General features: G+C 65.6%; 41 protein-coding genes. 27 read left to right on the forward strand and 14 right to left on the reverse strand.

Annotation, left to right across the window (positions count from 1 at the left end; all coding sequences use genetic code 11):
- The 3 genes from TVH25_RS00005 to TVH25_RS00015 form a co-directional block, all read right to left on the reverse strand.
- Positions 1-337, reverse strand: a 337-nt coding sequence (locus TVH25_RS00005) for an alpha/beta hydrolase (RefSeq protein WP_422423015.1), incomplete at its 3' end; no start/stop codon positions are given.
- Positions 334-1,659, reverse strand: a complete 1,326-nt coding sequence (locus TVH25_RS00010; RefSeq protein WP_296548959.1) for a flavin-containing monooxygenase — start codon at positions 1,657-1,659, stop codon at positions 334-336. The genes TVH25_RS00010 and TVH25_RS00005, both read right to left, overlap by 4 nt.
- Positions 1,660-1,794: 135 nt before the next feature.
- Complete coding sequence (locus TVH25_RS00015; RefSeq protein ID WP_206038789.1) at positions 1,795-2,595, reverse strand: SDR family NAD(P)-dependent oxidoreductase; 801 nt, start codon at positions 2,593-2,595, stop codon at positions 1,795-1,797.
- Positions 2,596-2,744: 149 nt separating this feature from the next.
- On the opposite strand from TVH25_RS00015, the gene TVH25_RS00020 reads away from it, so the two are divergent.
- On the forward strand, positions 2,745-3,776 hold the full coding sequence (locus TVH25_RS00020) for an LLM class flavin-dependent oxidoreductase (protein ID WP_296548962.1): 1,032 nt from the start codon (positions 2,745-2,747) through the stop codon (positions 3,774-3,776).
- Positions 3,777-3,897: 121 nt separating this feature from the next.
- On the forward strand, positions 3,898-5,652 hold the full coding sequence (ctaD, locus tag TVH25_RS00025; protein ID WP_169622682.1) for a cytochrome c oxidase subunit I: 1,755 nt from the start codon (positions 3,898-3,900) through the stop codon (positions 5,650-5,652).
- 16 nt (positions 5,653-5,668) lie between these two features.
- Here the strand turns inward: ctaD and TVH25_RS00030 are convergent, their stop codons facing one another.
- Positions 5,669-6,328, reverse strand: a complete 660-nt coding sequence (locus TVH25_RS00030) for a TetR/AcrR family transcriptional regulator (RefSeq protein ID WP_422423017.1) — start codon at positions 6,326-6,328, stop codon at positions 5,669-5,671.
- A 175-nt stretch (positions 6,329-6,503) separates the two neighbouring features.
- On the opposite strand from TVH25_RS00030, the gene TVH25_RS00035 reads away from it, so the two are divergent.
- From TVH25_RS00035 to TVH25_RS00060, 6 genes are read left to right on the forward strand one after another with little or no spacing between them, the layout of a single operon-like run.
- Complete coding sequence (locus TVH25_RS00035) at positions 6,504-7,346, forward strand: urea amidolyase associated protein UAAP1 (RefSeq protein ID WP_422423018.1); 843 nt, start codon at positions 6,504-6,506, stop codon at positions 7,344-7,346.
- Between the two features lies 1 nt (position 7,347).
- Positions 7,348-8,004 (forward strand): urea amidolyase associated protein UAAP2, encoded by a 657-nt coding sequence (locus TVH25_RS00040; protein WP_422423019.1) that lies wholly within the window; start codon positions 7,348-7,350, stop codon positions 8,002-8,004.
- Positions 8,005-8,011: 7 nt separating this feature from the next.
- A complete protein-coding gene (locus tag TVH25_RS00045) occupies positions 8,012-9,982 on the forward strand; it encodes a 5-oxoprolinase/urea amidolyase family protein (RefSeq protein ID WP_422423020.1) in 1,971 nt (656 codons plus the stop codon).
- On the forward strand, positions 9,979-10,755 hold the full coding sequence (locus tag TVH25_RS00050) for a hypothetical protein (protein WP_422423021.1): 777 nt from the start codon (positions 9,979-9,981) through the stop codon (positions 10,753-10,755). Before TVH25_RS00045 ends, TVH25_RS00050 begins: the two co-directional genes overlap by 4 nt.
- Positions 10,752-11,783 (forward strand): isopenicillin N synthase family dioxygenase, encoded by a 1,032-nt coding sequence (locus tag TVH25_RS00055; protein WP_422423022.1) that lies wholly within the window; start codon positions 10,752-10,754, stop codon positions 11,781-11,783. Before TVH25_RS00050 ends, TVH25_RS00055 begins: the two co-directional genes overlap by 4 nt.
- Positions 11,784-11,803: 20 nt before the next feature.
- Complete coding sequence (locus tag TVH25_RS00060; protein ID WP_169652668.1) at positions 11,804-13,291, forward strand: sodium:solute symporter family protein; 1,488 nt, start codon at positions 11,804-11,806, stop codon at positions 13,289-13,291.
- Positions 13,292-13,365: 74 nt separating this feature from the next.
- Here the strand turns inward: TVH25_RS00060 and TVH25_RS00065 are convergent, their stop codons facing one another.
- From TVH25_RS00065 to TVH25_RS00090, 6 genes are all read right to left on the reverse strand, one after another.
- Positions 13,366-13,677, reverse strand: a complete 312-nt coding sequence (locus TVH25_RS00065; protein ID WP_422423024.1) for an antibiotic biosynthesis monooxygenase family protein — start codon at positions 13,675-13,677, stop codon at positions 13,366-13,368.
- Between the two features lie 117 nt (positions 13,678-13,794).
- Entirely contained in the window at positions 13,795-14,706 is a 912-nt protein-coding gene (locus TVH25_RS00070; RefSeq protein WP_422423025.1) for a hypothetical protein, read from the reverse strand.
- A 102-nt stretch (positions 14,707-14,808) separates the two neighbouring features.
- Positions 14,809-15,579 carry a hypothetical protein gene (locus tag TVH25_RS00075; RefSeq protein WP_422423026.1) on the reverse strand — a complete coding sequence of 257 codons (771 nt, stop codon included), beginning with the start codon at positions 15,577-15,579 and terminating at the stop codon, positions 14,809-14,811.
- 58 nt (positions 15,580-15,637) lie between these two features.
- Positions 15,638-15,967 carry a hypothetical protein gene (locus tag TVH25_RS00080; protein ID WP_422423027.1) on the reverse strand — a complete coding sequence of 110 codons (330 nt, stop codon included), beginning with the start codon at positions 15,965-15,967 and terminating at the stop codon, positions 15,638-15,640.
- 12 nt (positions 15,968-15,979) lie between these two features.
- Complete coding sequence (locus TVH25_RS00085) at positions 15,980-16,564, reverse strand: DUF3558 domain-containing protein (RefSeq protein WP_422423029.1); 585 nt, start codon at positions 16,562-16,564, stop codon at positions 15,980-15,982.
- Positions 16,565-16,724: 160 nt separating this feature from the next.
- Positions 16,725-18,968: a glycoside hydrolase family 3 C-terminal domain-containing protein gene (locus tag TVH25_RS00090; protein WP_422423031.1), complete on the reverse strand. Its 2,244-nt coding sequence runs from the start codon at positions 18,966-18,968 to the stop codon at positions 16,725-16,727.
- 111 nt (positions 18,969-19,079) lie between these two features.
- Here TVH25_RS00090 and TVH25_RS00095 point away from each other — a divergent pair, with 111 nt between their 5' ends.
- Positions 19,080-19,706 carry an endonuclease gene (locus tag TVH25_RS00095; protein WP_422423032.1) on the forward strand — a complete coding sequence of 209 codons (627 nt, stop codon included), beginning with the start codon at positions 19,080-19,082 and terminating at the stop codon, positions 19,704-19,706.
- Between the two features lie 4 nt (positions 19,707-19,710).
- Here TVH25_RS00095 and TVH25_RS00100 read toward each other — a convergent pair whose 3' ends face one another.
- Entirely contained in the window at positions 19,711-20,268 is a 558-nt protein-coding gene (locus tag TVH25_RS00100) for a TetR/AcrR family transcriptional regulator (protein WP_422423033.1), read from the reverse strand.
- A 121-nt stretch (positions 20,269-20,389) separates the two neighbouring features.
- On the opposite strand from TVH25_RS00100, the gene TVH25_RS00105 reads away from it, so the two are divergent.
- On the forward strand, positions 20,390-21,565 hold the full coding sequence (locus TVH25_RS00105; RefSeq protein ID WP_422423034.1) for an oxygenase MpaB family protein: 1,176 nt from the start codon (positions 20,390-20,392) through the stop codon (positions 21,563-21,565).
- 88 nt (positions 21,566-21,653) lie between these two features.
- Here the strand turns inward: TVH25_RS00105 and TVH25_RS00110 are convergent, their stop codons facing one another.
- The 3 genes from TVH25_RS00110 to TVH25_RS00120 all read right to left on the reverse strand — a co-directional run bounded on the left by TVH25_RS00110 (position 21,654) and on the right by TVH25_RS00120 (position 24,354).
- The gene (locus TVH25_RS00110) at positions 21,654-21,983 is read right to left on the reverse strand and encodes a hypothetical protein (RefSeq protein ID WP_422423035.1); all 330 of its coding nucleotides are present in this window, start codon (positions 21,981-21,983) and stop codon (positions 21,654-21,656) included.
- Positions 21,984-22,005: 22 nt separating this feature from the next.
- Complete coding sequence (locus tag TVH25_RS00115) at positions 22,006-22,575, reverse strand: DUF3558 domain-containing protein (protein ID WP_422423037.1); 570 nt, start codon at positions 22,573-22,575, stop codon at positions 22,006-22,008.
- 117 nt (positions 22,576-22,692) lie between these two features.
- On the reverse strand, positions 22,693-24,354 hold the full coding sequence (locus TVH25_RS00120; protein WP_240952692.1) for an alpha/beta hydrolase: 1,662 nt from the start codon (positions 24,352-24,354) through the stop codon (positions 22,693-22,695).
- Between the two features lie 497 nt (positions 24,355-24,851).
- Here TVH25_RS00120 and TVH25_RS00125 point away from each other — a divergent pair, with 497 nt between their 5' ends.
- The 17 genes from TVH25_RS00125 to TVH25_RS00205 all read left to right on the forward strand — a co-directional run bounded on the left by TVH25_RS00125 (position 24,852) and on the right by TVH25_RS00205 (position 56,926).
- Complete coding sequence (locus TVH25_RS00125) at positions 24,852-25,904, forward strand: zinc-dependent alcohol dehydrogenase family protein (RefSeq protein WP_169622702.1); 1,053 nt, start codon at positions 24,852-24,854, stop codon at positions 25,902-25,904.
- 159 nt (positions 25,905-26,063) lie between these two features.
- Positions 26,064-27,905, forward strand: a complete 1,842-nt coding sequence (locus TVH25_RS00130) for a TerD family protein (protein WP_422423038.1) — start codon at positions 26,064-26,066, stop codon at positions 27,903-27,905.
- Between the two features lie 33 nt (positions 27,906-27,938).
- Complete coding sequence (locus TVH25_RS00135; RefSeq protein WP_422423039.1) at positions 27,939-29,591, forward strand: NERD domain-containing protein; 1,653 nt, start codon at positions 27,939-27,941, stop codon at positions 29,589-29,591.
- A 190-nt stretch (positions 29,592-29,781) separates the two neighbouring features.
- Positions 29,782-30,279 carry a hypothetical protein gene (locus tag TVH25_RS00140; RefSeq protein WP_422423040.1) on the forward strand — a complete coding sequence of 166 codons (498 nt, stop codon included), beginning with the start codon at positions 29,782-29,784 and terminating at the stop codon, positions 30,277-30,279.
- 161 nt (positions 30,280-30,440) lie between these two features.
- Positions 30,441-30,965, forward strand: a complete 525-nt coding sequence (locus tag TVH25_RS00145; RefSeq protein ID WP_363741841.1) for a hypothetical protein — start codon at positions 30,441-30,443, stop codon at positions 30,963-30,965.
- Positions 30,932-33,715, forward strand: a complete 2,784-nt coding sequence (locus TVH25_RS00150; RefSeq protein ID WP_422423042.1) for a vWA domain-containing protein — start codon at positions 30,932-30,934, stop codon at positions 33,713-33,715. The genes TVH25_RS00145 and TVH25_RS00150 overlap by 34 nt, the downstream gene beginning before the upstream one ends.
- Before the next feature lie 45 nt (positions 33,716-33,760).
- Positions 33,761-37,327 carry a tubulin-like doman-containing protein gene (locus tag TVH25_RS00155; RefSeq protein ID WP_422423043.1) on the forward strand — a complete coding sequence of 1,189 codons (3,567 nt, stop codon included), beginning with the start codon at positions 33,761-33,763 and terminating at the stop codon, positions 37,325-37,327.
- Between the two features lies 1 nt (position 37,328).
- A complete protein-coding gene (locus TVH25_RS00160; RefSeq protein WP_422423044.1) occupies positions 37,329-40,046 on the forward strand; it encodes a magnesium transporter in 2,718 nt (905 codons plus the stop codon).
- 15 nt (positions 40,047-40,061) lie between these two features.
- On the forward strand, positions 40,062-42,071 hold the full coding sequence (locus TVH25_RS00165) for a hypothetical protein (protein ID WP_422423046.1): 2,010 nt from the start codon (positions 40,062-40,064) through the stop codon (positions 42,069-42,071).
- A gap of 2 nt (positions 42,072-42,073) precedes the next feature.
- A complete protein-coding gene (locus tag TVH25_RS00170) occupies positions 42,074-44,809 on the forward strand; it encodes a hypothetical protein (protein WP_422423048.1) in 2,736 nt (911 codons plus the stop codon).
- 46 nt (positions 44,810-44,855) lie between these two features.
- On the forward strand, positions 44,856-45,848 hold the full coding sequence (locus tag TVH25_RS00175; RefSeq protein ID WP_422423050.1) for a hypothetical protein: 993 nt from the start codon (positions 44,856-44,858) through the stop codon (positions 45,846-45,848).
- Positions 45,845-47,008 (forward strand): TRAFAC clade GTPase domain-containing protein, encoded by a 1,164-nt coding sequence (locus TVH25_RS00180; protein WP_422423052.1) that lies wholly within the window; start codon positions 45,845-45,847, stop codon positions 47,006-47,008. The genes TVH25_RS00175 and TVH25_RS00180 overlap by 4 nt, the downstream gene beginning before the upstream one ends.
- 242 nt (positions 47,009-47,250) lie before the next feature.
- Positions 47,251-51,567 (forward strand): AAA domain-containing protein, encoded by a 4,317-nt coding sequence (locus tag TVH25_RS00185; RefSeq protein WP_422423092.1) that lies wholly within the window; start codon positions 47,251-47,253, stop codon positions 51,565-51,567.
- A gap of 309 nt (positions 51,568-51,876) precedes the next feature.
- On the forward strand, positions 51,877-52,344 hold the full coding sequence (locus TVH25_RS00190; protein ID WP_422423053.1) for a hypothetical protein: 468 nt from the start codon (positions 51,877-51,879) through the stop codon (positions 52,342-52,344).
- 66 nt (positions 52,345-52,410) lie between these two features.
- The gene (locus TVH25_RS00195; RefSeq protein WP_422423055.1) at positions 52,411-54,033 is read left to right on the forward strand and encodes a DUF726 domain-containing protein; all 1,623 of its coding nucleotides are present in this window, start codon (positions 52,411-52,413) and stop codon (positions 54,031-54,033) included.
- An 806-nt stretch (positions 54,034-54,839) separates the two neighbouring features.
- Positions 54,840-56,609, forward strand: coding sequence for a hypothetical protein (locus tag TVH25_RS00200; protein WP_422423057.1), 1,770 nt, complete (start codon positions 54,840-54,842; stop codon positions 56,607-56,609).
- A 74-nt stretch (positions 56,610-56,683) separates the two neighbouring features.
- Positions 56,684-56,926 (forward strand): hypothetical protein, encoded by a 243-nt coding sequence (locus TVH25_RS00205; protein WP_422423058.1) that lies wholly within the window; start codon positions 56,684-56,686, stop codon positions 56,924-56,926.
- Positions 56,927-57,671: the final 745 nt, after the last annotated feature.

The raw sequence follows: 57,671 nt of genomic DNA on the forward strand, positions 1-57,671 counted from the left end.
CCGGCCCGCCGCGACCCGGGCCCACCCCGGCGCGGCGCCGCGCCGCGGCGAGCGCGGCGCGGTAATCGGCCAGTTGGCCGTCGAGGTCCACGCGCTGACGGTCGTCCCCGCCGGACGAGCCGAACCCTCGATAGTCGAACGCCACGACGTGCATCCCCGCATCGGCGAAGCGTTCCGCGAACGGGGTGAGTCCGGAGTCCTTCGTTCCTCCGAGTCCGTGCGCCATGATGACGACCGGCGCTCGTCCGGACGCGTCGAGCCGTCCCGGTTTCGCGGGGAAGTGCCAGGCGTCGACATCGGCGTCGCGTGACCGGAACTGCAAGGAGTGGAATGTCATCGGTCGCCTCCGTGGGCACGGGCAAGTCCGGCCGGCAGTTCGTGTGTGCGGATGTCGTGCTCGTACGCGAAATAATCGAGTTGCTGGGTGTGCCGTGGACGATCCAGCATGTGCCCGGTGAATTTCTGCTGGTCCGCGACGATGACCCGTTCCATCTCGTCGTCCGCGGGCAGTGCGTAGCGACCGACGGCATACGCGGCGATCACCCGCGCCTGACATTCGACGAAGGGGAACAGCGTCGGCGTCGCCTGTGCGAAACCGGCGAAGGCGAGGTCGGGGAGTCCCGGTGCGAAGATCCGTTTGTAGAGCGCGATGTGATTGTCCGGCGCACTGAGGAAATCGGGTTCGAAGAACGGGAACGTGATGTTGTAACCGGTCGCGTAGACGGCGATATCGATCTCGGTCGAGCTACCGTCGACGAAATGCACTGTGCGGCCGTCGAACCGCTCGATGTCGGGTTTCGGGGTGATGTCGCCCGACCCCAGACGCAGTGGCAACTCCACCGACTGCGTGGGGTGGGCTTCGAAGAATTTGTGGTTGGGCGACGGGAGACCGTACAACTCCGGCCTGCCGGAGAGCAGGGGTTGCCCCCACTGTGCGAGCTTGCGCTGCCAGGCCAGCGGTACGTAGGGCACCGTCCGGTAGTACTTGTCGGCGGGGCGCCCGGCGATGTACTTGGGAACGATCCACGCACTCGACCGAGTCGAGAGCGTCACCTCCGTCCGAAGCGTTCTCGATGACAGTTCGACGGCGATGTCGGCGGCACTGTTGCCGATGCCGACGACAAGAATGCGCTTGCCCGCGAAATCGAGCGGGGTCTGCGGATCGATGTAGTGGTGGGAGTGCATCGCCACCCCGGTGAAGTCGCCCGGAAATCGGGGGACCCGGGGGTCCCAGTGATGGCCGTTGGCGACAACGAGGAACTCGAACCGCCGGGTGCCGCCGTCTGCCAGGTCGAGTTCCCAGCCCCCTTCGTCCAGGCGCCGGGCGCGGAGCACCTCGTTGCCGAACTCGATGTTGTCGCGGAGGCCGAAGGCGTCGGTATATCCGTCGAGGTAGTCCTTGATCTGGGAGTGGTGAGGAAAATCGGGATACGACGCCGGCATCGGATAGTCCTTGAACGACAACTGATGCTTCGACGTGTCGATGTGCAGCGAACGGTAAGCACTGCTGCGTCCGTTGGGGTTACCGAAGGCCCAGTTCCCGCCCACGCGATCGGACATCTCGAAGCACGTGTAGGGCACGCCGTAGTCGGACAGCATCTTGCTCGTGGTCAGGCCGCTGATTCCCGCGCCGATGACAGCGGTACTCGGTGCCGACATGTATGACCTTCCCCCAACGTCGGGTGAATCCGGAGTGTTCGGTGACGACGGTCACAATGTAGAACACGTTCTCGGGTAGAGCCATGCCTTGTCCGCGCCGCCGGGACCACACCGCCGCACCGGCGTGGATCGCGGTTACTTTCCCGGGTTCGTGGCGTCCGGCAGCGGCGATGCCATCGCGGCGAGGTGCGCGAGTAGATCGGGGTAGCGGCGCGTGTGGGCGCCGCCGTTGAGGTCGATCGTCGCTCCGGTCATCCAGGTCGCCGCATCGGAGGCGACGAACGCGACCACCTCGGCGACCTCCTCAGGACGTCCCGCGCGTCCGAGAGGGGTGTTCTCGAGATAGTCCTCGCGCAGACCGGGCACCAGTGCGACCCCCGCCGTGAGCGGGGTGTCGACCAGTCCCGGGGAGACGGCGTTCACTCGTACTCCTCGTGCACCGAGTTCGAGCGCCGCAACCTCGGTGAGCATGAGGACGCCCGCCTTCGCCGCACAGTACGCAGCCATTCCGGGAGCGGGTTGCCGCCCGTTGAGCGACGCGATCGTGGTGATGCTGCCGCCGTCGCGCACCACGCGCCCCGCATGCTTCATGACCAGAAAAGCACCGGTCAGGCACACGTCGACCGTGGTCTGCCAGTCCTCGAGCGCGAGGTCGGTGATGCGCCCCGGCATCGACACCCCGGCACATTCGACGACCGTGTCCGGAGCGCCTTCGCTCGCCACCACCTCGGCGAAGAGCCTTTCGACGCTGCTCTCGTCGGTGACGTCGGCGGTGCTCGCCCGGGCGCCTGCGCCCAGTTCGCCGGCCCGCGCGCGAGCGGCGGCCCCGTCGATGTCCGCGATCACCACGGTCGCTCCGCGAGTGTGAAGAAGCCGGGCCGTGGCCCAGCCGATTCCCGACGCCCCGCCGATCACCACTGCTGTCCTGCCGTTCATGGACCGATCCTCCTCGAGCCGACACCCGGAACACGCGTACCGAGGAGTCTGGACAGTTGTCCGGTGATTCGGCAAGGTAATCGCCCACAGCGTGAAACGACGACGCTGTGGCTGTTCCGAGTTACGCCGGAGAGAAACGAGTGGCTGCCGTGTCCAGAACCCTGTTCGCGACCCGTTTCGACTTCCGTGCGCCCGATGCGACACCACGAGACCGGCAGGCGCTGTTCGCGCGCGCACTCGAACAGGTCGAGTACGCGGAATCCACCGGGCACGACGTCGTCATGCTTTCCGAACACCACGGTTCGGAGGACGGGTACCTGCCCAGTCCGCTCCCGGTCGCCGCGGCGTTCGCGGCCCGGACCCGCACGATCCCCATCACTGTCTCTGCGCTGATCGTCAATCTTTACGACCCCGTGCGGCTCGCCGAGGACATCGCGGTGATCGACCTGCTGTCCGGTGGCCGGGTGTCGTATGTGTTCGCGCTCGGATATCGCACCGAGGAGTACGCGCTCTATCGCCGACCGTGGACCAGTCGCGGGCAAGACACGGAAAACGCACTCGAACTGGTGCTCGAGGCACTGCGGACCCAGCGAGTGGACCGCGCCGGGCGGGTCGGCGCCGTGACCCCGGCACCCTTGTCCCGCCCGCACCCCGTCGCCTACTACGGCGGTGGCACACCGACCGCTGCGCGCCGGGCGGCGAGGCTCGGCCTCAATTTCCAGCCGCAGATCGCCGACGAAGCGCTACGCGACCTCTACCGCGCGGAGTGCGAGAGGCTCGGGCGCCGGCCCGGGCATGTGATGATGCCCCCGCCCGGACCGGCAACGGTGTTCTGCGCAGCCGATCCGGACGAATTCTGGGCGCGGTACGGGGATCATCTGCTCGCCGACGCCCGGGGCTATGCCGCCTGGCACCAGAGCGGTACGGCGTTGTCGCACGTGTTCGATCGATCCACGACGATCGAAGAACTCCGTGCTGCGGGCACCTATGTCGTGGATACGCCCGACGGCCTGATCCGCCGGTGCCGGGAGGGGATTCTCCCGGTCGTCACCACCCATCCGCTCTGTGCCGGAATGCCGGAAGAACCCTCGTGGGAGAGCATGCGGTTGCTCGGCGAAAAGGTCGTGCCGGCACTACGTGAGGATCGAAAACTAATCACCGAGAACCGCTCCGCGGGATAGGTACACGCCTTACTCTGGGACGCATCTGCTTGCCCCGCAGGCTGACGACGCACGCCGTGGAACGCGTGCAGGTCCGTCTGCATCGTCGAGATCGTCGCCCCGTGCGGCGTGAGGAGGCCCGATGAACGCGGTGATTGCTCCGGTCGAGGCGAAGCGGCCGTATCCCCCTCGACGCAAGCCGAAGGGCGCGGTCATTCGCGACCTGATCACCACGACCGATCCGAAGACGCTCGGGTTGATGTACATCGTCACCTCCTTCGTCTTCTTCCTCATCGGCGGGCTGCTGGCGTTGCTGATGCGCACCGAGCTCGCGCGTCCCGGCTTGCAGTTTCTGTCCAATGAGCAGTACAACCAGCTCTTCACCGTGCACGGCGGAATCATGCTGCTGATGTACGCGACCCCGGTGGTGTTCGGGTTCGCGAACTACATCCTCCCGCTGCAGATCGGCGCCCCCGACGTCGCGTTTCCCCGGCTGAACGCGTTCAGCTACTGGCTCTTCCTGTTCGGCTCGCTCACGGTGGTGTACAGCCTGGTCACCCCTCGGGGTGCCGCCGACTTCGGGTGGACGTCGTACATGCCGCTGGCGTCCGAGGAGCACACGCCGGGTGTCGGCGCGAACCTGTGGTTCCTCGGCCTGGTCATCACGGGTCTCGGCACCATCCTGGGCGCGGTCAACATGATCACCACGGTGGTCTGCATGCGCGCTCCGGGCATGACGATGTTCCGCATGCCCATCTTCACCTGGAACATCTTCATCACGATGATCCTGGTCCTGCTGGTGTTCCCGCTGCTCGCGGCAGCGTTCATGGGGGCGATCGTCGACAGGGTGCTCGGGGGGCACATCTACGATCCCGCGACCGGTGGCGCGATCCTCTGGCAACACCTGTTCTGGTTCTTCGGCCACCCGGAGGTGTATGTCGTCGCGCTGCCGTTCTTCGGCATCGTCTCGGAGATCTTCCCGGTCTTCAGCCGCAAGCCGATCTTCGGCTACAGCGGCCTGGTCTACGCGACGATCGCCATCGCGGCCCTGTCGATCGCCGTGTGGGCACACCACATGTATGCGACCGGCGCGGTGCTGCTGCCTTTCTTCGCGTTCATGACGTTCCTGATCGCCGTCCCGACGGGCGTGAAGTTCTTCAACTGGATCGGCACGATGTGGAGAGGGCAGATCACCTTCGAGACACCGATGCTGTTCGCCGTCGGTTTCATCATCACGTTCCTGTTCGGCGGTCTGTCCGGCATCATCCTGGCGAGCCCGCCGCTCGACTTCCACCTGCACGACTCGTACTTCGTCGTGGCGCACTTCCACTACGTGCTCTTCGGCACCATCGTGTTCGCGACGTACGCCGGCATCTACTTCTGGTTCCCGAAGATGACCGGGCGGATGCTCGACGAACGCCTCGGCAAGTGGCACTTCTGGCTGACCTTCATCGGCTTCCACACCACCTTCCTGGTGCAGCACTGGCTCGGTAACGAGGGCATGCCGCGTCGCTACGCGGATTATCTGCCCTCGGACGGGTTCACCACGCTCAACACGGTCTCGACGGTCGGTGCCTTCATAGTGGGTGCCTCTACGCTGCCGTTCGTGTGGAACGTGTTCAGGAGCTACCGCTACGGCCAGGTCGTCACGGTCGACGACCCGTGGGGCTTCGGTAACTCGCTCGAGTGGGCAACGAGTTGCCCGCCGCCGCGGCACAACTTCACCGAACTACCGCGGATCCGGTCGGAGCGCCCCGCGTTCGAACTGCACTACCCGCACATGTCCGAGAAGATGCGCACCGAGGCGCACGTCGGGCCGGGCAGCAACAAGCGCGAGGTCAACGTGCTCGAAGGGGCCAACCGTTCCCCGTCGGACAGCACCGACGAAAACCGGTGACCCGGCCTCCCGTGCCTCAGCGGCCGGGAGACAGATCGGGGACCCCGATCACGAGAGCACGTGCGCGCCGCTTCACAGCGGCGGTCTCGCTCACGCCGAGAACGTCGAGCGACGCGGTCGCGAGCATTTCGGGGAGCTTGGCGTCGACTCGTTCGTCGTCGGCGCGGATCGCGATGGCCGACTCGACGAGCCGGAACGGTAGGCCCGCCCGGGGATCGTTCTCCCCGACGATCTCGGCCGCTAGATCCCGATAACGAACCGCCAGCTGCTCCCGCTCTGCCCGGAAACGCCCGAACTGCTCGGTGCGCACCTCGGGCAGCAGATACAGCGCACCGAGATTCCATCTGCCCGCGCACAACTGCGCGGTGTCGAACCAGGCCAGTGCGCACAACCGCACCGCCGCGGGGTGATTGTCATCCAGGCCCGCGTCGAATTCGATCGTGGGCTCGACGGTGTCCTCCAGCAGTGCGACGAGGATGTCGTTCTTCGTCGCGAAATGGTTGTAGAGCGACGCCTGACGGATGCCCACCGCGTCGGCGATAAGCCGGGTCGATGTCGACGCGAACCCCCGGGTGGTGAAGAGTTCGGCTGCGGCATCGAGGATTTCGGCACGCGCGGTGGCGCCGGGGCGACGTGGTTCTCGTAGCCGGGGACGGCCCGGTCCTGCGTGGGTCACTCCTTCACCATGGCACAACGGTCGTGTGCGCCGCGCGGTCGTGTCCGGCCGTGAGAACTCCGAAATCCGGACGAAACATGGGTCACGGAGTTGTTACGCCGCGGCAATTCCCCGAATATGCGCGCTCGGAAAACTGTCGAGTGACAGTTTCCCCGAGCGCCACGATCGGAGCACCATGACCGAGACCCTCGCGACGGCCACCACCCACGCCGCCCGCGCCCACGCACGGGCACAGTCGGGCATCGTCACCGACGGCATGCCCACCGTTCCGGCGTCCGCGTGGCCGGCCGCACCGACCGGACGCGCCGCCTCACTCGTCTGGGCCGAGACCGTGCCCGGTGGCCGCTACACGAGCAAGGTGCTTGCCCGGGGAACTCGCCTGCGACTCCGCGACATCCACGGTGCGGCCTGCGCGAACCTCCTGTTGTTCCGCGCCGACGCCCCGCACGAGCGGCTCAACGTCGCCGACACGCTGAAAGTGCCGTGGCAGGCGTATCTGGGAACCGGCCATCCGCTGCTGTCGGATCAGGGCCGGGTGCTCGCCACGATCGTCGCCGATACCTCCGGCCGCCACGACGCGCTGTGCGGCACCACGCACCTCGCGGGAAACACCGCGAAATACGGAGCGGGAGAGTTGCACTCGGAAGCTCCCGCCGGACGGGAACTCTTCACCGTCGCCGCCGCGAAACACGATCTCGCCCCGCGCGACCTGCCCCCGTCGCTGTCGTTCTTCCACGGCGTGCACGTCGAGGACGACGGCACGCTGACGAGCACCGGCTCGGCGGGGCCCGACACCTACGTCGAATTGATTCTCCACCTGCCGGTGATCGTGCTGCTCGCCAACACCGCGCACCCGCTGGACCCGGCAGAGGACTTCCCGACCAGCACACTCGAAATCCTCGCGTGGCGTGCACCCGCCGACCTCGACTCGCTCCCCGCTACCGATCCCGAATACCAGCGCGCCGTGCTCAACACCGAAGACGCCTGGGCTGCCGCTGCTTCCGGAATGGAGAACTGACATGACCGCCACGCTCGACTCCACGGACCTCGCCCTCGTTCCCGGCCGCGTCCTGCTCGACGAGGTCGTCGGGGTCCGCGGACCCTGGTCCACCGTCGTCGCCGCGGGCGACGTGCTCACCATCGTCGATCTCCACGGCAACCAGGCCGTCGACACCCTCGTCTACGACGCACACGACCACACCGCCCGCTACAGCGCCGCAGCCACCGTCGCAGGGCAGGGAAACCTGTTCCTGACCACGGGGTCGGTACTGCGCGACGCGGACGGCGGACCGCTGATGACACTCGTCGCGGACGAGGTGGGCATCCACGACACGGTCGGCGGCGCGTGTTCGCAGGAATCGAACACCCTGCGCTACGGGCATCACACCAAGCACCAGCATGCATGCGTCGAGAACTTCCTCATCGAAGGCGCGAAATGGGGCCTCGGCAAGCGTGACCTCGTCTCCAACATCAACTTCTTCATGAACGTGCCCGTCGAGGCCGACGGCACGCTCGGCATCGTCGACGGTCTGTCGGCTCCCGGCAAGCGCCTCGCGATCCGGGCCGAACGCGACGTGCTCGTCCTCGTGTCGAACTGCCCCCAGATCAACAACCCCTGCAACGGTTTCGATCCGACTCCGGTGCGGATGATCGTCACCCGGCCGAGGGGGGCATGAGACGCCCATGACCACCAAGATCACGGTCGAACGACCGGGAATGCTCACCACCGTCCAGGACTACCCGGGCCGCACCGGCTACTGGCAGGTCGGAGTCCCTCCGTCGGGGCCGATGGACGACCTGTCGTTCCGGCTCGGCAACGTCGCGCTCGGAAACCCCGAGGGCGCCCCCGGCCTCGAGACCACCATGGCCGGCCCGGCACTCCGCTTCACCGAAGCCACCGAGGTCTGCGTGACCGGAGCGCCCGTCACGGTGCGCGTCGATGGCACCCCCGTCCCGCAGTGGCGGCCCGTCGTCGTCCCCGAGGGCGGCCTGCTCGACGTCGGGACCGTGACCGGCCCCGGACTCCGCGCCTACATTCTCGTACGCGGCGGGCTCGACGTACCCGAGTTCCTGGGCAGCGCCTCGACATTCACCCTCGGCACGTTCGGTGGACACGAAGGCCGCACGCTCCGCGACGGTGATGTGCTCGTCGTCGGCGACGTCACCGAGGGGTCTTGCTCCGCGGTGCCCTCCGAGCACGTGCCCGCGTTGAGCAGCCACTGGGAGATCGCGGTGACCGAAGGGCCGCACGGAGCGCCCGAATTCTTTACACGCGACGACATCGATGCGCTCTACGCCACCGAATACGAGGTGCACTTCAACTCCGACCGCACCGGCGTTCGGCTCATCGGCCCGAAGCCGCAGTGGGCGCGCGCCGACGGCGGGGAAGCGGGCCTGCACCCGTCCAACATCCACGACAACGCCTACTCGATCGGCGCACTCGACTTCACCGGTGACACTCCGATTCTGCTCGGTCCGGACGGACCGAGCCTCGGCGGCTTCGTGTGCCCGGTCACGGTCGTCGCCGCGGACCGCTGGAAGCTGGGGCAACTCGCCCCGGGCAACACCATCCGTTTCGTGCCCGTGCGGTCGGAGCACGCGGCGTCACGCCGCGACCTCGGCGTTGCGCGACGCGCGGGCCTCTCGCTCGTGTCGTCGGCCGGCGGAGACGGCGACGACGGCGTGCTCGCGCGCCGCGACGGCAACACCGCCGTCACCTACCGGCGCAGCGGAGACGACAACGTGCTCGTCGAATACGGCGACATGACACTGGATCTGGCGCTGCGTGCCCGCGTCCACGCGCTGCACCAGCGTCTCGAAGGGGAGCGTCCGTCCGGCCTTCTCGAACTGACTCCTGGCATCCGGTCCCTCCAGGTCAAGGTGGATCCCGACGTGCTGCCCGTCCCGAAGCTTCTGGGTCTGCTCGCCGAAGCCGAGGATGCCATCGGTGACAGCGACGAACTCGAAGTGCCGAGCCGGCAGGTGCGCCTGCCGCTGTCGTGGGACGACCCCGCGACGCGGGAGGCCATCCAGCGCTACATGCACGGCGTGCGCGCCGACGCACCGTGGTGCCCGTGGAACATCGAGTTCATCCGCCGGATGAACGGCCTCGACACGGTTGCCGACGTGTTCGACACCGTCTTCGCTGCCGACTACATGGTGCTCGGTCTCGGTGACGTCTACCTCGGAGCGCCGGTAGCCACGCCGCTCGACCCCCGGCACCGTCTCGTCACCACCAAGTACAACCCCGCCCGCACGTGGACACCGGAGAACGCGGTCGGCATCGGCGGCGCCTACCTGTGCATCTACGGCATGGAAGGACCCGGCGGGTACCAGTTCGTCGGCCGGACCACCCAGGTGTGGAACCACCGGCACCCGCAACCCGCGGGCGCGTTCGAGAACGGCACCCCGTGGCTGCTCAGGTTCTTCGACCGTATCTCGTGGTACCCGGTCGACCCCGAGGAACTCCTCGATCTGCGGGCCGACCTCGCGGCCGGCCGAGGCGGAGGCGTGGACATCACCGACGGTACGTTCTCCCTCGCGCAACACCGCGAATTCCTCTCGGAGAACACCGAATCGATCGAGTCCTTTCAGGCGGTCCAGTCCGTTGCCTTCGCGCAGGAACGGGCGCGCTGGGAAGCAGGCGGAGCATGAGTGCCGTCGACACCCTCACGATTTCGGGCACCCGCTTCGAGCGCACCTTGCTGGCGCGCCCGGGCGCGGCGCCCGACACCACCAGCCGGGTCGTCTGGCTGCAGGGTGCGAGCCTGTACTGCGATCTGCGTCGGCCCGCGGCGGAAGTCCCGGTGCAGGCCCGGTCGCTGGGTGTGACGAGCATCGACGACCTGCTCGTCCTGGCAACCCAGGACGGGTTCGCGGGGCGTCTGCTCTCCCACGGCGGGCATGTGGAATGGACCCGCACGGTGGCGGTCCACCCACCCGGCCCGCATCCGGACGCGGGCAGTCTGGAACTGCTCGACGCCACGACCGTGGCCGAGCACGGTGTCTTCGAGGACTACCTCGAGCACTGGCGGATCAGCGCCACGTCGTCGAGCATCGACGAATACCTGCTCGAAGACATCGAGACCGGTGCTCCCGGCATCCTGATCCGCGTCGGCGAAGACTTCGCCTTCGCCCGCGGCCGAACCCGTCCGATCGACGGGGCGCCCCTGCACGAGCAGATCCGGGGCGCCGGCACGCTGTCGGCGGCCCGGGAACTGATGAACTGTGAAATATCTTTCGGGAGTACCGGACTCGGGGAGTGGCGTATTACCGCCTCCACGCTCCCGTTCCGGGTCGGCGACATGCTCGACCCCGTGCCGGGCGAAATCCTGTCGACGTCCGACATCGACGTCGACGGCCGTCCGGTCATGCGCCGCTGGCGCCGACTCGATCTTCCCGAGACAGAACAGAAAGGCATGGCGTGACGTTCACCAGCATTCCGACCATCGACGTCACAGGACTCGTCACCGGCGATCCGGTGCACCGCGGCGCCGTTATCGCCGAATTGGGTCGTGCTGCACGAGAAATAGGGTTCGCGCAGATCGTCGGACACGGCATCGACCCCGCGTCGTTCGCGGCGGTGCAGCGTGCCGCCGAGCGGTTCTTCGCGCAACCGGACGATGTGAAAATGAAGGTGTACATCGGTAATTCGACCAACCACAGGGGATACGTCCCCGCCGGTGAGGAAGTGTTCGCGGGTGCGACTCCCGACCACAAGGAAGCCTACGACCTGTCGATAGACCTCCCGTCCGATCACCCGGACTATCTGGCAGGTAACCCCCTGCTCGGTCCCAACCAATGGCCCGAACTGGACGACTTCGCCGAACCCGTCTCCACCTACTACGACGCGGTCTTCTCGCTGGGACGACTGTTGTTGCGCGCCTTCGCCGAAGCACTCGGAGAACCCGCGGACCTCTTCGACAAGCACGTGAGCACCCCGCCCGCCCAGCTGCGGTTGATCCACTACCCGCACGACCCCAGCGCCGCAGACCGTCCCGGCATCGGCGCCCACACCGACTACGAGGTGTTCACGCTGCTCCGGCCCACCGCCCCCGGACTCGAGGTCGTCAACGCAGACGGAACGTGGATCGACGTTCCCTACGCCGACGATGCGTTCGTGCTGAATATCGGTGACCTGCTGGAGATCTGGACCAACGGAGAGTTTACGGCGACGTCACATCGGGTGCGTAAGGTATCGCACGAGCGTTATTCGTTCCCGTTGTTCTTCAACGTCGACTACAACACGTGGGTCGAGCCGTTGCCTCAGTTCGTCACCACAGGCGGACCGCGATACGACGGTGTGCGGGCAGGCGACCACCTGTTCGCGCAAACCGCGCAGAGCTTCACCTACCTGCAGCGCCGACTCGCCTCGGGCGAGATCACCCTTCCCGACAACGCACGACCCCTCTACTCGCTCGGACGCGAAGCTCAACGCAGCGCTCCTGCCGTCTGACCTCCTCATCTGGAGTTGCCATGATCATCACCGGTGTTGCCGTATGCCTCGTCGTTCTTCTCGGCGCAGGCTTCTATTCCACCCGTAAGGTCCGGGGCGATACGGGGAACTTCCTCCTGGCAGGACGATCCCTCGGGGCGCCGATCCTCGCGGTGCTGCTCATGTCCCAGGTCATCGACTCCAACGCGACACTGGGCAGCGCGGATCTTGCTGCCGGGTTCGGGTTCTGGGCCGGTGCCGCGATGCCGCTGGGCGTCGCGCTGAGCGTGCTGCTCGTCGGGCTGTTCTTCGCGAAGAAGCTGAGGGCTACCGGTGTCGTGACCCTGCCCGAGTACTTCGCGCAGCGTTTCGGGCGCGGCACCGAGATCACCGCCTCCGTCCTGACGGTCGGAAGCTTCGGCATCCTCCTCGCCGGCAACCTCGTCGCGCTCGGATACCTTCTCGAATACTTCGTGGGGCTCGACTACACCGTCGCAGTGCTGGTTCTGATCCCGTTCGTTCTGGCTTACACGATGGCCGGCGGAATGTTCGCAAGCGTCTACACCGGTGTCGTGCAGTTCGCGGTCATGGCGGTCGGCATCGTCTGCCTGCTGGGATGGGTGGCGTTCGGTCCCGGATTCTCGGCTCCGGAGGGGCTCGGCATCGGCGGTCTCGGGCAGCTCACCGATCCGGCGCAGGGTGCCGCGATCAATTGGGCAACGCTGATCGCACTCGGCCTCGGCAACATCGTCGCGATCGACCTGATGCAGCGGGTGTTCTCGGCGAAGAGCCCGCACGCCGCCCAGCGGGCCTGCTTCTCGGCGGCTACCGGCATCCTCGTCCTCTGCGTACCGCTCTCGTTCGTCGCACTTGCGGCAATCTCCATCGTCGGGGACAGCGCCGTGGACGGCCCGATCCTGTACGTGCTGCTCGGCGAGTACGCCCCGAAGTGGCTGTCGATCCTGGTGCTGTCCGGACTCGTGACGGCCTCGCTCACCACCATCAGCGGCGTCCTGCTCTCCACCGCAACTGTCCTGGTACGCAACCTCTTCCGCGTCGGCGGCGAACACGCCGCCATGTCCTCGGACGTCATGCGGGCCACCCGGCTGTGCATGCTGCCCATGGCGGCGTTCGGAGCGCTGGTCGCCCTGCGCGTTCCGCAGACCGGCATCCTGCTCACCCTGACCTTCGACCTGCTGCTGGCGTCGCTCGTGGTGCCGTTCATCCTCGGGCTGTTCTGGAAGCGGGGTGACGGCCGGGCCGTCGCCGCGGCAGCGATCTGCGGCATCGGCGTGCGCGTCGGCTTCTTCGTACTCACCCCGACGATCTACGGCGTCGACAACACCCTGTTCTACATCCCGAACGACCTCGTCACCGCAGCCGCCGACGGCTGGACAACCTTCCTCGGGGCGATCGTGGCGCTCGTCGCCTACGTGACGGTTGCACTGGTCACCCGGCCTGCGACGAAGCCGCAGCCGCCGGTGGTCGTGCCGGTCGTGGCGCCCGAACGGCAGCCCGTCGCGGTGTAGGGCGTCCCGACAGCAGAAGACGGCGCCATCGGAGAAGTTCTCCGGTGGCGCCGTCGCATGTAAGAGGGTGTCTGCTACTTCTCGAAGACGATGTCCTCGACGAGCGTGTGCTGCTCGACGGCGGACGGCGCCTGCATGCCCGGTGCCTGATCGTCGGAGTGCGCGGCCTTGAACGAATCGGAACGCAGCCAGGCGAGGAAGTCGTCCTTCGAGTCGAACTCCATCGTGGACAGGTAGGTGAGGCCCTCGGCTGCGGGACGGAGAAGCGTCGTGCGGTTGAGGCCGGGAACGCCGTCGAGGGTCTCGCGCATGCTGTCGACGAAGACCTTCTCGAATGCCTCTGCCGTCTCGGCGGGAACCTCGATGCGGTTGGTGATGACGTACACGATGGGGCCTTTCTCGACGGGGCAGGGCTTCTCCGGGAATCATACGCCGCAGGTGAACTGGGGTATTTGCGCGGTAAGTGGGGATCGGCTCCCGGAACAGCGTGCGCAACTCTCCACTCACCGCGCGGCTGCGGCATTCCGGGAGCGTGCACGGGTGACTGCGCGTGCGAACCGGCCCGCGACCACCTCGAACCGCTCCAGCTCTGCCCAGTTCCAGCGGACTACTTCCAGCCCCAGGTCGCGCAACGCGTCTTCACGACGTTTCTCGGCGAGGAGGTCACGACGGTCGCGGTATTTGATGCTGCCGTCGAACTCGCCGACGATGCCGAGGCCGTCCCAGAAGAAGTCGAGGCGGTACCGTCGGCCGTCGCGCACGACCACCTCGCGTTGCAGATCCGGTGCGGGTAACCCGGACTCTCGCATACGGATCCGCGACAGCGATTCACCGACGCTCTCGCTTCTCCCGTCCAGAAAATCCAGAACCGACGCCGCGGCAGTCGTACCGGTGCGGTGTCGTGCCCGCGCCAGTACCGGGGCCAACTGCCGGCGTGTGTTCGGGTGAAGGCGTAGAGCGGAGTCTCCGATTGCCACCGCCTCGTCGCGCGGCAGCGTGCGGGCGAGATCGACGACCGTCCTGGCGACCGACGTGACGGCGACTCCGTGGATCTCCACGAGATCGTCGTCACCGAACCTCGTGCGGTGCGCGTGCAGGTGTGGCGTGATTCGCCCGTGTCGCCCGGGACGCGAGATGTGCAAGCGGGTCAGCGGCACCTTCCAGATGTCGAGACGATGGAGAACCGCCGCGGACACATGGCTGATCGCTTCACCCGGCTCGAGACGCGAACCGACGTGGCGCGCGTGTACGCGATGGCGCCCCGCCTCGTCGAGCGCGTCGTACTGGGTCCGCCGCAGGTAGACACCGCGGGCAAGCGGGACGAGTGTGCCCGCGCGCAGCGCGTGTCGTATGTCGTTGTCCGACGTCCCGGCTGTCGTGAGCGACGTCCTCGTCAGCACTTCCGGCTCGTCCATGCAGCGGATCGTGCCCGACCCGGTCACGGGTCCGGGCGTTCGAAGGCAACGTACCGGCGCCCTTGTGGACAAACGCCGTGTCTGCGGACAAGTACGCGCGGATCAGAACAGGCGCGGAGTCGCGTGGGATCCGTCCCGGGCTTCGACGACGCGCGCATGCCACCGATCGACGAGCCACATCTCGACCAGCTCCGGTCGCGTGGCCATGAGACCGGCCCACGTGTTGATCAGTTCGACGTACCGGTGATAGCGACGCACAGTGAAGTCTGCGACCGACGGGTCCTCGAGCCATCCCTCGTGCACGAGCGTCGACACGCCGTACTGGTCCAGCATCTGCGCGGGACCGGTGTCCGTGCGCGCCTCCACCGCCCACAGGTAGGACGCCATCAACGGCACACCCACTCCCGGAGTGTCGGGCCATCCCGACCAGGTCTGACGAGAGGTGTCGGGCAGCCCTTTCGTCTTGGCGCAATAGTCGAGGACACCTTTGATCTTCGCGAACGGGTGGCGACCCGCGGGGGTACGTACGTCGCGGACGTCGGGGAACCGGCGCACCGCTTTTCGTCGTGGATGCGCGCTGCGCCATGCCGCACACAGGAACAACAGACCGAGACCCTCGTGGTCGGCATCGATCAGATCGCTACCCAGCCGAAGGTCGTTGCGCTGCACCACCGCAGTGCCGGTGGTGACGATGCGGCCGTCGAGGTTTCGTCCGCGCAACCTGATCTCGTGTCCCGCGTCCTCGAGATGATCGTTCCACCACTGCAGATCAACCGTCACGCCGTCGTCGAGCACCTGGAGGTCGAAGGGCCGTGCCCGGCACCACTCGGCACAGGCCTTCGGAGGCTCGAATCCTTCGTCGTACGGATGCATTCTCGTGAGCCTGCCACGGGCACTCGATGTTCCGTGCCCGACACACGCGGCGGCATCATTACAGCTCGGTTTCCATCTCCCGGAGTTGTCGTGCCCAGTCGAACTCGGCCTCGAGAAATGCTTCCCCTCCCGAAGCGAAAGCGTCGCGCAGGTCGGTAAGGGTGGCAATGAATTGGTCGATGCGCTCGCGTGCGGATTCCGGGGTTCCGGCGGCCTTGCGGGCGTAGCCGTCGGCGAGTTGTCGGGCGGACTCGAGGTCGCCGAAACCGTCGGTCCGTGTGAGCCGCTCCGACTTAGCCCCCGCGGCCTTCAGCTCCGCGAGCATCGTGTTGCAAATTGCGACAAGTTCGTCGACGACCTGCGGATCAAGCCTTGTGTATTCGGCCATTATGTCGCCTTCTTACTTCTCGATGAGAGGTTCGATTGCCACGACGAACTCTGCGAAACCCGCGCACCACTCGTGTTGGGGAACGGCCCGACTGTGGTCTGCGTGGTAGATGCGGCTTAGTATCACGATTCCGAAGCTCGACTGAACGACGTAGGCGCACGAACCCTTCAGGCTCGGGTCGATCTCCTGAAGCGCTCGTCGCCCGTTGACTGTCGTCTCGATAGCCACGTGCCCGTTCTTCGCGAGTTCTTCCTCGAGGGTGACATTGCCCGAAAGGATGATGAGGCTGTAACTGCTGAGAACACCAGGAATGTGGAGTGTCCCTCTGTAGTCGCAGCCCAGAAAGCTGTAGGTGCCCATCGGCATCTCAATCGGTCCCTTGCTCCTGGGATCGAAATCCGAAGACGCGAGTAAATCGTCCGGAATATCCAGACACGGGTCGAACGTGATCTGCGGGCGACCCGAGTCGTCCACGACCCGCGGCGTCCTCGTCGTCGAGGTCGGCGTTTCGACAGCTTCCGGCTCGCTCGGCGTCGCCGCGCCTGACGCGCATCCCACCGCCGTCACCACGACAGCCAGCGATGCGACCGCTCGCACGACACGATTCCGCCCACCCACGCGACCCCCCGATCCGCTGATTGCCGCAGACGCTAGCACAGGGAACGCAGAACCGTATCGCCGCGATCTGCGCGCTCAATCGGGATCTACTCACGCAATAGCGTTGGCAGATAACAATTCACCGCGCAAATTCGCAGGATTACCCGTTGGCGGCATCGAGCAGGCGCTGAATCTCGTCCTCGCCGATTCCGAAATCGCCGAAGCTGAGAATCCGGCCGATGGGCATCGACGCTGCCATGGCGAGGACCGCAGGATCGAGAGCCGGAGCCTGCCGGTCTCCCGACGCCACGAAGATCGTCGAGAGCGCTTCGGCGGCAGCAGGGTTGGCCAGAACTTCACCGATCGACGACTCCAACGTCAACGGCACGTTCACGGCATCGCCGGCGACTTCCGCAGTCGCCGTGACCCGGATATCGCGGCTCGACGCGCCGACCTCCACGGTGTACAGGCCGCCCTCCACCACCCACGCATCGACACGGGGGTCCCAGTATGCGAGGTCCGATCGGCGAACCGCGATTCGGACCTCCCGCGACTCGCCGGGTTCGAGGAATACCTTCGCAAATCCCTTCAACTCGCGGGGTGCCCGCGACACGGCGGACGACGGCAGCGAGACGTACACCTGCACGACTTCAGACCCGGCGCGGTCTCCGATGTTGGTCACCGTGACGGTCACGGCCAGATCGTCGCCAGCGGTCACGGCCGCGGCGCCGTACTCGAAGGTCGTGTACGACAAGCCATGTCCGAACGGGAACGACACATCTTGGCGTCGTGCATCGAAGCCGCGATAGCCGACGAACAATCCTTCCCCGTAGCGGACGTGCCCGTGCTCGCCCGGGAAGTTCGTGAACGACTGAGTGTCCTCGAGCCTGAGCGGGATCGTTTCGGCGAGACGCCCGGACGGGTTGACGATGCCGAACAGCACGTCGGCCAGCGCGCCGCCCCCCGCTTGTCCGAGCAGGAACCCTTCGACGATCCCGGGTACCTTATGCGCGAAGCCGGAGACCCGCACGACACCTCCGTTGGAGAGCACGACCACCGTGTCGGGGTTCGCCGCGACCACGTCGTCGAGCAGTCGTCGTTGCTCGGACGGGAGTTCGAGATCGGTGCGGTCGAAGCCTTCCGATTCGAGTTCGGAGGGGAGTCCGAGGAACAGCACAGCCACCTCGGCGCCGGCAGCGGCGTCGACGGCAGCCGTGCGGAGTGCGTCGTCGGCGGTACCGTCGAGCAAGTACCCCGCAGCAAAAGCGACATTCCCGGACGCGAGTGCGTTGATCTCGTCGAGCGGTGTGTCGATCCGGGTGGGATTGATCCGCGACGATCCCGCTCCCTGATACCTGGGAGTGCGGGCGAGTTCGCCGATCACCGCGACGTCGACGTCGAGAGGGAGTGGAAGCAGGGCGCGCTCGTTCTGCAGGAGCACGACGCTCGCTGCCGCAGCTTCCCGTGCGAGGGCATGGTGGTCGTCGGCGTTGTAGGTCGCGTCGGCGTCGGCGCGCGAGGCGACGCGGCCGACGAGGTCGACGACCCGCGCTGCTGCCGTGTCGAGCACCGTTTCGTCCAGCGCGCCCGACCGCACCGCGTCGACGATCTCCTGATCCGTGCGACCTCCGCTCGACGGCATCTCGAGGTCGAGGCCCGCTGCCACCGCAGCGACCCGATCGGCGACGGCGCCCCAGTCACTGACGACAAGACCGTCGAATCCCCACTCACCTCGCAGCACGTCGGTGAGCAGCCACGGATTCTGCGACGAGTAGACCCCGTTGATGCGGTTGTACGAGCACATCACCGTCCAGGGACGTGCATCCTCGACGACGCGCTGGAAAGCGCGCAGGTAGATCTCCCGTAAAGGTCGCGGGTCGACGTCCGCCGACACCCGCATCCGGTCTGTTTCCTGGTTGTTCGCCGCGAAGTGCTTCAGCGACGCACCGGCACCCTGCGACTGGATGCCCCGAACCAGCGCGGTGCCGAGGATGCCGGCGAGCAACGGATCCTCCGACAAATATTCGAAGTTCCGTCCGCACAGCGGCGAACGCTTGATGTTGATCCCCGGACCGAGGAGGACACCGACCTGCTCGGCGCGGGCTTCCGAGCCGAGCGCAACGCCGACGCGTTCCAGAAGGGCCGCGTCGAACGAGCAACCGAGCGCGACGGCGGGGGGAAAGCAGGTCGCCGGTATCGAGTCGGCGAGCCCGAGATGGTCGCCGCCCTCGGACTGCTTGCGGACGCCGTGCGGCCCGTCTGTGAGCATGATCGACGGAATGCCCAACCGGGTAAGCGGTTTGGTGAACCAGAAGTTCAGCCCGCTGGTCAAGCCCGCCTTCTCTTCGAGGGTTGCTCCGGCGACGATGTCGGCGGGGGAGCGGTTGTGTGCGTCCTCGGTCATCGGGCTCCTTCGGCGGGACTTCGCAGCAGCGTATCCCCGTCGAAGTGGGTGAGTGTGCGGGTCGGGAATTCGGGTACCACGACAGAACCAACCGCTTCCAGGAGGATGTCGATGGACACCGTGACAAAACTGCTCGATCGCGCCGGACGAACGTACGCGGAGGATGCGGGCATCACACTGAAAGACACCCCTAAGCCCCTGTTCGAGCTTCTCGTCCTCGCGTTGCTGTCGAGTACGCGAATATCGGCGGATATCGCCGTCGCCGCCGCGAAGGAACTCTTCCAGGCAGGATGGCGCACCCCGGAGGCAATGGCGAAGGCGCTACGTCCGGACGTTATTGCTGCGCTCGGACGCGGTCACTACGTTCGGTACGACGAGAGCACCGCCACTCGGTTGCGCGAGATGGGCGAACGAGTCGAATCCGAGTACCAGGGCGATCTGCGAAAATTGGCACAGCGTGCTGACGGTGACGCTGCGGCAGCGGCCCGTCTACTGGAGGAATTCGACGGCATCGGACCTGTGGGGGCGGAAATCTTCCTACGCGAAGTCCAAGACGTGTGGACCTGGCTCCGGCCCTACCTCGACAAACGTGCCCGGCAAGGCGCCGAAGCGCTCGGTGTGCCCGCAGAGTCGGAGAAATTGGAGAAGCACGCGCCCGACGGCCGGTTCGCTCCGCTTGCCGCGGCGCTCGTTCGCGTCTCGCTGGACGACGACCTACTCGAGGACGTGCGCGGCTGATCGGTCACGCACCTTCGACTGCCGCCAGGAGCATCTTCGCCGCTACCGAGATCAGCTTCGTCCGGTCGGCATCTGGGGGCCGGAGCAGGGCGATCCGGGAGCACAGACTCGCGGTGGCACCCATGACGATGAAGACCAGGTCGTCGAGTGCGTCGTCGTCGAGATCGGGGCGCAGGCGTGTGGGAATGATGCGCGCCAAGGGGCGGAGGGGGGCCTCGATGTCGGCCCAGGCGAAGCCGAACTCGGCCTCGTTCGAGGTGTAGGACACTCGCAGGACCGGGGCATGCTGCTCGAATGCCGAGGTGAGCCCCTCCACGACCGTGACCATAGCGTCGAGGGGCGCCTGGTCCATCGCGCGGGCGATTGCCGTCGACAGCGCCGTGGTGATGTTGTGGACGGCCGTCATCCTCAGTTCGTCGATGATGGCGTCCATGTCCGGGAAGTAGCGGTAGACGGTACCGATGCTCACGTGGGCGTGTTCGGCGAGAGCCGTCGTACTCACGCGTGCCCCGGGCCGGCTACCGAGAAGCTCGTGCGTGGACGTGAGAAGGTGCGTACGCATCTCTCTGGCACGGCGCTGAGTCGGGGATGTTCGTACCCCTCTACCGGTCGAATTGCCGTTCGGTGTGCTGGTCACAAGAAATGAATAGTAAGTGAGGATTTCTCGTGTTTGCATGGAATGCATGAATCGACGCATTCCGCGCGAACTTGTCAACGCAGATCTCGCTGTGCGCCGCTACGGCGACCTCGGAAGCAGGTGGCTGGACGGGATGTGGCAGGCCGACCCACTGGCCGACGCAGTCGTCGCCGACGATTTCGGTTCCTCCTCGGCCACAGCCGAAGTACGCAGGGCGTTGGCAGACGGTATCCACGCTGTCCCGAACGCTCCCGAGTCGCTACGAGCGCTGTTCACACGCCTCGACGACGAACCCGAGTGGCTCGACCACGACCGCCTGGACCACGCTGCCGATGCCCTCATCCGCCACACCCCCGTGATGGGCATGGTGCTCGGGGCGGCGTCGCTGCTTCGGGGTGCCGCCAGTGAGATCGCCGGGAAGCCTCTCGCGCTGACCGGTCGCTACGTGAGCCAGCCGGCGGTGCGCTCCGTCGAGGTGGGGGAGTGGCTGCGGCATGTGATCGCGGGCGACGGAATGCGCCGCAACGGAGAAGGTTTCGCATTCACCGTCCGGGTGCGGATCATCCACGCACACGTGCGCCGGGGCATCGTCGCGAGCGGACTGTGGGACGAGGACGCATGGGGAGTGCCGATCCCACAGCCCTATATGGCGTTCACCATCGCCGAATTCGGGCACATCTGCGTCGAAGCGATGCAGACGCTCGGCGTGCGCTTCACCCGCACGGAACTCGACGACATCTACCACCTGTGGCGCTACGTCGGGCATGTGATCGGCATGAGCGACGAACTCAACCTGTGTAAAGAAGCCGATCACGTGCTCGTCGAGGAGTTGTACCGGTTGACCTCTCCGGGACCGAGCCAGGACGACCGAGATTTCGTGGCCGCACTCACCGACGACTATCTCGTCCCGGAACTCGCGAACCTCCTGCCCGGAAACGACCGTGTGCGAACATCTCTCGCTCGCGCGCTGATGCACAGCCTGCAGCGTGTCTTCGTAGGTGATGCGGAGGCCGATGCGCTGGGGATCCCGGACAGCCCGCTCAAGCACGTGGTGCGCCGGGCTGGCCCCGCGCTCGCCCTCGTCAACCGGATCCAGGAGCGGCGCTACCCGTACAAGGCTCGGACAACAGCGCGGGCGTACAAGGTTCGGGACGCAGCGATGGATCGTATGCGCGTGGACTACGGCGTCGACCACGACCTGGTGGACACCGCTCCCCGTTGACCATCTGAAAGAGAGGAAATGCTCGCCGAATGGAGATTTGCGCGGCGAATATCGTGAGCGGATCTCCGTTCGACGCGCAGATCAGGATCTACACGTCCCGGTCCGCGGTGTCGAGCGCGCGTGCCCAGTCGAATTGCGTGTCGAGGAAGTCCTCGCCTCCCGACGCGAACGCGTCGCGCAGCTGAGTCAGTGTGTCGATGAATTGCTCGATCCGTTCGTAGGCGGATTCGGGTGTGCCCGCGCCTTTGCGGCTGTAACCGGCGGCGAGTTGCCGGGCGGATTCGAGGTCGCCGAAGCCGTTCGCGGAGACGAGATTTTTTGCTTTGATTCTTGAGTTTTCGAACTCGGCGAGCATCGTCTCGCAAATGGCGACGATCTCAGCAATAACGGGTGGGTCGAGTCTCGTGAATTCTGACATGGCTCCCTTTGGGGTGGGCGGATCAACTACCGATGAATGGTTCAGCCGCTCGCACGAGAGGTTCCATATCTGCGCACCACTCATTCTGTGGAACCGCGCCGGCATGATCCTTGTTGTAGAGCCTGCTGAATATGACGATTCCGAACGTGCTCTGTAGGACGTATGTACATGCGTCCTTGATGCTCGGGTCAAGTTCTAGGAGCGCGGTTCGGCCGTTCACGGTGATGGCGGTAGCCACGTGTCCGTTCTTGGCGATCTCTTCGTCGAGGGATACGTTGCCTGCAAGAACGCTGAGGCTGTATCCCCGTCTTACGCCGGGGATCGGGTCGGCTTTCCGGTACGAACAACCCAGGAACGTGTACGACCCCATCGGCATATCCGAAAACTCTTTGTGCGCCGCGTTGTAGCCGGCCTCCGTCATCACATCGTCGGGGAGGTCGAGGCAGGGATCGAAGGTGACGGGAGGACGTCCGGAGTCGTCGACGACGCGCGGTGTGCGCACTTCCGACGTCTCGACAACCGTCTCGGCTCGAGCAAGTTCGTCGGGGGGTGGTGGAGACCCGCATCCTGTCGTGACAGCTATTGCGGCCACGAGAGAACACGTCGCCAAGCCCCGCCTGCTCATGAGCCCCCCGGATCCGCAGTTGGCGCCAGACGCTAGCACACCCGGTTCGGCGGAGCGGAACGAACTTCGGCGGAGTCCGCGCCCTCAGCCTGGTCCCGCAGAGAGGGCATCGAAGACGCGCTGAGCGAATGCCTGGTCCTCAATTCCCAGGATGTCCGCCCAGAAATACGCTGCTTCGGTGCCGTAGTCATGGCCGTGGCCACTGGGTACGTCAGCGGCGAACACCATGTCCAGGGTCACCTGCCAGAACGTCACGAACGGGATCCACGACATGCTCTTGTCGACATCGGCGCCGCGCTCTTCCCGGAGCCAATCGGGGCGGTTCAGGATCAGGTCGGTGGACCACCAGACGATCGGATCGCTCGGGTGCTGCCAGTACACGATGCGGGGGAACTCCCATTGGCGCAGTCCGGGGAGGTCGGTGAGATCCGCAGGTGTGGCGGCAAAGCGCACATTCTGACCGCCATAAACGACGGGAAGGATTTCGCGGCTGCCCGGATCGCGCGAGTCGGTGATCCTGCGCCACTGCTCGGTGAAATCGGGGGTGCCCACCCACAGGGCACCGTCGGTGCGGGTGATCATGTCCTGCGCCCCGGAGAACGCCGACTGGCCGCCGTACGATCCGAGGGATTCACCGAAGACCAGTAGCTTCGGCCGTGTGTTCGGGTCCAGGTCGCTCCAGCGGTCGTACACGGCTTCGAACAGTGCGCGACCGGCGTTGCGTGGGGAAACCCGGTCGGCGAGGAACGCCAGCGGACTCGCCAGAAAGGAGTACTGCATCGCGGCGATCGCCGAGTTCCCGTCCGCGAGGTATTCGAGGCTGGACGCGACGTCTTCGTTGACCCATCCACGTCCCGTCGTGGTGGCGACGGCCAGATACTCCCGATCGAATGCGTTCGTGCGGTCGAGTTCCGCCACCACACGTGAAGCGAGGGTGTCCATCTCTTCGGGTTCGGACTGTCCTCCGGCGTTCTCGATCGAGCGGTAACCCGCGTAGACCCGGATCGGCATCATGGCCGGCCTACCGGTGACCGCGCCGATCTCCTCCGGTGTCGGTCCGCCGGCGACGAACGTCCGGCCTTCGCGTCCGAGCGAGTCCCACGGTTGTTCCGACGCGTCGGATCCGGACCGGTCGGGCGACTGCGGTTGCACGACACCGGCTGCGGTGCCCTCGTCGACCACCTTCGCCGACCCGTCGGCGATACGCGTGATCCCGGCCGCGAGCAGGCCCTCGAGCGCAAGAAATACGACGGCTCCCACCACCACGACACTCACTGCCCGCGCGACGGGCACCGGCAGAATCCGCACGACCTGCCGAGTGATGAACTGCGCGACACGACGCAGACCTCGCCCTATGAGAAGGAGGATCAGCGAGAGGAACAGGGCTACGGCCAGCACGCCGGGATAGTCCCAGTTGCTTCCGCTCTCGATGCCCACGAGTTCGCGGCTGATGTTCTGCCAGCGCGACCCGAGCGCGAGGAACGTCGGCACCACCACGATCGCGACCAACGCGAGCAGTATCCAGAGGACCTTTGCGGCTTTCGGTGGCACTCGGACGTCGAATCCGCATTTGCGTATCCCCCATGCCACCAGGACGCCGATCCCGTAGCCCGTCACGATGCTGATTCCGGTGGCGACCCCCTGCAGATACCACGCACGCGGAAGTAGCGAGGGCGTGAGCGACCAGCAATAGAATAGCAACGCCACCACCAGCCCGAGGAAGCTGAACCGACTGAGCCACTTCATGATTCCATGCCGCATTCGCATGGGAAGGGAGACGCGTTCATGAGGCGCGGGGGCCGGAGTGGTGTCGGTCGTCGTCGTCACGGGCGGGTCGCTTTCGTCGTAGGACGTTCTGCCGGCGGGCTGTAGTTCGTCCATTCCGTTTCGACTTTTGCGCCGGAGCCACGTCGAGGGGACGGAATTCGATGCCGTGCGACGAAAACTAGCAGAATGAGGGGGTAATTCTCGGGAGAAGAGGCCATGGAATTCCGATCGACAGCGACGGTTTCCGGAAGGCGCGTCCCGGCACAGTTCCGCGCGGCGATGAGGACTGATCTCGTCCGCACCGGGTCGCTGCGTCTCGATGCGGACGGAAGCGGCATATCGGTTGCTCCGGACCGGATTCGGCGTGATCGGCATGCGTGCGGTCGCGGCGTCCGAAAGCCCGGATATGCCCCGGAGACGTCCCGGCCGGTGTCATTCTGGAGAGTGAATCGCCATCGATCGGCGGGAGGCCGAGGATGAAAGCACTGGTATTTCATGGTCCGGGACAACGCGCGTGGGAAGACGTGCCCGACCCCACGATCACCGAACCGACCGACGCGATCGTGCGCGTCGACGCGGTGACGATCTGCGGCACCGATCTGCACATTCTCGGTGGTGACGTTCCGGCGGTGACGGACGGACGAATTCTCGGTCACGAAGCCGTGGGCACTGTCGTCGAAGTCGGCTCCGGCGTTCGCAATCTCATGGCCGGTGACCGCGTACTGGTCTCGTGCGTCTCCGCCTGCGGCCGATGCCGATACTGCCGCGAGGCGCGGTACGGCCAATGTCTCAACGGAGGCGGCTGGATTCTCGGACATCTGATCGACGGAACCCAGGCCGAACTGGTGCGAGTTCCGTTCGCGGACAACTCGACCTACAAGATCCCCGAGGGGGTCAGTGACGAGCAGATGCTCATGCTCGCCGACATCCTGCCCACGTCGTACGAGGTGGGAGTACTCAACGGGTGTGTGCGTCCGGCCGACGTGGTGGTCATCATCGGCGCCGGGCCGATCGGTCTCGCCGCGATTCTGGGCACCAAGTTGTTCAGTCCCAGCCATATCGTGGCCGTCGACCTCGCCGACAGTCGCCTGGAAGCCGCGAGATCCTTCGGAGCGGACATCGCTCTGAACGGTGGACGCGACGATGTCGCAGCGGTCGTGGGTGACCTCACCGGTGGGCTCGGAGCCGACGTCACGATGGAAGCGGTCGGCGTGCCGCAGACGTTCGAGCAGGCGGTGGCGCTTGTCCGGCCGGGCGGACACGTCGCGAACCTCGGCGTCCACGGTTCGCCCGCGACACTGCATCTCGAGGACATCTGGATCAAGGATCTGACCATCACGACGGGCCTCGTCGACACGTATTCCACTCCGACGCTCATCGGGCTCGTGGAGAGTGGACGGCTCGACACGTCGCCCATGATCACCCACAGGTTCAACCTCGACGACTTCGAAGAGGCATATGACGTATTCGGCCGGGCAGGGGAGACGGGTGCGCTGAAAGTGCTGCTCACGGCACATTCTTCGACCTGATCGCTGGGCGGTGGAACCACACATATCGACGGGATGAGCGACGGCGTTACAGCGCCGGCAGAAGTGCAGGGGCGAGTTTTCAGGCGCCTGATCCTCCGGTAAGAATGTCCGATCGGACCGAGTTTCAGCTCGGCCGGGAGGACATCCGGAGGGGTAGACGTGATCGATCTTCGTGCGCCGGCGAGTGGAACCGTCACGCTGCCCCGAGGGCATCGCTGGGTGGTGGTCGATGTCGAGACCTCGGGTGTGCGTGCAAACGCCCACCGCGTGCTCAGCGTCGCCGCGCTCGCGTTGCGCGAGGACGGTTCGGTCGAGCGGGAGTTCTCGTCGCTCGTCGATCCCGGTTGCGACCCCGGGCCGGTGCACATCCACAACCTCACCCGCGAGCGGCTCGCGGGAGCGCCGCGCTTCGAAGACATCGCGTCGGAGCTGGCGGACATTCTCGCCGGCGGCACCGTCGTCGCCCACAACGCGTCGTTCGACTACGGCTTTCTCGACGCCGAGTTCCGGCGGGCGGGAAGGACACTTCCGGTGCAGCAGCGGCTGTGCACGCTCGCGTTGTCGCGCCGCCTCGACCTGGACCTTCCCAACTACCGGCTCGCGACGCTCGCGGAGCACTGGCAGATTCAGCAACTCCAGGCACACGACGCGTACGACGACGCGCGTGTGCTGACCGAAATCTTTCTGCGCAGCGCCGGAATGGCACAGACACTGCAACTTCCGCTGCCCGTCGTGAACTGCCGGAGCAGCAAGTCGGTGTACCCGGCATCGGTGACCCGGGTTCCCTGCCGGTGGAAGAACCCGGGCAAGCTCACGGACGCCGGTCTCGTGCAGGGTATGAAGGTCGTGATCAGCGGGTCGACCGCCACGCCGCGGACGGCACTCGCCGAGCGCCTCACCGAAGCAGGGCTCGACGTCCTCAACCAGGCGAGCCGGCAGACCAGTGTGCTGGTGTGCAACGACCCCGTCGTGCAGACCGCCAAGGTGCGCAAGGCGATGGCCGAAAGCATTCCCGTCATCAGCGAGCGACACCTCGACGACCTTCTCACCCGGGTCGCTCCCGGCGAGCCCAAGGTCGCCACCGTCATCGATGTCGTGCCGCAGGCACAGATCCCGGTGGAGACTCCGCAGGTCGTCACCGCCCCCGCCCCCGACGACACAGCGCCGGCACAGGGCTGGGCGCTGCAGGGCCACAAGCCCAAGTTGTGGTCGGGCCGAAAAGTACTGTTGCTGGGCGGAACCCATCTCGAAGCGGTGATGATGCGGTCACGCATCGCGCAACTCGGTGCCAGGCCCGCCCTCAACTTCACGGCCGCGGTCACCGACGCGCTGGTCCTCGGCGGCGGCGAAAGCGACAAGCGGATGCCCCGGGTGCTGCAACGCGCGCTGCCCGTCCTCACCCCCGACGACGTCAACGCCGCGGTGGAGAAGGGTGTGATCCCACCGCACATGCGGACCGAAGCCCGAATGACGGCGCCGGTGCTGTCGCTCGGCGAGGTGACCGACCTGCCCGCGAAGATCACGTCCTGGTCGGTGAACATCGCGTGGAAAGCCGAAGCTGTCGACGACGAGTTCGACATCGACATCGTCGCATTCCTGCTCGGTTCGGACGAAAAAGTCGACACCGATGACGATTTCGTCTTCTACAACAACCCCGTGTTCGACGACGGGGTGGTGGAACTGACCATCGACGGCAGCAGTGAGCAGTGCGTCCGCGTCGACCTCGCGTCGCTGCCCGCCGAGTGCGAGCGCATCGCCATCGCGGCGGCTATCGACGGCGACCGTACCTTCGGTGACCTCGGCGCCGTCTCCGTCAGCGTCGACAGCGACGACGGCACTGCCGCGACCTTCGTTCTCGACGCCGGGACCACCGAACGCACGATGGTGCTCACCGAGATCTACCGCCGGGCAGGCAAGTGGCGTCTGCGGGCGGTGGGGCAGGGCTACGACGACGGCCTTGCGGCCCTTGCGGTGCGGTACGGGGTCGACGTCGATGCCTGAACGCTCACGGGTACTGCCGTCGCGAGATCCGCGATGAGCATTCGTATTCCCCAGGAGCCGAGGTTCGCGCATGTCACCGAAGAAGTGGTGTGGCGGGCGCTGATCGATCAGCTCGGGCCGAACGACCTCGTGGTCGCGAACCAGCGCGTCACCGACCACGACAAGGACCACGAAATAGATTTCGTCGTGGCGCTCGAGGGCTACGGTGTGATCTGCCTCGAGGTCAAGGGCGGGGGAGTCTGGTACGAGAACGGCGCGTGGTATCAGCGTCGCCCGGGCGGACCCGCCGTCATCGATCCGGTGGGACAGGTGCGGGGCGCAATGTACGCGTTGCGCCGGTACGTCGACGACGATCCCCGCCGCCCCGTCGGCCACGTGCGCTGGGATCACGTGGTCGTGTTCCCCAACAGTTCGTTTCCCGCAGACTTCGCCTTGCCGGAATGTCCCCGCTGGAAGGTGGTCGACCGTGACGATCTGAGCGGAATCGTCGGCAAGCTCATGAAGGTGCTCATCGATCAGCACGTCGCGAGGACCGGGATCGACGCGGATTCGATCCTCGAACTCGCAGATGTGCTGTCGGGGCGTGGATTGCCTCAGCGCGACGTGGTCTCGCGCGCGCTCGAGAACGAGGACGCCGGCAACCTGCTCACCCAGCAGCAAGCCGCGGTACTCGATGCGGCGCGTCTGCTTCCCCGCGTCGAGATCCGCGGAGGAGCGGGAAGTGGCAAGACCTTCCTCGCGATCGAAAAGGCTCGTCGGCTCACCAAGGAGGGCAAGCGTGTCGCGCTGATCTGCTATTCCCACGGGCTCGCGTCCTACCTCGAACGCGTCACCAGGGCACTGCCGCGGAAACAACGTCCCGCCTATGTCGGTGAATTTCACAAGCTCGGCCGACGCTGGGGTGCCCCGGAAGGTCCGCCGGAGAGCCTGCGCACGGAAGAAACCGTGGCGTTCTGGGAGCATGTGCTCCCGGCGCGGATGGCGGAACTCGCAGCCGAACTTCCGAACGGGCAGCGGTTCGACGCCGTGGTCGTCGACGAAGCGCAGGACTTCGCCGACGATTGGTGGCGGCCGGTTCTCGCTGTATTGAGAGACGAGGATGCCGGCGAGATCTACGTGTTCAGCGACGAAGGGCAGCGGGTCTTCGATCGGGAAGGTGTTCCCCCGGTTACGCTGGTGCCGTTGGTGCTCGATCAGAACCTCCGCAACACCAAGCAGATCGCCGGGTGTTTCACACCGCTCGTCGGGCAACGCATGCGATTGCTCGGCGGCGACGGGCCCGAGGTCACCTTCGTTCCGTGCGCACCGGAAGATGCGCTCGATCGCGCCGACGACGCCATCGAGACTCTGCTCGAAAGTGGCTGGCGGCCCGAAGATGTCGCCCTCCTCGCGACCGGAAGTCGGCACCCCGAACAGGTCGAACGGCAGCAAGCCGGGCCTGAAGCGTACTGGGAGAGTTTCTGGGACAGCGACCAGGTGTTCTACGGCCACGTCCTGGGATTCAAAGGACTCGAGCGCCGGGCGGTCGTACTTGCCGTAAACGAATCACGGCCGCAGGAGCGATCGCGGGAACGATTGTATGTGGGGCTGTCCCGGGCCCGTGACCAGTTGATCGTGTGCGGGGACCCGACATTCATACGGACGGTCGGTGGAGGGGAGTTGCTGAAACGGCTGGGCGGGGTGTGATATCCGCGCGCGGGTGTTCTGCGGGCAGCCTTCGGGGAATACGTTTGCCGGCTGGAAGATATGTCCCCGGTCGTGAGATAGCCGACGTCATATTTGGATGTGACACCGACCTCGCTACAAGATGTGTAACAAAGGGGCGTCCGGTCCGATACGTAGTCGTATCGCTTCCCACGACTTTGGAGTCTGCAGAATGAACCGTCTTCTTTTCGGTGCAGTAATGGCGGTAATTCTGGTGGGGAGCGTGTCGGCGTGTGGAGCCGAATCGGACTCGCCTGCGGAAATGGTGCCCTCGTCCGGCGCCGTCGCGTCGACGACGACGACCAGCACCATCCCGGAGACCACGACTGTGAAGCCCTTGCCCGCAACGACTTCGAGCACTCCGAAGCAGACGCTCCCGCCCGTCGAAGCCGAGCCCGCCCCGGCCGCGGCTGTGCCCGCTGCGGCGGCCGAGGTGACATCGGTTCCGATGCCCCCGGTCGTATGCATGGATCTGCAGTCGGCGCAGAATCTCATTCAGGACCTCGGCGTCTTCTATTCACGCAGCGTCGATGCCACCGGCAAGGGGCGCAAACAGGTGCTCGACGCGAATTGGATCGTGGTCGGCCAGACGCCGGGCGTCGGAGTTCCGATCGGTGAAGGGGATGCGGTTCTCTCGGTCGTGAAGATCGGTGAACCGAACCCCTGCTGACACGCGCGTCGTAGCCGGAACGGCGTGGTGGACACTCTCTGCTCGCCAATTTGCGAGACCCCTGTAACGCGGTCGCTCCTTCCCCCGATTGACCGTTCGACATCATCGAAGATGATCTTCATCGTTGAGTGCGCGGTAGCGCCTGATCCTGAAAGTCGCCCGTGCATTCATCGTCCGATCCGTTCGATTTCAGCGAGTATTCGAGCTCGCGGGACGGCACCGACACCCCGCCGTCCGATTCACCGTGGTCCGCCGGACCACCCGCAGGCGGGGGATTCGGCATCCCGAACGACCCGTTCTCCGGGTTCGCCACGCAAGGCGTCCCCACAGGGGATTCCTTCGCGACGCTGCAGCAGCCCGCACGCCCTTCGGGTCTGGAGCAGGGCAGGACGCCGCTGGGATGGGTTCTCGGAGCGTTCGTCGTCGTGCTCGTCGGCATCGGCGCGACCCTGCTCGCCGTTGCCCTCGGGCCGGTCGCGTGGGCTTTCCTCGGATGGTCGATGGCAGGTCCCGTCGCGGCACTGCTGCTCGCACAGCACATGGTCGCGGATACCAAGGAGCGCACACTCCCGACCTATGATGCGTCGGCCTTCCTGCAAGGAACCTATTGGCTCTCGGTGGCATTGGCGGCCGTAGGCATCGTGCTCGGTGCATGGCAGATCGCGGAATGGGCGGGCCGGCTGTGAAGAAACTTGCGATACTCGTCGCCGTACTGCTCGGATGCCTCGTCTTGACTCCGGCGGCATCTGCGCAGCCCCGTGAGACCGCGATCGCCGATTTCGGGGGTTGCCTCGCCTCGCAGCGCGAGGGCGACCTGCTGTTGATGATCGACGAGTCCGGCAGTCTCCAGCAGTCCGATCCCGACGCGGCCCGCGTGTCCGCTGCCAACTACCTGCTCGAACAACTCCAGTCGTTCGGGGACTCCGCAGGCGTCGCGCTCGATGTCGCCGTGGCGGGGTTCTCCGCAGATTTCACCGTGCACGCGCCGTGGACCAGGCTCGACGGCACCACCCTTTCCACCCTGCAGAGCGAGGTCGGCGAGTTCCGGTCTCGCACCGCAGGTCTCGACACCGACTACTGGACCGCACTCGACGGAGCCCGAAGCACGCTCTCCGAGCATGCGTCCGGCGGACCCGCGTCGTGCCAGGCCATTGCCTGGTTCTCCGACGGCAAGCTGGACTTCACGGCCCGCGACGGAGAGAAGCCGTACGCACCGGGAGTCCCTCTCACCACCGACGAAAGTGTGCAGCAGGTCGTCGCTGCGGCACGCGAGTCGATCTGCCGTCCCGCTGGTGTTGCCGACCAGCTGCGTTCGTCCGGGATCGCGACCTTTGCGGTGGGCCTCGCGTCCGGTACCGCAGAGGCTGCGGACTTCGACCTGATGCGGTCCATCGCCACGGGTGAGCCCGCCGCCGGACAGGCATGTGGCGCACGGACCGTGCCTACGCCCGGTGACTTCTACCTGGCGCAGAACATCGACGACCTGCTGTTCGCGTTCGACGCCTTCAGCAGTCCCGGACAGGCGCCTCTGGAAACGGAGGCCGGCGTCTGTGCGCTCGAGGTGTGCGAGGCGGGACAGCACCGATTCGTTCTGGACGATTCGATCGGGGCCGTCACGGTCCTCGGTTTCGCGGACGCCGAAGGTCTCGTTCCCACCCTCGTATCGCCCAGCGGTACCGAGCTTCCGATGCCGTTCAGCACCACCGCGGTGACTTCCGGGATCGGTGACGTCTCGGTCGACCACCGCTGGCTCTCGGACCGGTCGGTGTCGTTCACCATGAACAAACCCGATGCTGATTCCGATGACTGGCAGGGTATGTGGGCGCTGGTCTTCGTCGACGAGGACGGGTCCGATCCCGCGGCGCGCTCGAAGTCGAACATCCACATCTCCGGAAATCTGTTCCCGGCGTGGCTCGGACAGGACGTCACCGCCATCCACTCGGGCGAGGTCACCTCCGCGGTGCAACTGGGGATTGTCGACTCGGACCGCGTGGAAATCGATCCGTCCGACCTGCTGGGATCGGCATACCTGTCGGTATCGCTGACCGATTCGGCGCAGGTCGACCACGAGCTCGCGAGCGGTATTCCGAAAAGCGCTATCGCAGCTCCCGTCGAGCTCGACTTCACGACCGTCGCTCCCGGTGAAGCGACACTGCGTCTCGTCCTCGAGGTGACCACGGCGGACGCCACCAACAGCTGGGGTGGAACCATCGCTCCGGGAACCGATCTGGCGCCGCAGTACGTCGACGTCCCGATCACTGTCGCCCCGCCCATCGGTTATCCGACTCTGCCGAACCGGATCGACCTCGGAACCATCGAGGGCGCGGGCACATTCCCCGGAGAGATCTCGATCGGTGGACCCGGTTGTGTGTGGGTCGATCCGGCCGGCTCCGTCCGCATCGATGCGGCACCCGACGGCGTCGGCGACATCGCGCTGACAACCGGTGGCGCCGGAACGGCGGACAGCTGCCTGACGGTCGAGGAAGGCGCGTCGGCAGCATTGCCCCTCGAACTGACCGTCCCCGAAGCGGGCAACGGTGCACTCAACGGGTCCGTCCGCCTGATGATGTCGCCTGCCGGAGAACCCGACCGCGCGATGCCTGTCGACGTGCCGTTCACGGCCGAGTTGCTCAAGCCGCTCGACAGCGGTCGTTTCTGGTCGGTGTTCCTGCTCGTCTTCCTGCTCGGAATCGCCATCCCGTGCGCCCTGCTGTACCTGCGCAAGTGGCAGACGACGCGCATCCCCGCGGAGATGCTCAGAGCACAGCGTTTCGCGGTCACCGTGTCCGACCGCGGACTCCTGCGCGACGGGCAGCCTTTCGTCCTGCACGACAACGACCTCACCGAGATCGTCCGCGGGCTGGACAAGCCTGCCCGGCGACTGAGCGTCGACGGTGCCGAACTCGAGGCCCGTACCGGAGGGTCTCCGGTCGGCAGCGGCTACGTGCTGGTCCGCGCGCCCGGCCTGCTGGGCGCGTCCGATGCGACACCGGCCACCGACCGGCGCAGCGGTGACGCCCGCCTCCCGCTGGCCGTGCACAACCACTGGGTGCTGCTGCACGACCCCGAGGGTCCGGCGGACCAGGCGCAACTGCTGTTGCTCGTCGGTGGCGGTGCATCGCAGGAACGGATCAAGCGACTCGTCGACGACGCGGGACGTCGCGCGGCGGGAGCGATTGCCGAACTGCGCCGACGTAGCGACAACGCGGACAACGGCACATCGTCGCCGACCGGAACTCCGGTACCGGTACCCGCTCAGCAGGCCGCGGCGTTCGATCCGTTCGGGATGCCGAACTCGTCCGCCGCACCGACCTTCGGTGCGCCGGCCCCGTTCGGCGGCAACACCGGCTTCGGCGGGGTGCCGGACCTCAATCCAGGCCCGGCTGCACCGGCACCCGGTCAATCGTTCGACCCGTTCCGGCCCCCCGGCTCCTGACGGTCGACTCGTCTTCAAAATATCTCTCGATGTGGAAGGACCGGCATGAGGCGGTTTCTCGTAGTGGGCTGCGGCGGATCCGGCGCTGTCACGCTCGCGTACATGATGGATCAGCTGCGGTCCGACCTCGCGTCGGCGGGCATCGACAAGCTCCCCGGTGGCTGGCAGTTCGTCAGTGTCGATGTGCCGACGGCACCGGAGACCGGGCCCGACGGTCTCGGCAATGTGCGGGACCAGGGCGGCCGCTATTTCGGTAGCGGACCGCAGGGCGATTCGTACGCGGTGCTCGACAACGCACTGACCAACCAGCTTGCGGCCAAGGGCAGTCTCGACGAGATCGCCACCTGGGCGCCGCGCGATCCGTCGTCGGTCACCGTACCGATCGGTTCCGGCGCCGGCCAGTACCGCGCGCTCGGCCGCATGATCACGCTGAGCAAGGCGGGCGGCATCCGCGACACGCTGCAGAACGCGTGGGACCAGCTGTTCACCGTGCAGACCGCCACGGAGATGTCCGCGCTCGACATCCCGGGCGGCGGCGGGTTCGAGCAGGAGGAGTCGCCGATCGTCCTCGTGGTGTCCTCGATGGCGGGTGGCGCGGGTGCGTCCATGGCATTGGACGTATGCCGTTTGCTCACCCTCATCCCCAAGCTCGACCCCCGCCTGATGGGCGTGTTCATGGTCGCACCCGACATCTTCGACGGGCTCGGGCGCAGCGCCACCACCGGTGTGCGCGCCAACGCCCTCGCGATGCTCGGCGAGATCGTCGCGAGCCAGCTGGGTTCCGCCCGCGAGCACGACGTCGAGATCCTGCGCGCTCTCGGACAGCAGCAGGGCGCGGGCGAGAAAGTGCCGTTCGCGCGCGTCTTCCCGGTGGGGCGACGCGTCGGTGTCGAGGGCGCACCGTTCGGCGACGGCTCGCAGAAGGCGATCTATCGCGGCCTCGCCCGCGGCCTCGCCGGCATGATGATGTCCGGTGCCGCGACGCGCCAGTTCGTGCAGTACGACCTCACCAACGGTGCGGGTCTGTCCGGCCAGCGCGACAACATCGGCTGGGGTGGCCAATGGGACAACCTGCCCTGGGGCACCTACGGCTTTTCGAGCCTGAGTATGGGGCGCGACCGGTATGCCGAGTACTCGGCGCAGCGCCTCGCTCGCAGCGCGGTGGACCGTCTGCTCGACGGGCACCGCAGTCACGCCAACGTGGCATCCGACGAGGATCAGGTCAACTCGATCCTCGACAGCCAGTGGCAGTCGCTGCTCACCACTATGGGACTTCCTGTGCTGCAGGCGGATCCGCGAGGAGCGCAGGTCGGTGTCGGGCCGTGGCTGACCCAGGTGGTGCTGTCGTCCGCCGAGGGTGACCGGATGGCCCGTCAGATCGTGGACACCGAACTGCGCCCCTACCTGCCGTCCGGCAGCGGGCTGACCGCGAACCAGTGGGTGCCGGGAATCCAGCAAGCTCTCGCCCGGAGGCGCCAGGCGCTCACGGCATCGGCCGAGCAGCACGCACTCGGACACGCCTTCCAGTGGCACCGCACCCTCGCCGACACCATCGAGGCCGTGGTGGTGAAGGCGATCGCCGACCTGGGGCTCCCGTACGCGACAGCGATCGTGAACAGGCTGTCCGTCCTCGTCAAGGATCAGGTGCGCATCGGCGCCGAGGAACTGGCCAAGCAGACCCCCGCCGACATCACCGCGCAGTCCTCCGACACCGCGCAGATGCTCACGGCACTCAGAGGCACCATCGAGAGCGACGCAGACATCCTCGAACGGGTGCTGGCGAGTTGCAGTCAGAACGTCTACCGCCACTTGTACGCATCGCTGTCCTCGAAGGTGGCCGAGGTCGCCACCGCGCTCGTGCCGGAGGTCCTCAAGCCGCTGCTCGACGGGCTCAACGAATCGCAGACATCGCTGCGCAAGGCCCGCAGCAAACCGGCGAACGACGTCGGGCTGGCCCGGCTGGCAACCGATCAGTACGGCGCGTGGCCCGCCGACAAGAGTGACCGGGTGCCGAAGCGGTTCGCGGAGGCCAACAACGAGGTGATGCTCACGCCGTCCGCGGATTTCATGGTGCAGTACCGTGCCGATCTGCCGCTGGCCGTGATGTCCGACGCCGCAGGACCCCCGCCGTTCGAGACCGCGGTGCAGCAGGCGGTGGGCAGCGTCGTGACCGGTCTCTGGTCGACCGTCGACGGCAGCAAGTCTCCCGGGGAGGAGCACCCCGTTCTCGAACGGACGTCGGCGTGGCGTTCGCGGGCCTTCCCCTTCGATCCGGGGAGCCGCGAAGCGCTCGTGCCGTCCGCCGCCCGGTACGACGTGCATGTGCGTCCCGCCGAATTGCTCGGGCGTTCACGGCAGTTCGTCGCGCGTACCGGTGAGTCCTTCGACCGGTTCTGCCGGGTGTCGCTGCGGGAATACATCGAGGACTCCTCGGTGCCCGAGTATGCCCTCGACGAGCGCCGCGCGCGCCTGCAGTCCAAGTTCACCGAGGCACTGTCCCTCGCTCGTCCGCTCGCCAGTGTCAATCAGCAAGCACTCGAGGCTTTGCATCCGGGCCAGCAGGTCGAGTACCGCTACAAGTTCACGTCGGTGCCGTTCCTGAACCTTCCGGTCGCGGATGCGCTGTCGCAGGTTCTGCGGAAGAACACCATGATCGATCAGGAAACCGACGCCGAGTTCGGGCGGTTGCTGACCGAAGAGGACAAGCTCACCCGCATCGACATCTTCGGCTCGTATCCGAACTACTCGCCGCTCGCCTACGACTCGGTGCTCGGTCCCGCGTCGAAGCAGTGGGCGGATTCGACTCCCGCGCAGCAGGAATCGTTCTGGCAGTGGCGTCGTGCGCGTCCGCTCGCCGCCTCGTTGCCGATGCACGAGAGTGAGCGTCGTGCCATGACGGCCGGCTGGTTCCTCGGACTCGTCGTCGGGTGGCTGCGCCTGCCGCCGGAGCCCTACAACGAACCCGTCCGGGTGTGGGACGCGGGAACCTCGGGGTGGGTCGACTTCCCGAATCCGCTGCTCACCCCGCCGGCCCGTTTCCTCGCCAACAACGATTGGCTGCCGGCCGTACTCGAATCGGTGCTGATCGCGATGGCACGTTCGCACGAGTCCCCGGTGATGAGCTCGATGCTTCCGTACCGTGCGCTGCGGGCCGTCTACGACGCGTCGGCCGAGAAGCCGGCGGGCGGCATCCTCGAGGTGTCGGCGAAGGCGACGCTGACCGAGTGGCTTCGTACCGGAGAGACCGGCACCGGCTGGCAGTCGCAGGTCGCCGATACCGGTCCGGGTACCTCGATCGATGCACGGGCCAAGAACGCGATCACCTGGCTCAACGGGGTCCGCGATCTCACCGGAACGCACTACCTGGCGCCCGGCGACGTGGGTGCGCCCGGTGGCGGTGTCTTCTCCACGATCACGGTGCGGGAGCAGGCGTCTCAGACCCCGTTCTTCCGGGATATCGCCCCCGACGTCTACTGGGCGACAGGCGAATTGATCGATCTGGTCGAGGAGTGCAAGCTCCGCGCCGAGCAGCCCGACCGCGCGATCGCACCGAGCCCGCAGGCCGCGGCGGCGGCGCCCACCTTCCAGATTCCGGACATGGGGCAATTCTGAGATGGCGGAGACCGAAATGAATGTGCTCACCGTCATCCTGGCCTCGGCCGGCGTGGCCGACGGCGTCCGCGACGTGTTGCGCGACCTGTCCGCGGCAGACCTCGTCGCGCCGTTCCTGTGGGTCGACGACGCGCAGATCCCGTTGGACGGCACTCGCATCCCGACCGTCGAAACGGTGCGCGGCACCGACCGCGCCGCGACCCTGCAGGACGTGCTCGCGTCCCGCCGCGTCGATCTGGTGCGGTTGTGCGTGCTCGTGCCCACCGCCGCAGGATCCGTGCCGGTCCGCGCGAAGTCAGAGCGCATGTTCGCCGAACTGCTCTCCTCCAATGCCGGCGGCGCACGCCTGGTACGGATACGGCTGCTGCTGCAGCGACCGGGCGACCAGCGATCGGGTACCGCCGTGCCTGCCCTCGCAGGCTGGCACAACCTGCTGATCGCGCCCGAGGATTCGCGCGGACCCGGCATGGGTCACGAATCACTCGTGCTCAGCACCGACGCGATCGACGTGGGCCGCCACGCCGCGCCCGTCGTCGCCGGGGTCGCGGGGCTGTGGACCGACGTCGATCACGCACCGTTCGACGACGAGCCGGTTCTGCCGGGCAACTCGCTGCGAGTGGTCCGGTCGTTCTACCGTCGTCTCGACACCTCGCATGCCGAACACCAACTCCATGCCGAACTCCTGGATTTCGGTGGCCAGTTGCCGCTTCCGCGCGACGCCGGCACTCCCGTCGTCTACGTCGACGACGTACCGGCCGCGTCGAGCGAGATGGCTCGGGCACTGTGGGCCAAACACGGGCATCTGCTGCAGAGTGGGCGCGTCCCCACGCCCACAGCCCGGCCCGCGCGCGTCATCACCTTCGGTGATGCGCTGAGAATGTTCGGCCGATTCCTGCTCGCCGTGCTCCTGAATGCGCCGTCGCGGCTGATCACCCGTGTGTCGTCGACCGTGGCGTCGGCAACGCAGACAGCCCTCTACGGTGCTGCACCCGGCGCGTACCGCGTCGTGGTCGGCGGCGTGGACTCCGACGGACGAAAGGTGGCGTGGACCGACTACGCGTCCGCGTCGCGCCAGATCGGTGCCGCACTCGACAGTGCCACCGGTGCGGTTCATCGTGCAGCACCGGACCTTTCGGCACTGTGGCGAGACTATGCCCGTGCTGCCCTCACCCTCGCCGACGCCAGAGAGCGATCTGCCGGGCTGCCGCCGGTCCAGGTGGGTGCACATCGCGCGGTGCTACGTTCCGCCTCCGACATCGTGCCCGGCCCCGCCGACGACTTCGACGACATCCCCGGCGTCGTCTCGGCGACCCTGCACGCCCACACGGTGGAAGCCCCGGACATCCTGGGCCTCGACGAGTTCCGTGAACAGCTTCGCGGACTCGAGCAGGATCCCGTGATCGGACTGGACGCGCGCCGCACGAGTTCCGCAGTGAAGGCATGGATGGCACGGGGACGTCGCAGCTTCGCGGTCGGCTTCGGCACGATCCTGACCAACCGCCTCGCCGCCGACGTCTCCGAGGCACAAGCAATCCTGAAGCGGCTCGAGAACGCCGAGGAATTGAGGGATCCGGCCGAGGAAAGCGCCGAACACCAGCGCACGATGTTCTGGCGCGTCCGCATCACCACGATCGTGCTCGTCCTCCTGGCCGTTCTCTCCGGAGTGCTGGCGTGGCGACAGGTGATCTCCTGGTGGTACGGCGGGCCGGCGATCGCGTTGTGTGTGCTCGTCTGGGCCGGCATGGTCGCATGGATCTGCCAACGCGCCCAGCAGAAACTCGAAGATCTGCTCGCGCGGCGCGAAGCGGTGACCGCGGCCGTCGAAGCCGATCGCGTCAACCTCCGTGCTGCACTGCGGGAGATCGACGACCTGACAGGCGCCTACCGCCAGTACCTTTCCTGGAGCCGCGCACTCGGCGCCTTCCTCGCACAACCGCTCGGCGTGGCCGAGCACACCCTGACGGTGCACCGGCGCATCGAGTGGGGACTTCCGTGGCACAGCGCAATCGGGTCGGGTACCCCGGACACGGAGCAGGTGGCGCGCGTCGCCGACGAACTGCGTCAGGACCTGTTCACCGTCGGCTGGCTGACCGACCCCTGGGACACGGTGGTCAGCGGCGCCGGTGCGGCACTCGGCGGTGCGGCCCAGGACATCGACCGTGACCCGAGCCTGCTCGCGGTCAAGGCCGGAGCCGGTTCGGGCTCGCCGCTCGACGAATGGTCGCAGCGGTTCCACGACGGCCGGGTGCGGTCCACCGGCGCGGCGCTGCTGTGGGAACGAGCCCTCGGTGAACTGACCGGGCCTCGCTCGGAGCTCTCTCGCGAACTCGTCGCCGTCGTCGAGCATCGAGTCGACGGGACCGTCCGGCGGGCCGGGGTCGACGAGTTCCTCGCCGGAGTCGGTCGCCCCACGTCGGGCAGCTTCTTCGACAGGTCTGCGTTCAGCGACACCGCCACGATGAAGGGCTTGACCGCGGTGGTGGGCGAGGTGCCCACCACGGTGCGTGTCGGGTGTGGACTTGTCGCGGTCACCACGCAGTATTCCGAGGGCATCGCCGCGGAAGACCTCGCCGCCTGCGCGGACACCAGTGCCGCGCGCATCGACATCGCGCACGTACCCGATATCGAGTTGCACCCCGCCCAGCCGGCCGACGCACGATCGGATCGCACGACGCCCGGGTCCTTCGTCGCCCCCGTCGTCGACGGCATCAACTTCTGAGAGCGAGTCAACACCGTGTCGGAAGACCTCTTCCAGGCTTTGCAGCAGTGGCGGCAACGCGAGATCGACGCAGCCCGGTTGCGGCCGGGGCTGATCAAGGATACGAACCTGCAGCAGATCATCCGGTCCAATCGGCGCACCGTCGAGGAGATCGAACCGATGCTTCCGCGCCACGCCAAAGCACTCGTTGCCAGTCTCGTCGAGGTACTGGAGGCCACTCCTGCGACCGGCGCAGCCGACGATCGAGTCCGCAGCGACGCGCGGGAGCCGGAACCCTCGCCGACCCCGGATGTGGAGGCGGGCGAGCCACTGCCCGGAAGCGAGTTCCTCGTCGACCTGCAGACGGAAGATTTCTGCGAGTACCTGCACGGCGAGTCCGAACACCCGATCGGGCCGATCACCGTCACAGCGGAACCGGGCGGCGGACACCGTCTGGAATGGGAGCCGCCGGCCGAAAGGCCCGGCTACATCGTGCTCTACAGAGCCGTTGCGGGGGAGACCCACCGCGCCTACAAGCCCGAGGCAGGACGGCTCGTGGGGGTCAGCCGAGGCACCGTGCTCGTGGACACCGCCCCACCCGCCGCAGCCGTGCGGCACCTGCAGGTCTGGGCGCACCTCGGTGCGGACAACCGGGATGCGGCACAACGCCAGCCGGTCCTGATCGCCGAGACACACGTTCTCAGTCCTGTGGCCGACTTCCTGGTCATCGAGGACGACGGTGCCGTGATCGGTCAATGGAGGGCATGGCCCGGGGTCACCCGGGTTCGGGTGTTGCGCATTCCGCTCGACGGGTGCACCCCGGTGACGAACGACCCGCGCCACCGGATCCTCGGGGACCAGCCCAATCTCGGAGGGTTCGTCGACCGCGACGCCCAGCGCGGCCACCGGTACCTGTACCGGGCGATCTGTGAGGTCGACGTCGACGGCCATACCCGTTTGTCGCCGGCGGCGCAGGCCGAAGTATCGGTCTCTGCGGTGCTCGAACCGGTCGCCGATCTGCATGTCACCACCACGGGCAGCAGCGACGATCTGCACTTCGACCTCGGCTGGACGCCGCCGGGTATCGGCACGGTGGTCATGTACAGGACGGAAGCTGCCCCGCGCGCCGGCATCGACCGAACATTGCTGTCGGCCGGTGCGCTCGCCGTCTCGGGTGGCCTGCCCGAATCCGCGCGGCTCGTCCATCCGGTCGAGGCCGGGAACGACGGCGTGCACCGCATGACGAACGTGTCGTGGCCGCGCGGCTGGGTGCGGGCGTACTTCACGCCGGTCACGGTGCTGGACGGCCAGGTTCAGGTGGGACGCACGGTCATCGCGACCAGGCCACTGGCGGCACTCACCGATGTCAGAATCATCGAGCGCTGCGCGGAGCAGGTCATCACCTTCCCGTGGCCGGACGGTGCGGCGTCGGTGTCCGTGTACCTCAGCGCCACACAGGTTCCCGCCGAGCATGCGATCGAACAGCGCCCCGTCACCGAAATCTCACGCTCCCAGTACGACCGGGACGGCGGGCTGCATCTCGCGACCCCCCTTCCCGAAGCCGGGTGTGCGGTCCACGTCGTCGCGATCGCCTACACCGCCGGCGAGCGGATCGTCGGGATCCCGACCACGGTCGACTACAGCGGACTCCTGCGCATCCAGTACAAGACCGAGGTGCGGCGCGGCGGCGGAAGAACCTCGCTCGCGGTTCGCCTCGCCTCCCAGATGGACCTTCCGGGTTCGCCGCCGTTCGTCGTGGTACACAACGAGACTCGTCTTCCCTTGAGTGCGCGCGACGGTCGGCCCCTCGAAGTGCGCGGCGACGGAGCCACGAAACCGGGAGCACGCAGCTTCCACCCGAAGGGGCTGCGACGTGAATGGTCACAGCCGTGGACCGTCGACGTCACCGACAAGAAGGGCTACGTCCGAGTGTTCGCGGACGTGCCTCCCGAGCGTGCGCGCACCATTGCGTTGCTCGACCCGCCCGTCGAGCAGATCCGCCTCGACCTCATCGAAGCATCGCTGCTCGAGGAGCAGGTGTCCTGACCGTGGCCCAGGACGAATCCGAACTGCCGCGGTTCGGTCAGCTCACCTACACCTCGTTCGACCGGCCGGGCGAATCCTCGGGTGGTGGCTGGCAGGTCAAGGAGTCCACGGGTGGTCTCGATCCCGAGGAGCAGGAGGCGCTGCGCGTCGGCGTGGTGACCCGGTTCGAGTCACCACAGTCGTTTCCGCGTTTCCCGACACCCGAGGAAGTCCGAGACCGCCCGCGCCGATTGATGTACGTGCCGGGGGAGAACGGCCACGGGCTCTACTGGCACACCGCCCCAGCCGGTGCCGACGCCTCCGGGCGACCCGGAAACGTCTTCGCCCATTGCCTGCTCGACCGTGGTGACGCCGCGGATTCGGTCCGCCCGATCGAGCGCTGGCGGTCGCGCGACTGGCTCGTGCCGTACGGCGCCGACGAGGTCGCTGCCACCGTCCTCTCGGACGAGGCACCGCGTCCCGCCGAACACGCCTGCCGGACAGCGGTGCTCGACTTCCTCCTGGACTCCGAGACCTGGAGGATCGGGGTGTTCAGCGTGCTTCTCGACGGCGTCGCACGGGCACTCGACGGTGGCTCACCCGTCGTTCTGGGCTGCCGCGCCCCGGACGACGCGGCGTTGTGGATCGGGGCCGTATCGCACTTCATGTCACCGGGCACAGCCATGTTGCTCGGCTGGTCGACGTTCGACCGGTTGTATTCCGTCGACGACGGCGTTGCCCGCGGTGCGCATCTGGTCACCGTGCCGCTCGAGGATCTCCCAGGCGACGTTCCGGGGTGCGTGGTCTTCGGTGAGGACGAGTCGCCGGAACTGGGGGAACTGGACGGGGAACCGCACCTCACGGCGAACGGCGACACGGTGCCCGTCACACCGTGGTCGCTCCTCGCGCAGACCGCACTCATCGACCGCGCGATCGCGGCGAATGCATTGGCTCGGCAGGACGAGATCGCCGCGAGCGTCGGAGACCGCGCCCTGAACGCGATGTGGCCGTTGGCAATGGCGGTGGTAAGCGATCCGGATCTGCACGATGCCCTCGACGAAGCGACCTCCGTGCTGCTCGAACACACCCCCGACGGGGTCGACTCCACCGACTTCTCCCACCTTGTCGACGGCATCGTTCACGGACTGCTCGGGGACACCCTCGAACAGGCCGCGGACGTGCTGGCGCGGTGGCGTGCGGACGACACCCTCGCACCGGCCGTGTGGCGGATTGCCGGCGCGGTCTTCGGGTACCGGGTCCTGGAGGACCCGGCCTCGCTGCGCGGCGGCGACCGCGCCCGTCTCGAACTGCTCGAATACTGTCCGCGCACAGAGGATCTGATGGGCAAAGCGGCTCGGATGCTCGCCGACCTGCGTCAGCGCGCACGGTCCGGCCACCGCCGGCGTGAGACGGCCGTCGAGGCGTACGCGACTCTGGACGCGCTGGTTCGCGCGGATCTGCTGGGTGATGCCGGCCTCGAGATCGCCCATGAAGTCCTCGAACTCGCCGTAGTACCCGTGCTGTTCGACGAACAGTCCGGCAGTGATTTCGTTGCGGAGGTCGGCCCTGCCCGGTCGCCCGCGCTTGTGCGACTTCTCCACACCGCAGTCGTGACGCATCCGGCTTTCGCGATCCGGCCGCTGGGCACTCGGCTTTCGCATCGGGTCATCGCCTGGCTCACCGGGACACCGGTGGCGATCCCCACTTTCGAGGACATTCGCACCGATCCCTCGCTGGTCCTCGACGCGGCGAACATTCTCGTCGCCGAAGCCGGCGCCGCTCATATCCACACCGGGGAAGGTGATCTGCTTCGTCGTGATGTCGCCTCCGTCGCCTTGTGGCGAGCCTTCTCGGAACTCTACGAGGGCGGATGGCCGGGGAGCGACGTCGCCGCGCTCGTCGAGCGCGCCGGGTGGTCAGCGATGCAGTGGAACCAGGTGTGCGGGACCTTTCCGCACGTCGTGGCCCCGCGCTTCCTTCAGGACGCCGTGGTCACCGAACCGTGGAACACCGACGTGGAGGCGCTCGCGCATTATCTTCGGCGTGTTCAGGTCGGTGACATCAGTGGGCGGTGGGTTCCGGATCCTCAGCACGACGAGCTTGCGGGGTCGTGGGCGCAGATCCGGCTGAGCGATCACTGGACCGGCATTTCCGCGACCGCGCTGGGGAACGCGCTCGAACTGCACGCGCGTCCGGTTCTCGAGGATTATGCCCAGAACTACGCCGCGACCCTGCCCGACGACGTGCGTTCTCGTCTGGCGATCTTCCTCGTGGCGTTCTGTGCGCCTCTCGGGCGCGATGTGCCGCAGCTTCCGCCCGACCACGAAGACGCGCTCGTCGACGCAGTGGACCGCGACGCGCAGTACGTGGTCGACGCACTCGTCGACCTCGTCCGCTCCGGTGCTCTCGACGTCTACTGGGTCATCGTGAACGCGGTCTTCACATCCCTGTCCGCGCCCCACGTGCGTTCGGTGCTGGATCGCCGCGACCTCCTCGCTCGCTTCGAGGTCGGTCCGCCGTCTGCGCGGACAGCGTTGCTGGACGCGGTCGCGTCGGTCGTCCTGACCGCACCCGGATACCGCGGACCTCGCGATGCACGCGGGCTGATGGACGCGATCCGCACCGAGCTGCACGACCGCCGTCACCGCGACGTCGACTATGCCTGCGACATCTACGCGGGCTTCGTGGGGCGATGGCTCGAAGAACGACTGCTGGACCACGACGAGATGTCGTGGGATCGCGAACGGAGACGACGGTGACCACACTGCGGGGTTGCGCGTCGCCGACATGGGAAGGACAGGCCTGATGCCCGGATATGTACTCGACGGTGCGGGGTTGGTGGAACTGCCGCGGCAGCCGCTGGCGGTGACCGTGACTGCGCTCGACCTGCCGGTGGCGGTGCGTGTGATGACCGCGGACGGTGAGCCCGCCCCCGGCGCTCTGTATCCGCGCCCCGGATTCATGGTGCTGCCGCATGTAGGCGGGGAGATCGTGATCGTCGCGCGCCCCCATGCCGAGGGCACGGCATTCCCCCAGGGCACCGTCCTGCAGGCCACGCTCGGTGTGGACAGCAGCCGCACCGCCGACCCCGATCGTGCAGAACTGACACCACTCGACGTATCCGGCTTGCACCACGTCGAACTCGCCACGGTGACTCCCGCCGGAGAGCGTCTCACGGTGGCGGCCCGGAAGACGGCCGTGGACGTGCCGCTCACCGAATTGGGTGCTCGTGCGCGATCAGCGGCGCGCGGGGTGCTCGGCGTGGACCGATTGCCGGAAAGCCGACGGGTGGACGTAGAGGTCGACATCGACACCACCATGTCGATGCTGCCGCTCATCGACGACGGCAGCGTGCGCGAGGTGGTCGATCTACTCACCGGTGTCGCATCCGTCATCGGCAACCGGGAAGAACTGCGGGTCACCATGATCGGCCGCTCGGCCACACCGTTGCCGGCTCACGCCCTGCGCGAGGTCGCGGGACAAGTGCAGCACGCACTGAACTCGGCGGGCCTCGGCGTCGGATTCCGGTCGGCGTCCGTCGACCGTTCCGGGTACACCACTCCCACGCTGGTCTTCACCGTGACCGACGCGGTCCCGGCCGATCACGCGGCGACCGGTGTTCCCGGGGTCCGCCGTCGCCCGGTGGTGTTGTCCGGTGAAGGAGCGGCCGTGGTCGACGGCAGTCCGTCCGGCACCCGGAGACAGAAACTCGACGACCCGGATCAGCTTTTCGCGACGGTGAAATCACTTGTCGCCGGCCTGGCGGTCGCCGGCGAATCGGAAGGAACACGGCGATGACGAAGTGCCCCCGCTGCTTCACGAACCTGCCCACCGACCGCACCGCGTGGTTGCCGACCGCACCCGACGAGGTGGACGTCGACGAGGTCGCCACCGCGTATCAGGGCACACCTGTTCGCTCCGGCAAGGTCGTCGCGCTCGACCGACCGGCGACGGGCGGTGACCAGTGGGCGCCCGACGCGGCCGTGGTGGAGGAGAAGGTCGGCGGACCCGCCGTCGAAGTGTGCCCGACATGCCATTACCGCCTGCCGGTCGCGTGGCGCGGAGCGCAGGCCACCTGCATTGCGATGGCCGGTGCCCGCGCTACCGGCAAGACGGTGTACGTCGCCGTTCTCGTCAAGACGTTGCAACTCCTGGGTGAACGCCTCAATTGCGTCGTGGAACCTGCCACCGCCGAAACGGAAATGGTCTACCGGGAGTTGTACGAGAAGCCGCTCTACGAAGAGCGCGGCATCCTCGAATCCACACCCGCCGCCCACACCAGCAACCAATACCAGCGCGAGCCGCTGATCTTCTCGCTCGGTGTGTGGAACGGCGTGCGGCAATTCCTGGTTCTGCGTGACGTCGCGGGGGAGGATCTCGAAAACCCCAACAACGTCCACGTCCAGCACATGCGGTTCTTCACACACGCCGACGGCGTGGTGTTCATGTTCGATCCGCTCAAAGTCGAATCCGTGCGGCAGCAACTCCACGACCTCGTCCCCGTTCAGGAACGGGTGGGCGGCGACCCGCGCTCGGTATTGCGGACCGTACTGACCATCATCGGTGACGCGACCCCGAACCTCGCCGTGGTCCTCTCCAAATTCGATGCCCTGCAGTCCCTCCAGCACGTCGACGGCAGCGACTGGAGCGAGATGATGTCGCACCGCGGTGCCGGATTCTCCCGCGACCCCAGCCTGCAATACGCACCGTACAACGAGATGGACGGCCGTCTCGTGCACGAGGAAGTGCGGAGTCTGCTCGACAAACTCGAGGCGAAGATGATGGTGATGGCGGTGGATCAACCGCACACCGGCGTGGTGCTGAACAGCCGGTTCTTCGCGGTGTCGGCGCTGGGCGAGTCGCCGGTGGGGGACCGGCTGCATCACAACGGCATCTCGCCGTTCCGGTGCATGGATCCCGTGCGGTGGGTGCTGGCGCAGAAGGGGGTATGGGTGTAGCGGTCATTCCCTGCGGCACCCCGAATTGTGCCGATATCTGCACGTACGGTCGAGCCGAAACACGCCGTTGTGAATTCGCTGATGCACACCGACATGGGACCCGACGCGGACCCGTTGGAGACGGTTTCTAAGGTGGTGGGGTCCGTTGCCGTCGGCGGGTGGAAGCAGGGTGTGGAGTGGACGTCGCGTCGAGGGACAACGATCCCGAACTGAGGGACCGCGTGCAACGCCTGCTTGCCTTCATGGCAGAGCTCGTCAAAGCCCGCAGCGCACCGGTTCGCATCGTCGACAAACACCGTGCCGTGATGTCCCTCGAGGAGGGAAACATCAGGGCCGGTCTGAAAGCTCACGCCGCATCGGGTGAGGTGTTCCTGCGCGCACGTCGTGCTCAGCTCGAAGACCCGCCACGCCCTTCCGGTGAGTTTGCGACGTACATTCGCGGAGACATCGGCGACTCCGACATCGAACCCGCACTCGACCCGACGGCCCCCGACACCGCGGCAGGCTTCGACGCCTGGCTCACGGACTGGCGGACATGGGCGGCCGCCGACCGTGAACGACGAGCCGCATCGCATCTGTACACGTTCCTGCAGCGAACGATGCTCGACCTCGAAGACCAACCTGAATCGCTGGAACTCGTCGTCGCGTCGGGTTTGCTGCATCTGTCCGAGCGGGTTGCGGGCGCGCGGGTTCGCACGCACCTGATCACGCAGTCCGCTCTCATCGAGCGACACGGCGACTCCGGCGACCTGGTGGTCCGGCTCGATCCCGGCGCCGGCCCGTCGTTGGAAGACGTCCAGATCCTCACCGGGCTGGAGGTGTTCGACTCGTCGAGTGTCCGCGAACTGCACGACTCCCTTGTCACTCAGGTCGCATCGCCCCTCGATCCCGCCGCCCGGGCGTTCTTGAAGAGCTGGGCCGAGCGTGCGCTCACCCTGCGCGTCGAGGTCGCCGAACGTGCGGAAGAAGCATCGTCGCCCGACGCATTCGTCACCCCGTCGCCCGCACTCGTCCTGCGCAAGCGCGGTGCCCACGCACTCATCGAGTACTACAACCGCATGACCGAGGCCGCCGCCGACGAAGCGAACCCGGTACCGCTCGGTCTGGCGCAGCTCGTCGAAGCCATCGAGCCGGCAGACCGTGTCGCATGGCTCGATCGCATCGGCACGCCGTCGTCCCTCTTCACCGGGGATCCGCTGCTTCCACTACCCGCGAACGAAGAACAACGCGAGATCCTCGACCGGCTCGCCGGCGACAGCGGCGTGGTGATCGAAGGCCCACCGGGTACGGGCAAGACCCACACCATCGCCAACATCGTGTCCGCGCTGCTGGCGCGTGGCCAGCGCGTGCTGGTCACCAGTGAGAAGGCGCAGGCGCTGCGTGTACTCCGGGACAAGCTTCCGGACGAGCTTCAGGACCTGTGTGTGGCGGTGACCGACCCGGTCGACGGAGGGTCTGTGGAACTCACCCGCAGCGTCAGTGAAATCGCCATCCGCAAAGCGCAATTCAACGCGCGGCGCGCACAGGAACGCATCGACGAACTCACCACGCAACGGAACGATGCACTCGGCCGTCGAGCGACGCTGATGGAACAGATCCGGCAGGCGCGAGCCGAGGAAGCATCGGTCCATGCCGAGGTCGCTGCCGGCTACGAGGGGACGGTTGCCTCGATCGTCCGGCGGGTCCGCGCACAACGACCCAAATACGAGTGGCTGCCCGCACCTCTCCTCACCGACACCCCGCCGCTGACGGTCGACGAGCTCGTCACCCTCCATGCGCTCCATCAGCGGTCGAGCGTCGAGCGTGCGCGACGCCGGCACCAGCGCTTCCCGGAGCTGTCCCTCCCCACCCAGAGGGAACTCCAGTACGCGTGCGCGGCCGTCTCACAGGCATCGAGCGGCACCGCGAACGACGAGATGCAGGGATTGCTGCGGATACTCGAGGGGGCATCCCTCGAGGCACTCGCCCACATCCGCGAGCGGTGCGAGCAGTTGCAGGGCGCTCTGAAGGATGCAGATCGCCTCGACGCTCGAATTCGTCGCGTCGCCGACGACGTCCTGTCGGGGAAGGCTCAGCATCTGTGGGGAAAGACCGCCGAGCTCGCAGGACTCGTGCAGGCCGCGCAGGACGCCGACCGGATCGTCGGTGCCAGCTCGGTCCAGGTGCCGGTATCGGGACCGCTCGCCTTCGAGGCGTACGACGCACTCGCCCGCAAGCTGGAGGCCGGGGAGACGTGGCGTAGTGGTTTCGCTCGGTTCCTGAGAAGCGACGAACAATCTGCGGTCGAGGCGCTCGGTGAGCCGGCGACCGTCGACGGCGTCGCGGCTACCACCGCCCACACGGTGCGCATCGTCGCCGAACATCTCCGTGTGCTCGAGGCGATCCGGGTGGCGGGGGTCGTCCTGCGCGACCTGGGCATCGACATCGAGCTCGACGAGTCGCGCAGCCGTGCTGTCGGCACCCTCGCCTTCATCGACCGCGACCGCGTCATCATCGACAGTCTCGTGGCACGGGTTCGAGACGTCGAATCGGCGCTTCGCGATGTCCATCCCGGTGCGCCGCGGATCGCGAGCGTCGAACAGGCGCGGTCCATCGCGGAGTCGGCACGGGCCATCGCCGCGACGGGCACTGCGGAAGCAAGCAAGAACTGGCTCGAATCCATCGGAATGTATGTGCGGGGCCAGACTGCAGGCGGAGCGTCGCCCGAAGGACGCGCGCTCGCTAGAGCTTTCCACGAAGCGGACTTCGACGCGATCAATGCGGCGCTCGACGCGTGGGATCGCGCGGTCGGTGAACAACGCGAAGAGCTGGAACTCGTAGCCCTACAGGCGCGTTTGTCGACCGCCGCACCGGCACTCGCGCATACGCTCGGAGACAACCCGTTGAGCTTGGCATGGCCGGTTCGTCTCGCCCACATCGAGGATGCGTGGGCGTGGCGACGCGCAGACGACTGGGTGCGGCGCTTCCACGAACGTAGCGACGACGGGCAGTTCGAACGTGAACTCGACACAGTCGAGAAGGACATCACGCGTCTCACGACGCAGCTCGTCGAGGAGAAGGCGTGGAGTGCGTGTCTCGCCCGCACGACTGCCGAACAGGTCCAGGCGCTCCATTCGTACCGCGACCATGTCGCGAGTATCGGTAAAGGAACCGGGCGGTATGCGGAGCGCTACCGGGCGGCGGCGCGCGAGGCCATGCAGGTCGCGCAGGGAGCGGTGCCGGCGTGGGTGATGCCGTTGCAGCAGGTACTGGCTTCGGTTCCACCCGAACAGAATTCGTTCGACGTCGTCATCGTCGACGAATCGAGTCAGGTCGACATCAGCAGTCTATTCCTGCTGTGGCTGGCGCCGCGTGTGATCGTCGTCGGCGACGACAAGCAGTGTGCACCGAGTGCGGTGTCGCTGGGTGCACTCGACGGCGTCTTCACCCGTCTCGACTCGTACCTGCCCGACATCCCGAATTACCTGCGCGACAGCTTCACTCCGCGTTCGAGTCTGTTCTCCTTGCTGCGGTCGCGGTTCGGAAGCATCATCCGGCTGCGGGAACACTTCCGGTCGATGCCGGAAATCATCGCGTGGTCCAGCGAGCAGTTCTACGCGGACGACCCGCTGGTTCCCCTGCGGCAGTACGGGTCCGACCGTCTACCGCCACTGCGCACCACGTACGTCGAGAGTGGCGCCGTCACGGGACAGAACTCCACGTTGGCGAACCACGCCGAGGCCCATGCCCTCGTCGACACCCTCGTGCAGTGCGTCCAGGACCCTGCCTACGACGGCAAGACATTCGGCGTGGTCGTTCTGCAGGGACAGTCGCAGGTCGACGTCATCCAGAACGAACTGCTGGACCGTCTCACCCCGGCCCAGTGGGAGGAACGCAGGTTGCGCGTCGGCACGCCCCCCGATTTCCAGGGCGACGAACGAAGCGTGGTGTTCCTGTCGATGGTCGTGGCGCCCGACCAGAACATCGCCGCCATGACACGCACCGAATACCAGCGACGGTTCAACGTTGCGGCGTCGCGTGCTCAGGATCAGCTGTGGTTGTTCCATTCGCGGACGCTCGACACGCTGCGACGCACCGACCTGCGGTATTCGCTGCTCTCCCACATGCAGTCGACGTCGACGATGCCCGCCGCACCCATGCCGGACGGTGTGACGCGCGACGAACGACACGAGGCGTTCGACAGTCTCTTCCAGCAGGAAGTGTTCCTCGATATCGTCGCCCGCGGATATCACGTGAACCCGCGGGTCGAGGTGAACGGCCACTTCATCGATCTGGTGGTGACCGGTGCAGCAGGAAAGCTGGCGGTTGGGTGCGACGACGAGCGGTGGCATACGATTCCCGACCGGCAGCGCGCTGATCTGGAGCGGGAGCGGGAGCTGTATCGGAGTGGTTGGAAGTTTTGGAGGGTTCGGGAGTCGGAGTATTACCTCGACCCGGCCGTGGCGATGGCGGGACTCTGGGGCGAACTGGGGCGGCGTGGAATCACGCCGGATTGCGCGGATGCTGCAGCCCCCAATCCAGGTTCGGCACCACCGGAGTTAATCAACGGCGTTCGTTGACTGTCGAGAGGTCGCAGTAATTGTGACTCGGAGACCGCTACGCCATTCGAGTGGGAAGCGTTAGCCGAAGAGATCGAAGTACCGGGGGCACGGACGAAGTGCCGAGTAGTGACAGCCACTGACGGCCGATGTCCGCGTCGCGGTGACGGACGGCATCGCATCTCGCCCTCACACCGCGGAAACCAGAACAAATGGTCTGTAACGAAAACGTGTGCTCACTCGATGACGGGTTGTACCCCTCGTCGGATGGAGTAGTTCAGACATGAAGCGCGCCCTATGCATTGCGATCCATGCTGCCGGGTTGTCCGGATGACCGACGATGCCGCCACCCCCGAGATCGCTACTTGGGAAGGGATGGGCGACTGGCTGGTGACCTCGTTCACCGATCAGCCCACCGGTTTGATTATCGACCTGGGGCCGAATACATACCTCGTCTACGACGACGAAGAAAACGAAAGCGGCGACGATCGCGACGAGGTCGTGTGCGCGCAGGTACACGTACTTTCCAGCGGAGTGCTGATGGTGCGACGCTCACGAACCATGCTGGACAGGTTGCGTTTCGACTACCACTCGGTGGAAGAACTCGAGCTGGACCAATGGTTCTTCGACGACCATTTCGACGACTGCACGGACGGTTACATGTTCACCGTGAACGTCGGACTGGCCGCCGATGCGTGTGTGTCGTGGTTCCGCGATATGCGCGGGGCGCCGGTTTTGGATGACATCGGGTGTGACTACGAGTATCCCGCAACGCTTCCGAGTAGGCACAGCGCGTAGTGGCAGTCACGCTTGTCGGCAATGCCGCCTAAGGTTCGTGCACCACGAGTGAGTAAAGGCGAATAAATGGCAACCAACTCCTTGAAGATCACGACGTTCCCGGATGGAACGACGACCTGTGCGGTTCGCTCCCTGGCCGGTCGTCTGCTGGTGCTGACCGGCGACCTCGCCACTATCGAACCGATTGCGACCGGTGACGAGAGGATGGTCGCGAACAAGGCCTTGGTGCACAACGCCTGGGCATACGCGAAGCATGAGCTCGAATACAGGGCCGCAGTTGAGGATGACCAGCGGAAGAGTCATCGGAAGCAGGCCGACGAGCACGCGGCGGTGGCAGGCGGGATTGCGGACCTCCTCGATGACCTCACGGACGAGTCCGCAACGGCCTGGTGTTCCGGATGCTTCATACGAACGGAACACCGGAAGGTGAGGGGCAAGCGCTCCGGTGTCCGAGCGCATGTCTGCGCATCGTGCGGGGCAGCCACAGTGGGATGCGCTGCTCCGCAATGCGACCACATGGCCACGCGCGGAACCGGTTCATTCCGCATCCCACGGTATTGCGCCGAGCACCGGCACGACATTCCAAGTTTTGAACGTGCAACGGACACAGTAGAAGGGCCGGAAGATTACGAGAAACTTCTGAAGTACGACAAGCCAAACTTGAGCCGGGCCACGAAGCTTGCGGCTGCAGGGATACTAGCCGCGGGTATGGCAGTCCCCGGTGGCATCGCCGCGGCGCCGGCTGTCGGCGGTGCCATCGGTGCGATGATGGGCTACGGCGGTGCGGTAGCAGCAAACGTTGGTCTCGCATTCCTGGGCGGTGGTGCGGTTGCGGCGGGTGGACTCGGTATGGCGGGTGGCGCGTACGTGGTCGCGGCAGTAGGTGCTGCGCTCGGTGGAGCCCTTGGTGCCGGTATCACCAACGCCTATGTCAGAGAAGACAAATCTTTCGATATCGAAAAATTCCGTGACGGCGTAGGTACCCCGGTTATCGTCACCCGTGGATTCCTGAACGAATCAAGTGCGGACTGGCGCGCCGCAGTGGAATTCGTCGACCGACGTTATCCCGACGCGCCGATCTACAAGCTCAACTGGGGAAGCAAGGAGCTTGCTGCTCTGGGTGCCCTGATCTTCAAAGGCATGGGTGTCAGGCACGGGGCCGTCGCTGCGGCTCGGATGGCTGCAAAGGCGAGCAAGAGGGCCGCCGTAAAGCTTGGCCCGGTCGCACCGGTAATGATCGCAGCGGACATGGCAAAGAACCCGTGGCACACAGCCATGGTTCGTGCTGACCGCACAGGCGTTGCGCTCGCAGGCATTCTCACGAGAACCGAGATTCCGAGTTACCACCTCGTAGGACACAGCCTGGGCGCCCGCGTCATGATCACCGCAGCACGGACACTTGCGACGCAGAAGGGTGCACCCCGTATCGACACGATTCACGTCGTTGGTGCGGCAATCGGACGCAAGGGTGACTGGCGGACGTTGAATAGCGCAGTCTCGAACAAGGTCCACAACTATTTCTCGGAGCGGGACTGGGTGCTTCGCTACGGGTACGCAGTTGCCCAAGGCGGAAGTGTTGCGGCCGGGTTAGCCGGATTCGGAACGTCGTATCCGAACATTGTCGACCACGATGTCTCCCATTGCGTGGATGGCCACTCAGGGTACTTTGCCAACGTCGAGCCTGAATGAGTAGGGAGAAATTGGGGCGGTGCGCACCCGCTTAACTTTGGCGTGCGGGTAAATTCCTTGGCCTAATGCGCAATCGCGATCATGCGCCGCCCAGCTCAAGAGCGTTCGGAAGCCCCATCCTCAACCTTCAGCCTTCAGCAGGTCTGCAGTTTTGCACGATCCGGGGACTTGGAATCGATCGTGAATGTCACTCGGGTCGAGCGCCCCGATCTTCGATCCGTGGGCCACGACTCGACGAACGTCTCCGCTGACTCGGGCGCGGCGGACACGCGCACGTTGTCGGAGCCTGTCGATGTCGGCAGGCCGCCGGGAAGGAGTCGTGGTCCATCAATTTTGCCGAGATATCGAACCTCGATGTGGCCGTTGCCCAACACGCAGGACAAATCCGCCATCCCACCCGCGACGGCCGAACAACGATGGCGGAGTTATGGCACGAATCGGCATAGATCTGTTTCCGGAGACTATGGAAAGAGATCTGTCTGTACTTCGATTGAATGATCACCACCACCGACAGGCGTCTGATAATTGTTTGGTTGATCGGTTTGACCCAGTCCCGGGCGTTGCCTATGCACCGCCAACCCTTGTCTGCACTTAGGAGGACACGAATGCAAGAATCCGCCGAGGTTTCCCTCCGACTCGGAAGTCATGATCGATTCAGCTTCGACCCGTCGGATCTACACCTAGATCGCTTGCCTCGTGAAGGCGGGAGTGACAGGTGTGAGAGAATAACCTCACGAATCCTTCGGTGGACGTCCCGATTCTCGATCGTAGCCGTTTCTTCGATCGGAGTTATTCTTGTCTTCCTTGTGATTCCAACGGCTGTTCGGGCCAGTTCTGAATCCGCCGATGGTTGGAATCCGAAGCCTCTATTCGGGCTGCTCATTCTCGCGCTGCTGGCCGCTGCACTTATCGCTGCCCACAAGCACGCGATGAAATTCGTTGAAAGTCATATGGCAAACGGTGAAAATAACGCTTCCTATCCCCCTCTTCCGATTGTTGCTGATTCCCATATTCGCGCGGCGCGCCATATTGAGGTCGGCACATCAGAGAATAGTAGTTCCCGAATTTCGTCCGGCAAATTATTTCTTTGTTCGTCAGCTTCTCTGATTCAGAGGATTCAACACAGCATTAATCAGAGCGGCATCGTATACGAGAATTCCGTGATCAGTAGCATGGAAATCCCTTCCAATCTTAGCCATGATTTCGTGATAATCGCGTCCGCGTGCGCGAAGGGAAGCATGCTAGACTCCTTAAATGTAAAAGTCGACGGTGACGATGTGTCAACGATTCCTGCATTTGAGAGTAATTCTCTGCAGGCTGGAATACTCACAACGTGGCGGCAAGAAATAGCCCCCTTCGAAATAGAGCCATGGCGAGACCCAACCTGGCTTGCGCTAATGTCCGCGGTGTGTTCAGACTCTCCGGTAATGGCCGATGCAAAATCGTTGATTTGGAACAATCGCAGGAAAGAATTTGAACTGGGCGACAACAATCCAAGTCTGCAGAATCTATTGGACTTTGAGGCCCGGCGGATGTCGAGTCTTGGCGCGAGTTCTGCGGCTGCCTCGCAACTCCTGATTGCGATCGAGGAATTGGCGAACCTAAACATACTATGGTGCCGACCTGATTCGAGTACGAAAGAAAGCGCAGATAATCTAAGCCTGCGCTTAGAAGTATCCTTTCGCAGACATCTTGAGGCAGCCGCGCAAAGCTGGTATGAGCGACTGCGAGTGGGGTTTGGCCTAGTCCCTAGGAGCTTCGCGATCACAATGCCCTTGTCGCTTCGTGCAGCAAGTTATCATCTCGACTTCGCGACCCCTGAGGGCATGTATCTGTATGACATCACTATAGGGATTGAGGCTGCTTCAATCGACCATTTCGGTTCCACACCGGCTCACCCGGCAACTGGTTCCACAGCGGCCCACCCTGCAACTGGTTGGGCCGTCGCCCGTCGGGACGTAACACACTCCGCCCGCGGGGAAGCGAATCCCGTCTTGCGGGCATCTCGCACTGGTTCTGGATTTGCGCACGTTTATTGCAGGGGGGTCGGTGATCTAGTGCTGCGGTCCCGATCAGATGCCAAAGATTCGCGCAATATAGTTCCGACGGCGAAATTCGAATTCAGAGAGGTTCCACCGGGTAATTTGCTGTGGGCGATCCTGCTGGCTATTTATCTAACCGGTCTTGCGTGGTTCGTAGGCTTCGGATTCGACGCGGTGTTTCCGGCCGAAGGGCAAATGAAGCCGATTTGGAACACGGTGCTTTTCGGGCTGCCGGCAGTCCTCTCCGGCCTGGTAGTAGCGAAGTTCACTGGAGGGCAAATTCAAACGGCGTCTCTACCCACGTTCGTTGCGATCGTGTGTACCGTATTGGATGCGATGTTCCTAATCATAGTCGCGGCATTGCTTTCTATGGGTCTGTGGAGTTGGAGGTGGGACGGCGAGGGGTTGTTAATTCCAAATATTGAGGTTGTGCCGTGGGCGCTGGTCATGATCCTGACCGGGACTAACTTGTGCATCATTGCAGTCATGATGCTGATGCGGCATCGCAGGTATATGCGTAGCTTGCAGATGTAGTGATCGAATTCTATTGCGTAAAAGCGATCGATGGGTTATGATTGATTAAATGTGCACCTAACCTGGGGGCGACGATGGCTGATTCAATCGAAGTTCGGGTAGTTAATCGGCTTGCGGGCGAGACAACGTGGGACGCTCTTGCCAGAGGTTTACGTCAGCGGGAAGGGCTTCATCATGCCGTGCTGGAGGGGGGAGATGCATTTATAGCAGCCTCAAGCCATGTTGATATCTCCGATATGGAAGACTTTCGAGGTTCTGTTGATTCTGCGCGCCAAAGTTTAGTGGCAATGAAGAAGCGCCGTGGCATCATCGATTAACGCTGTGCGTGAAGGGGATTCTAAGTAATCCGCAGTGCGGCGAATTTGCGTGCTCACCGATACCGCTTTGGGTCGATAGAGGATATCGCACTAATCGCAGGGCAGCGTTTTATGTTCTTGTCGTAGAATATTCGACAGTGGTGATTCGTGAATTTCTTTTGCGCGCTTGCGGATAGCGCCATGGTTTCCTGACTCCGCAACGTGGTCACATATTCGGGGAGAGCGAATTCCTGTATCTGATGTGTCAGGCCCGTAGGTACGTTTACGCATAAATTATCTGCCCAAGTAGTCATTGAATCGATTGGTTTTTAGGTCCGATGGTCGTGATTGACTCGCATTGAATCTCAGTCGCTACGTAACGGGTACTTGTGTGAGGCTGACATACCCGTTCGCCTGTTTAAGACATGCTCGACTGTGCACGCGAGCCTTGTCCCTTTTGTTTCGGAGATTGACGTCGGCTTCCGTGATTATCGTGCGTTCACAAGCGTTAACCGGATGAAGCGCGTGGCCATGATTTCGTGGCACGGATGTCTGTTTTCACCAGGATTAACAGATGAATCGCTACGGTCCGTGGGTCCGTGTGGGTCGATCGACCGTCGTCGGCGGATGGAAAATCCTGCGAGCAGTATGGTAAAACGCGGGCTTCTCAGGTCTGCGATTTGTAGACATGTCTTTCACGGCGATGGGGCGAGACCAGGGATTGAGCGCGACCTTGTCGCACTTTCAACTCGGCGCAAGCGAAAAT

The sequence above is a fragment of the Rhodococcus sp. 7Tela_A2 genome, from assembly GCF_049311045.1.
Taxonomy (GTDB): Bacteria; Actinomycetota; Actinomycetes; order Mycobacteriales; family Mycobacteriaceae; genus Rhodococcus.

What these genes read in the sequence shown, in the direction of transcription:
- TVH25_RS00010 (WP_296548959.1), bottom strand. Translation starts at nt 1,659, where the DNA reads ATGTCGGCACCGAGTACCGCTGTCATCGGCGCGGGAATCAGCGGCCTG.
- TVH25_RS00015 (WP_206038789.1), bottom strand. Translation starts at nt 2,595, where the DNA reads ATGAACGGCAGGACAGCAGTGGTGATCGGCGGGGCGTCGGGAATCGGC.
- ctaD (WP_169622682.1), top strand. Translation starts at nt 3,898, where the DNA reads ATGAACGCGGTGATTGCTCCGGTCGAGGCGAAGCGGCCGTATCCCCCT.
- TVH25_RS00035 (WP_422423018.1), top strand. Translation starts at nt 6,504, where the DNA reads ATGACCGAGACCCTCGCGACGGCCACCACCCACGCCGCCCGCGCCCAC.
- TVH25_RS00040 (WP_422423019.1), top strand. Translation starts at nt 7,348, where the DNA reads ATGACCGCCACGCTCGACTCCACGGACCTCGCCCTCGTTCCCGGCCGC.
- TVH25_RS00045 (WP_422423020.1), top strand. Translation starts at nt 8,012, where the DNA reads ATGACCACCAAGATCACGGTCGAACGACCGGGAATGCTCACCACCGTC.
- TVH25_RS00050 (WP_422423021.1), top strand. Translation starts at nt 9,979, where the DNA reads ATGAGTGCCGTCGACACCCTCACGATTTCGGGCACCCGCTTCGAGCGC.
- TVH25_RS00060 (WP_169652668.1), top strand. Translation starts at nt 11,804, where the DNA reads ATGATCATCACCGGTGTTGCCGTATGCCTCGTCGTTCTTCTCGGCGCA.
- TVH25_RS00070 (WP_422423025.1), bottom strand. Translation starts at nt 14,706, where the DNA reads ATGGACGAGCCGGAAGTGCTGACGAGGACGTCGCTCACGACAGCCGGG.
- TVH25_RS00075 (WP_422423026.1), bottom strand. Translation starts at nt 15,579, where the DNA reads ATGCATCCGTACGACGAAGGATTCGAGCCTCCGAAGGCCTGTGCCGAG.
- TVH25_RS00080 (WP_422423027.1), bottom strand. Translation starts at nt 15,967, where the DNA reads ATGGCCGAATACACAAGGCTTGATCCGCAGGTCGTCGACGAACTTGTC.
- TVH25_RS00090 (WP_422423031.1), bottom strand. Translation starts at nt 18,968, where the DNA reads ATGACCGAGGACGCACACAACCGCTCCCCCGCCGACATCGTCGCCGGA.
- TVH25_RS00095 (WP_422423032.1), top strand. Translation starts at nt 19,080, where the DNA reads ATGGACACCGTGACAAAACTGCTCGATCGCGCCGGACGAACGTACGCG.
- TVH25_RS00100 (WP_422423033.1), bottom strand. Translation starts at nt 20,268, where the DNA reads ATGCGTACGCACCTTCTCACGTCCACGCACGAGCTTCTCGGTAGCCGG.
- TVH25_RS00105 (WP_422423034.1), top strand. Translation starts at nt 20,390, where the DNA reads ATGAATCGACGCATTCCGCGCGAACTTGTCAACGCAGATCTCGCTGTG.
- TVH25_RS00110 (WP_422423035.1), bottom strand. Translation starts at nt 21,983, where the DNA reads ATGTCAGAATTCACGAGACTCGACCCACCCGTTATTGCTGAGATCGTC.
- TVH25_RS00120 (WP_240952692.1), bottom strand. Translation starts at nt 24,354, where the DNA reads ATGAAGTGGCTCAGTCGGTTCAGCTTCCTCGGGCTGGTGGTGGCGTTG.
- TVH25_RS00125 (WP_169622702.1), top strand. Translation starts at nt 24,852, where the DNA reads ATGAAAGCACTGGTATTTCATGGTCCGGGACAACGCGCGTGGGAAGAC.
- TVH25_RS00135 (WP_422423039.1), top strand. Translation starts at nt 27,939, where the DNA reads ATGAGCATTCGTATTCCCCAGGAGCCGAGGTTCGCGCATGTCACCGAA.
- TVH25_RS00140 (WP_422423040.1), top strand. Translation starts at nt 29,782, where the DNA reads ATGAACCGTCTTCTTTTCGGTGCAGTAATGGCGGTAATTCTGGTGGGG.
- TVH25_RS00150 (WP_422423042.1), top strand. Translation starts at nt 30,932, where the DNA reads ATGGCAGATCGCGGAATGGGCGGGCCGGCTGTGAAGAAACTTGCGATA.
- TVH25_RS00155 (WP_422423043.1), top strand. Translation starts at nt 33,761, where the DNA reads ATGAGGCGGTTTCTCGTAGTGGGCTGCGGCGGATCCGGCGCTGTCACG.
- TVH25_RS00160 (WP_422423044.1), top strand. Translation starts at nt 37,329, where the DNA reads ATGGCGGAGACCGAAATGAATGTGCTCACCGTCATCCTGGCCTCGGCC.
- TVH25_RS00175 (WP_422423050.1), top strand. Translation starts at nt 44,856, where the DNA reads ATGCCCGGATATGTACTCGACGGTGCGGGGTTGGTGGAACTGCCGCGG.
- TVH25_RS00180 (WP_422423052.1), top strand. Translation starts at nt 45,845, where the DNA reads ATGACGAAGTGCCCCCGCTGCTTCACGAACCTGCCCACCGACCGCACC.
- TVH25_RS00185 (WP_422423092.1), top strand. Translation starts at nt 47,251, where the DNA reads ATGGCAGAGCTCGTCAAAGCCCGCAGCGCACCGGTTCGCATCGTCGAC.
- TVH25_RS00190 (WP_422423053.1), top strand. Translation starts at nt 51,877, where the DNA reads ATGACCGACGATGCCGCCACCCCCGAGATCGCTACTTGGGAAGGGATG.
- TVH25_RS00195 (WP_422423055.1), top strand. Translation starts at nt 52,411, where the DNA reads ATGGCAACCAACTCCTTGAAGATCACGACGTTCCCGGATGGAACGACG.
- TVH25_RS00205 (WP_422423058.1), top strand. Translation starts at nt 56,684, where the DNA reads ATGGCTGATTCAATCGAAGTTCGGGTAGTTAATCGGCTTGCGGGCGAG.